Source organism: Woodsholea maritima DSM 17123 (assembly GCF_000382325.1).
In the GTDB taxonomy this organism is placed as follows: Bacteria; Pseudomonadota; Alphaproteobacteria; order Caulobacterales; family Maricaulaceae; genus Woodsholea; species Woodsholea maritima.
Map to the genome: position 1 here is coordinate 55,794 of NZ_KB908056.1, position 55,511 is coordinate 111,304.

Sequence of the window (55,511 nt, forward strand, 5' to 3'; positions counted from 1 at the left end):
GGCGCGCCGCGCGTCTGGTGGTCGATACCGGTATCCATGCCAAGCGCTGGACCCGCGAAGAAGCGATCCAATATCTGGTTGAAAACACGCCCAATCCAGAGGGCGATTGTATCGCCGCGATTGAGCGTTACATCGTCTATCCCGGCCAGGCGACGGCCTATAAAATCGGTATGCTGGAAATCCTGCGCATCCGCGAAGCCGCGCGCACTGAGCTGGGCGAGGCCTTCGACCTCGGCGAATTCCACGATGTCGTGCTGGCCAATGGGGCTGTACCCCTTGCCGTGCTGGAAGAGCTGGTTCAGGCCTGGGTCGAGGATAAAAAGGGCTAACCTTCTCTCTTGGCTTAAACATCAAACCCCGCTTCGATGAGGCGGGGTTTTTTGTGCCTTTTTTTATCCTCACTTCGCTGTGGGCGGCCTTTGGCCTAGCGAACCCTTTGGGTTCGATCTGGACCCCGGATCAAGTCCGGGGCCGCGATGTGCTTAAGTATTCAGCCGGGTTCCCGGGCGAGCAACGCGCTCATATAGGCGATAGCCGGTAGCGCACAAAGCGCAGCGCAGAGCCGGGATCCATAAATTGCCAAATGCTGCGCGCCAGCGATGATGAAACCTTAAACTGTCATCCCCGACTTGATCGGGGATCCATGCCGTGAGCGTGACGATTATTCTGCTCGACCAGAACCAAGCTCAACCCGTCCGGCAGGGACCCCAAATCAAGTTTGGGGTGACATTGTCTCAGACACATCCTCGCTATGCTGCGGGCGGCCTTTGGCCTTGCGGGCTGTCGCCCGATTTGTCCTCCCCTGCTTTAGCGGGGGAGGTGGTCCGTAGGACCGGAGGGGGCGTCACTCGCTGAGCTATTCACAAAGCTCTGTCATCCCGGACGAACTTCAGTGAGATCCGGGATCTATTGAGTTTGCCAGTAAAGTACAGAGATCCCCGATCAAGTCGGGGATGACAGGCTGCATGCAGTCATGAAGATGACGACTGGAAAGCCATCTCAAGCCCTTAAATCGGCATGCGCAGGATTTCTTGATACGCCTTGATGACCTGATCGCGCACGGAAACGACGGTTTCTAATTGCACTTCAGCCGCGGCCATCGCGGTCACAACATCCACTAAATCCGATGTCCCCATCGCATAACCATTGGAGAGATTTTCCGCCGATTGCAGCTGGCTTTCGGCCGTATTGACCGCATTGCCGACCATGGCCGCAAAGTCCGCTGCTGGATGATCATCCGCACCCGAAGGCGCAGAGGGGCGCGCCGCCTGTTGCGCGGCCTGAGCATAAGCGCGAAGGGCTGTGGGATCGAGCGCCATGTCCTACTCCATCTCCGCTATTCTAGCGGGTTAAAACACTTAGCGACGCAACAGATCGAGCGTGCGCTGCATCATCTGGCGGCTAGATTCCACCATGTTCAAATTGGCCTCATAGGTGCGATTGGCTTCGCGCATATCCATCAGCTCCACCAAGGTCGAGACATTAGGATATTTGACATAGCCTTCGCCATCGGCTGCCGGGTGGCCGGGTTGATATTCCAGACGGAAATCAGACTGATCGGCCTTCACATCGGTCATGCGCACCACTTCCAGGCCCGTGACCCGATCCAGCTCGGCCTCAAATACCGGGACCTGACGGCGATAAGGGTCTTCATCTGCGGTGCGCCCGGTGGATTGCGCATTGGCGAGGTTTTCCGCGATGATGCGCATGCGCGAAGATTGCGCGCGCAAACCGGCAGCGGCCAAATGCAAGGTATCGTCAATCTTACTCATGATAGGCTCTCCCTAGCTTAACCGGCCGGACCACGCGCCGCCGTGCGCAGCATATTGAGATTCTTCTGGTAAAGCGTCAGCGCAGTTTCAAACGTCATGCGCGCTTCGACCTGGCGCACCATTTGCTCTTCCAACACGACCGAATTGCCATTGATGGTGGTTTCGCTGTCGGGGCTGGCTTCGGCGGTGTAAACGCGTTGGCCGCCATCCGGCCCAGCGATATGCATGGGATGGGTGCGCATCACATCCACCCCGGCGCTGGGACCGCCGACATTGCTCAACACACGCTCAAACTCGCTGCGGGTGATATCTTTCGGGGTGAAGTCGGGGGTATTGGCATGGGCCACATTTTCCCCGATCAGGCTTTGACGCTGCGTGCCGTATTGCATCGTTTGATGCAGCACGCGCATAACCGATAGATCGTCGATACTCATGCATCCCTCTCCTCTGGCTTTCCAGAGATGGCTTGACGCGCGAATGGACCTGATTTTTAGGTCACATGGCCTGAGACGAATCGTTGTCCACAAGCCAATATTAACCTTCTACCCATTTTCCTTAACAAGCCCTTAACCTTCATCGCGAGTCGGTTTAACGCTCAAGCCCTAAGATGTGTGGTGGCTCGGTCCCCGGCACATTATTGTGGTTGAGGTGTGGATAAGGCCCGCTGACATGGATATGCTCGATCTGGCGCGATATATCGCTGGGCTTTTGATTATATTGGGACTTCTCGCTGGCTTCGCCGTGGCTTTACGCCTGATGGCAGCGCGCGGATTATTACCCGGTGCTTTGGCCCTAAACCGGCAAAGCCATAAACGTATGGCGGTCCGCGAAAGCTTGATACTGGATCCGCGTCGGCGCGTGGTCATCGTGCAGATTGATGATCGTGAGCATATCCTTTTGCTCGGCCAACACAGCGAGCAGATCTTGGCCGAGCGCGCGGCACCAATTGAACCCGACCCTCCCGAAGCCTGCGATGAAAACGCGACGCCGCCCCCCCAATCTGGACCCCGGCCCAGCTTCAGCGAAGCCCTCAAACAGGTGTTAAAAGGACGCGCGCAATGATCCGCCCTGCCCTTAAATATCTCATCATGCTGGGCCTGGCCGTGCTCGCGGGCCTCATCTTGATCGAGCCCGCCACGGCGCAGCAATTGAGCCTGGATCTGGGCGATGGCAATTCACTGACCCGCCGGGTGGTGCAGACAATTGCGCTGGTCACCGTGCTCAGCCTGGCCCCTTCGATCTTGATCATGACCACCAGCTTTGTGCGTATCGTTGTGGTATTATCCCTGCTGCGTACTGCCATGGGTTTGCAGCAAAGCCCGCCCAATGCCGTCATGATCAGCCTGGCCTTGTTCATGACCGGCTTCATCATGGCCCCGGTCTTCACCCAGGCGTATGAGCAAGGCCTACAGCCCTATTTCGATAATGAGATCGAGCTGGAAGACGCCTTCACCCGCACCGCAACACCGGTCAAAGACTTCATGCTGTTGCAAACGCGCGAAGATGACCTGGCCCTGTTCTTTGATCTATCGCAAACCCAGCCGGAAAACCCCGAAGCGACACCGTTATGGATCATCGCGCCCGCTTTCATCATTTCTGAATTACGCCGCGCGTTTGAGATTGGCTTTTTGCTGTTCATCCCGTTTTTGATCATTGATCTGGTCGTGGCCAGTATCTTGATGTCCATGGGGATGATGATGCTGCCGCCGGTGGTAATCTCCCTACCGTTTAAGCTGATCTTCTTTGTGCTGGTCGATGGCTGGCGTTTGGTGGTGGGAAGCCTCATTCAGAGCTTCCAGAACGGTGCCCCACCCACGCCTTAAGCCGGTTTAAGTCGCGCTCTCTTGAAAGCGGGTGGCGAATTCGGACATAAAGGCGTCCAAGCCCTCCACCGTCGCCAAATCATTGACCATATCAACCAGGCGCGTATCGCCCGCAGCAATGCTGTCACTGGCCAGGACCGAGAAGGCTGAGGCCTCTGCCGTCTCACCCATGGCGCTGGCATAGCGCGTTTGCAAGCGATTGACGCTGGCCCGGTCGCCGGCCAAAGAAAACGCAATGGCCGCGCGCAGCACATCATGGGCTTCAACCTCGCTCAGGGGCTCACTATCCTGCCAGCGATCCCCCAATAAGGCTTCCAGGCGGCGTCCCGCTTGATCCCATTCGCGCTCATCCCAGGCAATATCCGCGCGCATGCGGAAGGCATTACGCGAGGTATCGCCCTCTAATAATTCCAGCGCATGATCGGTCCGGCCCAGCTCGGCCAGCGCGCGCGCTTCCAGCACCCGGCGCTCATCAACCACATCGCGTGGGATACCGGCCACACGCGTGGCCCGGATCGCACTGATCGCTTCTCCGGGACGATTATCCATCAAATAAATCACCGCCAAATCTGCAGCAATCGTCGCCTTGGCCTGAGCGGGCATGGAGCGTTCATCAATTTGATATTGCAACAGCTCTGCGGCCGGTTCCAACAAATCAAAGGCCACCAAGCGATCGGCAAGACGGCGCAGCATGCGATCGCCTTCCGAGCCCACAGGGGTCAACGCGCTATATTCATAATAGAGCGCCAAAGCCTCGATCGGATCGAGGGTACTGGCTTCATCTTCCAAAAATAGGCGGCGGAAAATCTCATCCATATCCAGCGTCATGCGCCGGGTCATCGGCCCGTCTTCATAGCGGGTCTGGGCAATGGACAAGACCTCTAAGGCTTCGGCATAGCGCCCAGCCTGACTATATAATTGACCCAATAACCGGGTGGTTTTCAGCTCTGTCGCATCACCGCGCCAGCGAAAACGTAAAGATTCTAAGGCGTCCACCCCTTCATTGGGCGTTATTCGCCCCTCATCAATCTCAATCTGGGTTTTATACAGCAAAGCCTCAGCCTGGATCGGCATCCAGGGATGGGTACTCAACCGGTTCAGGCGCCGGATCGCCGTGTCTATCTGGCCATTGGCGGCTTCTAAACGCGCCGCGATCAGCTCAGCCTCGGCCTGGGTCTCCAGATCCGGATCATCGACCTGGATCTCGGCTAATAATTGCGAGGCGACGATCAGATCATTCGCCTCCAAAGCCGAGCGCGCATGGGCGACGCGAAACTTCGCGCGCCATTGCGGCTCATAAAAATAGATCGTATCCGCGCCCGCTTCGAAATGACGGCGCGCTTCGGGCCAATCATTGTTTTGCGCCGCCATTAAGCCCCGCCAGATCTGCGCGGCGGGATCTGTACGCAGGCCCGGTTCATTAAAATACTCTTCAGCGTCTTCCACGCGGCCCATCTGTAGGCTCGCGGCCCCTTGAAGAGCGCGCAACGCCGGGTCCGTAGCCAGGCGTTGGTCCTTATCGAGCGCAATTTGCGCCGCGCCCAGGGCTTCGGCGGCCAGCCCCCAGCCCATGTAAAATTGCGCCAGTCCCAAATAATCACGCGCCTCATCACTCTGTGCGACATCGCGCATCAAGGCTTGCTCGCCGGCCAGATAGCGCCGATTGCCGCGCCAGCGGGCAAAGTCCAAAAAGGCGGGCGAGACTGGGCGAGCTACACTGGCCCCCCCACCCGATACCGCCTGACGCGACAGGGCCAGCCCCCCTGGCCGCGTGATAATCGCGCCCTGCTGTGTTACCTGCATCACCACATCATCAGCCAAGGGCAAGACGGCCAGCCCATGGGTGGAGGGCAAGATTTGCGCTTCGATATATTGGCGGCGCGATAAGACCCCGCGCGTTTCACCATTTCCGGTGAGGACCAAAATATCATCGCCCACAATCGGGTCCGTCAAACGGCGCACGCCATGCGCACCGGCAAAATTGATCCGCAGGCGCGCAGGCTCACCAATTTGGTCTTCACGGCGGATAACCATCGGCTGGGTCGGCGCATCCAGCGCCTGGGTCAAATGTATCATCCAGCGCGCATCCTGATGGCTGACCTCCACCAGGGTTGAGGGGGAAACCATGATTTTCGCTAAAGCATAATCTTCGCCGGTTTGGGCGCTAAAGCCGCGAATATGCTCGCGTCCGCCTGCGCCCAACTCGGCCAGGTCCAGCCCCGCAGGAACATCAAACACCACCCACAAATCATCCGCGCGCCGGAAGACGGCTGCGCCGGGCAGCGCAGCGAAAGGAAAGCTGATCGTGACATCTTCGCTGGTAAAGCGCGCCTCGGCACGCACCACGCCACTTTCAGGTAAGAACGTGTCGGCCTCAGCGGCGGGTTCATCAATGGCTTCAGGGATCAGCGCGGCGGGTTGGTCGGCCGCACGTGCAGCCGCCTCAGCTTGACGCGCAGCCTCTTGCTCTGCGGCAAGGGCCGCCGCCGCATCGGCCTCACGCTGATCGGCATAGCGGTTAAGCGCCTCGATCACGGCTTCGGTGGAATTAGAGCTGTCATCGCGCACATCAAACATCACCTGGCCTTCGCCATCGCGCACGCGCGGGCTCATGCCTGGATCCATCTCGAAGGTCAAAGTCAGGGGGTCGGTGCTGTCGACTTGGATGCGCTGAATGCGTTGAGGCGGATTGGCGCGCAGATCGCGCAGATCAATATTGGCCCCCCGCGAAAAGGTCAGCGTAACCTGATCATCGCTGACATCACTCAAGGAATAGGTCACCGCTTGCGGCCAGAAAAATTCGATCCGGGTATAATCGGGGGCCGTGCCCAGGCGATAGGTAACATCTAAAAGCGGATCACGCCGGTTTGCCGCTTCCGCAGCGCGCTGGCGCGCAGCCTCCGCCGCGCGGCGCTGCGCCTCCACATAGGGCGCTGTTACCTCTGGCAAGGGGGCCATGCCGGGCATCAACAAATCCAAGATCACCAAATTATGCGAGACCTGAATGCGCGGTTCGATCTGTCGATTGAGCGCTAAGCGCAACACCTCCCCGCCTTCATCAAAGCGCCCGCCGGACACCAGATCCGGGGCCGCTTCGCGGATCGCTTCAGGATCAGCGCTCATCGCATCGGAAAACCGCACCAATAACACACTGCCCGCCACGACCTCGGCCTCTGCGGTGATGTCCCCGCCCTGGGCTTCAGGATAAGCAAAGGTTAGGCGCGCCGCCGCACCAATGCGCTCGACTTGAAGGGTCACCGGCGTTTGGCCATGCGCCAACGCCCCGAAAAGGGTAATCATTAGCCCCAGAATAAAGATGAGGCCCGCGCGGGCCGGTTTAGCCAGCGCTATCCTCAAGGCGGGCCTCCAACTCAGCAGCGGTGTCAGGCGGGACGGAGCGCTGGGCCAGACGCGCGGTCAAGGCCGCCGCAAAGCGCGGCTCCATTTCCGCCATGATCGGCGCCAGCTTATTCGTCGCCATGCGTTCAGCCACCAACAACAAAGTATGCTCATCAAGCGCGGCCAGGATGGGGGCCGACTGGCCTGGATCCATCCGGCCATAAAGATCAACGATCCTAGTGACCTCCTGCTCTCGGCGCTCATCAAGTTGGCCCAGCAAAACCTGCACTTCATCGCGCAATTCACGCAAAGCCACGACGCGCTCATCCACGCGCTGCTCGGTCGCCAACAACAGAGATTCGCGCGTATCAAGGGCCTGGGCGCGTTGATCAATTTCGCGCCGGCGCTCAGACAGGCGGCGTAAAACCTCTAGCTCAGACTGGGTAGCCCCAACACGATCGGCAAAGGGATCGCTAACCGGGCAATTGGCGAGAGGATCCGCTGAAGGTTGGGCCTCGACCGGTTGCGGGATTTCACTGACCTCAGCGCCATGGCTGTCGGCGGTTTGTGCGGGTTCGTCATGGCTCTCATCGCCATGCTGGGCCGTTTCGGCGGCCTCAGCCGGAGAAGATATTAAAGCCGTGACCCCATCCACAAGCCAAAGGGCTTTTAATCCTAAAAGCCCCACCAACAACACGGTGATTACGGCAAGCGGTCTTACACCCGGCATCATCGCCTCCTAGCGCATCGCCTTGAGCGCATCCAGCAAGCGCGCGCTGGCCTCATCGCCCTCGGCGCGCTCTTTAAAGTCGAGATCTTTAGGCGCAGGCCGGTCTGGACGGCGCGGTTGAGACAAACGCTCGGCCCGGCGCTCCGCCCCATCGCTTAAAAACGCCAATTCTTCAGACAAAGCCTTCGCGCGCGCCACCTCGTCTTGAAGGCTTTGGCCCTGGGTCTTCGCCGCACGATCTAGCGCCGCCAGACTGGCGCGCGCGCGATCAACGGCCGCATCCAAGTCTTCCACAGTCTGCTTAATACCGTCTTGACCGGAGCGTAGCGCTTTCAACTGGCGATCCACGCGCCAACACATCACGATCGCAGAGATCAGAAGAAGGGCGATCAAGCCTTCAAAAATCAGCATGGCAAAACTCATGATGAAACCATCCCCAGAACAGCGTTACGCGCCGAAGGCTGTAGCGGCGCATCCAAGCGAATTGCTACGTTGTGCCCGATTCGCCCCATTCGCCCCGTGGTTAATTTCACGCTTCCACAACGAAGTTCAATTTCACCATCTGGCCCATTGTCCAGCATCAAGGTATCGCCCACTTTCAGCGACATGACCTCGCCCAAGGGACGCTTTAATTCATCAATAACTGCATTGACTTGCATCTTGGTTGACCACAATTCGGTCGCCAGGTGGCTCTCCCAGATATTGTCGCGCCCAAATTTCTCGCCCATGAATTGTTGGAGCAGCATTTTGCGGATGGGTTCCAAAGTCGCATAGGGCAGCAAAAGCTCAATCCGGCCACCGCGATCTTCCATATCAATCCGCAGCTTCACCAAGATCGCCGCGTTCGCTGGCCGGGCAATCGCGGCAAAGCGCGGATTGGTCTCAACCCGATCAAGGGAGAAATCAACCTCTTTCAAGGGCGCAAAGGCTTGCTTGGCATCCCCGAGCACCACCTCGATCATCCGCTGCACGAGAGAGCGTTCGATCGTGGTATAGGGCCGACCTTCGATCCGCATCGCCGAGGTCCCGCGCCGCCCACCCAGCAACACATCCACAATCGAATAGATAAGGTTCGAATCAACCGTCAAAAGACCATAATTATCAAGCTGTTCAGCGCGAAATACCGCCAAGATTGCCGGCAGCGGGATCGAGTTGAGGTAATCACCAAAACGGATCGAGGAAATATTATCGAGCGAAACCTCAACGTTATCAGAGGTGAAGTTCCGCAAAGAGGTCGTCATCAAACGCACCAGGCGGTCGAAGACGATCTCCAACATCGGCAGGCGCTCATAAGAGACCAGCGCGGAGTTGATGATGGCACGAATACCCGAGCGCTCATTGGCATCATCATCAGAAATGGAGAAGCCTAAAAGGCTATCAATCTCATCCTGATTGAGGATCCGCTCTGGGCCTTGGGGCCCTTGCGGGCCGGACATCCCATCATTATCACCAACCATCGCCTCCCATTCGGAGGCGAGCGCATCCCCGCTGCCATCATCCATGCCAATGGAATCAAAGTCAGGCTGACCGCCCGCCGCAGCGGCTTCCCATTCGGCGGCTAAGGCATCCTGATCGACATCATCAGACATGATGGTTGAGATTTCCTCTTCTCTTAAGACTTCGTTATTGAACGAGCTGATTGACAATCAACACTGATTCGACCCTTTGCGGGGCCAATACCAGATTGACCCGACGCAGCAATTCCAGTCGCAAACGATGCGAACCCGCTGAGCCATAAAGATCCTCAGGACGCAATTCGCGCAGGAACATCATGTATTGATCAACAACTTGCGGCATACGCTCTTCCAAAGTCGGGACCAAATCAGGGCTGGTGATTTCCAAAGACAAGGTCAGGGCCAAAATCTGCGGACGCCCATCGCCGGTATTCATATTCACCAAAATCGGCTGCATCTCATAAAAATACGGGTGATCCCCGCTGGCCCCGTGACCATCACCGCCGCCGCCATGAGCGTCATCCGATCCATGCCCACCAGAACTGGCCCCATGACTGTCCGCACTGGCACCATGACCGTCATCAGACCCATGGCTATCCCCGCCACCGCCATGGCCATCATCGCCTTGTTCGACATGAGCGGGATCTTCATGACCGCCCTCATCCTTCTTACCACTGAAGAAGAGGAGAAAGACCGCCACACCGACCAGCAACAGGATAACAACGCCCAGACCCCCGAAGATGATCATCTTTGGGGGGCCTTTCTTTTTCGCGCCTTCCTCGCCCTCTTCACCCTCTGCGGGCGCTTCGGCTTCGGCTTCTTTCTTTTTATCGGCCATGGTCACATAACCCTTGCAGGCTCATCGCTTTAGATAAGATGAGTTAAGCGCTTTGAAGTTAACGTTTCGTTTGGACTAGTCACGAGTGGGCATTTTTTTCCGCCCCGATGCGCGAGCCTTACCGTCTTTACCTAGATTCGCGAAGCCCCCTCGCGCAAGCCCTTGAAATTTATAAGCACCACATCTGGCACCCTCCTTGCGATGGTTAAGGCGAATTGGCCCGCGCACAACGCTCAGGCCTCGCCAACTTGGTCAAAACGACGGAGGCGAATGTGGATAATGCAATGCTGATCGGGCTGTCGCGCCAGATCACCCTACGCCGGGCCATGGATATCACGGCCAATAACATTGCGAACGCCAACACGACCGGCTTTAAAGCCGAGCAAATTCTCTTGGAAGAAAACCCCTATACACCGGCGCGCCATCAAGATGGACCACGCCGCCTGCAATATAATGATGAATGGGGTGTGGGCCGCGATTTCTCCCAAGGCCCCTTAACGCCCACGGGTCGTCCGTTGGATTTCGCGCTGGAAGGCGAAGGCTTTTTCACCATAGAAACCGATGCCGGTGTGCGCTACACCCGTGATGGTGCCTTTACCCTCAACGCCCAAGGCGAGCTGGTCGCCAGCGATGGCGCGCGCGTCCTTGATGAAGGCGGCAGCCCGATCTTACTCGACCCCGAAGGCGGACCGATCAGCGTCACAGTGGATGGCGAGCTTGCCCAAAACAACGCTCCCATTGCCCGTCTTGGCGTTGTGACCTTTGAAGATTTGGGCGTGTTAGAAAAAGTGGGCTCGAACCGCCTACGCCTGCCTGAGGGTGAAGGCGCTGAACCTCAACCCATGACCGATACGAAAATTCTGCAAGGCATGACCGAAAGCTCCAATGTTCAACCCATTATGGAGCTAACGCGGATGATGGAGGTGAGCCGCGCCTACCAATCCGTCACCCGTATGATCCAACAAACAGATGAGCTTAATCGCCGCGCGATTGAGCGTCTCGGCCGCGCCTAAGCGGGTAAAGAGGAGTGATATAACATGAGAGCGCTCGCGACAGCCGCCACCGGGATGCACGCCCAGGAACTGAATGTGGAGGTTATCTCCCACAATCTCGCCAACATGAACACGATCAGCTTCAAGCGCCAACGCGCTGAGTTTGAAGATCTGATCTATCAAAACATGCAAAGCGCGGGGGCGAACTCCTCGGACAGTGGTACAATTGTACCCACCGGGGTTCAGGTCGGTTTGGGCGTTCAAGCGGGCTCCATCTATCGCAATTACGAACAAGGCTCGATGGAAGAAACGGGTAATAAGCTCGATCTGGGCATTTCCGGACGCGGCTTCTTCCACGTCCAGCTTCCCAACGGACAATCAGCCTATACCCGCGCGGGTAATTTCGCCGTCAGCCCCGATGGCTTATTGGTCACCCAAGACGGTTACCAGGTGATGCCCGGTATCACCATCAATAATGAAGGCCGCGAAATCGTCATCAATAAAGAAGGCCAGGTGCAGATCCTGGTCGATGGCGATCCAGCCCCACAGCTGGTGGGACAGCTGGAATTGGTGACCTTTGTCAATGAAGGCGGCTTGACCGCGATTGGCGATAACCTGCACCTGGAAACAGCCGCCTCTGGCGCGCCGAATACTGGCATTGGCGGTCAAATTGGTTTTGGTACAGTTCGTCAGGGCTTTATCGAGCGTTCTAACGTGGATGCGGTCACCGAAGTCACCGCCCTCATTCAAGCCCAACGCGCCTATGAAATGAACGCCCGGGTCATCTCTGCCGCCGATGAGATGATGGCCGCTTCCTCGAACCTTCGCTAAGGCTAAGTAAATGATACTGCGCGCTTTTGTTGTGATTTCATGCCTAACACTGGCCCCTCTGGGCAACGCCCTGGCCCAAGGCGAAGATCAAACCGTTTACAATGTGATCTTGAAAAATCGCATCGAAGCGCGCGGCGATCAGATCACACTGGGCGATGTGTTTGAAAATGCGGGCAGTGCGAGTGATGTGGTCATCGCCAGCGCCCCTGAACCGGGGCAAAGCCTATCGCTTGACCCAATCTATGTGAAAAACCAGGCCCGCCATAACAATCTGTTCTGGTCGAACCCGACGGATCTGTTGCGCATCACCGTAGAGCGCCCTTCGCGCACCATTTCGGCCAATGACATCACGACTTTGATCAGCGAAAGCCTCTATATGGAGACCGGCGATGTCTATGAGGTGAGCCTGTCGAACCGCACCCTCACCCTTCATGCGCCCCTCGATAGTTCGGCGAGCGCTAGCCTGTCGGATCTCAGCCATGATCCCTATTCTGGCCTGTTACGCGCCACACTGACCGCCTATCCTGGCGGGCCTGAAGTTCAGGTTTCAGGACGCGCCTTTGCCACCACACAAGTCCCTGTCCTTCAACGGTCTTTAAGCCGGGGTGATATTATCTCTGCGGGGGATATCGACTGGGTTTCCATGCGGGTTGATCGCCTGCCCAGTAATGCCATTCGCACGGCAGAGGCCCTGATCGGACGCCAAGCTCAACGGGTGCTGCGCGAAGGGGCGCCTTTGCGAGAATTTGACATCGCCGCGCCCACCGCGATCAAGCGCGGGGAAACCATTCCTATCATGTATCAAGCCGGCGCGCTGGTTCTGATCGCCCAGGCGCGCGCCTTACAAGATGGCGTGGCGGGTGAGCGTATCCGCTTCGTCAATCTCCAATCCAATCGCACCATCGAAGCGCTGGTCACCGGACCTGGACGCGCTGAAGTTGGCCCCTCCACCTATGCCCAAGGACGCACACTATGACCTCGTCTCGTCTTTTCCGATTAAGCCTGGGTGTAGCCGCAGCGGCACTTTTAAGTGCCTGCGCCACCACCGATCGCCTGCGTGAAGTGGGGCGCGCACCAGAGCTGTCTGAGATTGATAACAGCGCCGCCCTGTATGGTCGCCCCACACCCCAGACGGGCGATCAAGCTCAAGCCGAGCATGACCAGCTGCGCCAGCTCGCTCAATTGCGCGGAATTGCTCAGGCCCATCAAGCCGCCGCAGGGGCCAATTCACTGTGGGTCAATAATGCGCGCTCCTTCTTTGATAGTCCGCGCGCCTCACGTGTTGGCGACATTATGACGGTCAATATCGACATTGCCGACCGCGCCCAGGTCTCGAACACCACCGCGCGCTCACGCACCGGATCAAATGAAAGCCAGCTGAACAATTTCTTTGGCGGCGGTGCAGCCCTGGATCGCTTCTTCCATGATAGCTATGATCCGGCGAGCGCTTCGGGCTTTGGCTCCTCCACCAGCTTGAATGGCACGGGCTCAGTCAACCGGACCGAAACCATTCAGCTGACCCTAGCGGCAATCGTGGTGGAAGTGCTGTGGAACGGCAATATGGTGATCCATGGCCGCCAGGAAGTGCGCGTCAATAATGAGGTGCGTGAGCTTCTCATCTCCGGTATTGTCCGCCCGCAAGATATTGCTGCGGACAACACGATTGCCCACACGCAAATTGCCGAGGCCCGCGTGTCCTATGGTGGTCGCGGCCATATCTCTGACATGCAGCGCCCGACCATAGGACAAGAAGTTTACGATATTCTATGGCCTTTCTAGCCTGGCCCGATCTCAGCGCGGCCAAACTCCTCTATAGCTATGCCTATGATGGGCTGGACGGTAAAAAAGTCACCGTCCAGCAATTGGGCCGTGTGATTATTTTCACTTTCACCGGGCGCTATGGGCTCGATGATAGCCAGACCAATGTGCCCAAAGTCGTCGAATATGCCCGCGCACCGGGCATTGACGGCATCGTGTTTAATTTTCAGCACACGCATTTTACCCATACTTTGGCGCAATTTCGCGACCTCGCCCAAACCCTGGCGCTGGCCTATCCTGCCCATCTGCGTGTGGCCTATACAATCGGGCCTGGATCTTTGATCCATGTCCTGCAAATGACGCGGTATTTGCGCAAAGAAGGCGTCAATGTGGGTATTCGCCCCTGCATGGTCACCGCGCTGGGCTTTGTTCAGGGTCAAAGTAAAATGAGCAATAAAAAGCCCGGCAGAGCCGGGCCTAATGTTCAGTCGTAAGAAGATAAAGATAATCTCTTAATCGTCGCGGTGGACCCGTTCAGAACGCTCATGACGCTCCTGGGCCTCAATGCTTAATGTCGCCACAGGACGTGCATCCAAACGCGCTAAGCCAATGGGCTCACCGGTTTCTTCGCAATATCCGTAGGTGTCTTCGTCAATCCGGCGTAATGCCGATTCTATTTTCGAGATCAATTTGCGTTGGCGATCACGCGCGCGCAATTCCAAAGAGCGATCGGTCTCGGTTGAGGCCCGGTCAGCCAGATCCGGCAAAGCGCCCAAATCCTGCTGCAATGCTTCTAAGGTAGATTTGCTCTCGCGAAGGATTTCATCCTTCCACGCCAATAGCTTGCGGCGAAAGTATTCTTTCTGCCGCTCATTCATGAAGGGCTCATCGTCGTTTGGACGATAGCCTTCGGGCAGTTCGATCTCGGAATCCGACGCGCTCATGCGACCGCCTCCTCTTCAAGCCCATTGCCCCCAGCGAAGCCGGGCGAGAATATCCACGCAAGATCATCTGTCAACGCGTGTGCACGATTAATCCACACACCATGAAGGACTTTTAACAGATGAATGAATTCAACTTGTTGAGATTTAACCCCGCCATCCCATAGAGCGCGCTGCATTTACCCTAAAATCTCTGGGTTCAGGCGTCGTATTTGGCCAATTCTACGGCGGCGCGGACCTCAACCTCGTTCAAGACCGCCTCTAATTTAGGGTCACCGGTTTGATCCCGGCGCGATTGCAGAAGATCCATCAAAGCACTTAAACGCTCGCGCGGAATGCCGCCCTCTAGAAGCGCGATTTTCAAATCATCCAAAACATCTAACAGGCTGAACGCGCGCTCACTCGCCTGGCGGCGCGATTGCGAATAATCACCAACGCCTTGCAAGGCCAGCAAGGCATCGACGGAGGATACCGCAGACGCCCCAGACAGCTCCGGGCTCGCCTCAACGCTGGATTTAGCCTGCGGACCTTCAGGCGCAAAAGCGCTGCCCGTGCCCTGCACGCCAGTTTTGCGTTTGCTTGCCGACGTCGCGCCGACGCTGCGCGGTCCTGTGACTTTCATCGCGGTATACCTTTAGGCCTGATGTTAGAGTGTTCGCCCACTCTCTTAATACTTGGTTAAACTTATTTGCGCAGCGGGCAAATTTTGCCGACCTTGGTTAATGCGGCGATTTTTACCGCCTCACCTCTGAGCTAATCCGCTGATTTTTATGAGTTTATATATTTAAACCTTTGGCATGTTTTTCGCTTCAGGGATCTGTGAAAAACTCGCTCTTGATAGGACCAAGAATGGCCCGTGTATGGATTTCCCTCCTCGCCCTGATTCTTTTTGGGGCCAGCGCCCAGGCGGATCCGCGTATCAAAGATATCGCGGACATCGAAGGCGTTCGCGACAACGTCATCGTCGGCTATGGCTTGGTGGTCGGCCTTAATGGCACGGGCGACACACTGCGCAATGCCGCCTTCACCCGTGAATATGTCAACCGGATGATGGAGCGCTTTGATATCCGTATCCGCGAAGCCGATATTCGCTCGGGCAATATCGCCTCGGTGATGATCACCGCGCAGCTGCCGCCCTTTGCCACCGCCGGATCACGCATTGATGTCAGCGTTGCCTCCATCGGGGATGCCTCCAGCCTGCAAGGCGGGATCTTGCTGGCAGCCCCCTTGCAAGATGTCAGCGGCAATACCTTCGTCGTCGCCCAAGGCTCCGTTGCGGTGGGGGGGTTCAGCGCGGGCGGGGATGCCGCCTCCATCACACGCGGCGTGCCGACCACGGGGCGCATTGCCAATGGCGGGATTGTCGAGCGCGAAAACCCTTATGATCTGATGCATGCGCGCGATATTCGCATAGCGCTGCGCAATCCTGACTTCACCACGGCGCGGCGCATGGCCCAGGCGATCAATGCTTATATCGGCTCCCCCGTGGCCCAGGCCACCGATCCGGCGACCGTCAAGCTGACCCGTCCCGATCAATATCCCGACATGATCGGCTTGATCGCAGCGGTAGAGCAATTACGCGTTGAAGCCGATCTGCCCGCCCGCGTCATCATTGATGAAGCCACCGGTACGATTGTGATGGGGGAGAATGTTCGCGTCTCCACCGTAGCCATCGCCCAGGGCAATCTCACCATCTCGGTCTCTGAAACCCCGCTGATCAGCCAGCCCAACCCGCTGGCCAATGGTCAAACCGCTGAAGTCCCCCGCACACAGATCACCGCCGAAGAAGACATGGCCCAGCTGGGCGTATTGCCGGAAACCGTCTCGCTTCGTGAATTGGTCGATGGGCTTAATGCCCTGGGCGTGACCCCGCGCGACATGATCACCATCCTGCAGACCATTAAGGCCGCAGGGGCGCTGCAAGCCGAGATCGAGGTGCTGTAATGGATGAGTTTTTAAGCGCTCAATTTCAAAACGCCATCAGCGCGGGTCAACCCACCCCGCGCGCGCCCAAAGTCAGCTCCGAAGCCGAAGCCTATAAGGCCGCGCAAGAGTTTGAATCGGTGTTTTTAGCCCAGCTCATCACCTCGATGATGGGCGAGAGCACGAAGAGTGAGTTTGATGGCGGGGCCGGTGAAGATGCGTTTCAGGGCATTCTTCACGAAGAATATGCCCGCGTCTTTGCCAAGTCCGGGGGCATTGGTCTTGCCGAACCTTTGGCCCGCGAAATCCTACGCATGCAAGAGGGGGAAGGATAAATCATGAGTGAGCTAGCCGCCCAAACCCCGAGCGAACGCGCCAAAGATCTGATCCGCTTGACCGCGCGTCTGACGGAGCTGTTACAGCAAGAAACCGTCCTGTTTGAGACCAAGCGCCCGCATGAGGCGATCCATCTGCAAGATGAAAAATCGCGCCTGGCCACCATTTACCGGCGCGAATGCCAGCTGGCCGCCAAGGATCGTAGCCGCCTGGCGGGTCTGCCGCTGCAACTGCAAAGCCAGCTACGCGAAAACACGCAAAAATTAGAAACCGCCTTAGAGGCCAATGGCCTGATCGCCGATGCCCTACGCGCCGTCACCGAAGGCATGATCATGGCCGTTGCCGAAGAAGCCATGCGCCAGAAACAAGCCAATGCGGGCTATGGTCCGCGCGCGGGTAAAGTCGAGGGCATCTCGGCCCTGACGATTAATAAAAGCGCTTAGATCTTAGTAGAAATCAGAGATTAAAAAAGGCGGCTCGAAGCCGCCTTATTTTTACAGGAAGAGGCTGGTATTGCCCCCGCCACCGCCCAAAAGGCGATTAAGGCCAGCCTGGTAATTATTGATCTGCGAGGTCAAATAGGCCGGAACCGGTCCGCCAGATTTGCCTTTTTTCTGACCGGTCAGGAAGTCTTTTAAGGCCGGATCAGCGGTCAGCTCGCGATAGGCGCGTTGGATCTTACTCATCGCGCTGGTTAAAGCCTCAGAGGCTTTGGCCGCCAGGTCTTTATCAGAGATATCAAATGAGCCGCCCAGTCCCAAGGCGAAGACTTCCGGGGCGTCCGCCGTTTCATCCTCATTCTTACGATCGAGGAAGGAGCCCTTGCCCGTCACCACACCTTCAGGAAGACCCAGGCCTTTCAAGGCGTCTTGGCCCTCTTTACCGGCGATGAATTCAATCTTGACGCCCTTCTTCGGCGTGATGATCAGCTGATCGCCGTCCTTGGTGGACCGGCGCAAAGTCGCGTCCCCACTCAAGACCAGGGCCGAATTGATCTTGAAGGTTAGCGCGCGCATCGTGTCATCATCATCAAGGGTGATCTTCTTCTTACGCCCGCCATCAACGGAGACATAGAAATGATCCCCGGCACGCACGGCCGAACGATCCGTCACAACGCGGCTGTCCGAATAGGTTAGCGCGCCAGAGGGAAGGCCAAATTTCGCCAAGGTCGTATCGCCTGCGGTATCCACAGCAATACCAAAGCCTTGCGACAGGCCACCCCGGCCCGAGACTTGCTGCGCCCATTCCGGCACGCCCGTGGCCCCATCAACGCTGGCGACAAACATATTGCGGTCACCATTTTGGATGGCACCGCCAACCCCTTCGGCGGTTTTACCCGTCACATACACTTTGCCATTCGCCACGGCGACACCGGCGGCGCCATCATCCCCGCCAGAGCCCAGGAAAGTCACATAATCCACGCTGGGGCTTGCGCCATCGGTGATCTTGGTCACGAAGGCATCACGCGCGCCTGCATTGGCCTGAACAACTGCGCCAGGGGCGAAATCCGCGCCTGCAGAGCCTGCCAGATAGATCGCACCGCTCTCATCCACGGCCAAACCGCCGATACGGCCATCGGAAAGATTACCCAAATTGGTTTCCCATACGGGCGCGCCCGTGCCATCATCACCGGCACCATATTTGCGCAGCACAGCCTGACCATTTTCTTCGGTGGCGACTAACAAGCCGCCATCTTGAGCCACCGCCACCGCGCGCGCGGCGTCAACACCGCTGGTCGCCCCTGTGGCGCGGGTATAAAGCGTGGCCCCATTGCCATCAAAGGCCCGCACATAGCCATCTTGCTCGCCAGAAAAGCCTGCGCCGCCCAGATTAGACTTGGTTTGCCCGGCCACAAAGATCGTGCCATCGTCCGCGATGGTCACATCATTGGCCTGATCATCCTTCAACGCGCCAAAGCGCTTGGTCCATTGTTCGACCCCGGCGCTATTATATTTCACGACCAGGCTATCACTGCCCCCGACCGCATTGGTATCGCCCAGAACGCCTTTGACAGAACCCGCCACGACGATATTGCCGCTATCATCCACAGCGAGCGAGGCCCCAGAGGCTTCATCGGAGGCCCCAAGAACGCGCGACCACACCAGCTTGCCGGTGGCATCATAGCGCGACAGCACCAGATCCTTATCGCCCTTGATGTCGACGCCATCAATGGTAGAGGTCGTCTCCCCCACCGTATAAAGCGCGCCATCGGGGCCCGTGGCGGTATCCAGGATCCGCGTTGGGTTCGATGTGGTTTTAGTTTTTGTTTTAGCCTCAGGATCGGGCGTTTCGCCCTCTTTAACTTCAGGCGCGACTTCTGTGACCGTGGGCGCGGCCTCAATCCGGCGCGAATAGTCGATCACGCCGCCATTGGCGACATCGACAATCCGGGTCAGCTGGCCAGCGGCCGTTTCACGATCGCCAGAAATACCGGCGACATAAATAGCGGGTTTTTCTTCACCGGCGACGGCAGAAAAAGTCACGCGCTCGGTGATAATGCCTTCGATTTTGAAGCCAAAATTATTGCCTTCGATGATGCCGTCTTCGTTTTTCTCACCAATTTTGACGCGCTCAAAACGGGTTTTGACCCCGGCCGCATCCAGCTTGGAATTAATGAAGTCCGCAACATTATCCAGATTGCGCGGCGTTGCGCCCATATCAGCCAGATCAATATTGATCGTCTGATCGGCACCGCTTTTACGCACGGTGATGTCGAACTTCACATCCCCTTGGAAATTGGCCACCTCAGCATCATAGGCCCCGGTGTGAACGATACCGGTGGTGTAAACGCTTTCCCCGCGCTTGATCCGCAGATCACTTTCCGCCTTGGTTAGCTCTTCACCCTTAAGGACGGAGACGCCTTCCAGCTCCATCTTATCAAAGAATTTCGTCATCTCTTCCAAGCCTTCTTGGAAGCGATTATTCCAGAAGCGCCGTTCGAAATCCGTTGCGCCCTTCTCCATCGAGGCGGCAGCCAGCGATTGAAGGCGGCGCACACCTTGATACATGGCATACAAGGTTTTTTCGTCCTTGCTGGCCTTGACGTTGGAGAAATCTTTCAGCTTGTCATCAAAGAAAGCCCCGCCAGACAGCACTTTGCGCTGAACGCTTTCCAGATCGGCAATCTCGCCGCGCGGATCCCAGGGGGGCAGATCTTTTTTGGATGTGGATTTAGATGAGCTGGTCTCACCCGATTGGGTGGAACTGGCCGAAGGCGTTTGACTGGCCAGGCGCACAGCATTTTTCGACTGGTACCAAGAGCTGAGCACCAGATCAGAAATTCCCGCTGTTCCACCTAAAAAAGACATATCACCAAGGCTCCAAGCCCATTTCTACGCTGACCACAATACGCGCCAAGGTGCAAAAAAAGCGTTAGGAAAAAGGCTTAACGCCGCTTAGCCATGACCCAGGCCGCTCTTCTAGGCGGCATGCATAAACTGGACCGGGGCGGAGTTGATATCTGCGCAAAGCCGATTAGCCAAGCGGGCCTCGTTAATCCAGGCCTGATTAATATGCACGAGGTCTGGACGGCGCAGACACAGCCCGGCAAGTTCTGCCGCGCTCAAATCCCAGGGGGTGCGTTTTTCCCCATAGCCCCGATGGTTCATTGCCTCATAAACCGCGCGCGCGAAAGTAACATCTTCATCAAAGACGACCCGCCAGCGTAGCCGCTCCAACCCGCCGCCCGGCCCGGTCAAATTGGCTTTCTGTAAAGGCGGATAGGTGCGCAGCCAATCAATGGGATGGGCCCGCGCCGAAGGCGTGCGCACCTGACGATCGGCATAGGCCAAAATTTCGCGCGAGAAGGCATGACAGCTAAGCCCATCGGGAAAGCCCGCGGGCATATCATTGGTGGCATAATCCACCGCGCTTTCACGGTAAAGCTTCAAGACATGGCGACAGAGCCCTGGATCCAAAAAGGGGCTCGTCGCCTCAATCGCCAGGATATGCTCAGCCTCACTTTCGCGCGCAGCTTTTAAAAACAGACCCAGCAAATCCTCACCCGGCCCGCGCACCACCATCGCCCCGCAATCGCCTGAAATCTCCGCGAGCTCATCATAAAGATGGGCCTGGGGCAGAAGGCTGACCACCAGATCGACATCCTTGATCCGGGCGGCACGTTTTAAGCACAGAGCCAGAACGCTTTCGCCCGCCACCAACTGGCTAAGCACCCGGGCCTGATCGGGCCAGTCCAAACGCATAAAGACGAAGGCGACGACACTCATGGTCCGCTCCCATGATGGGGTAAAGCCTGTAGGTGAAATCAGTGCGCTGCGTCGCCTAATAGGGCGTTAATCTGGATCATAAGAGTGTATGCTGGAGCCAAGACAATTAGCGCAAGGCGATTCGATATGCCCCAAACGCAAGCCCAAACTCATCTAGACGCAAGCTATCGCGACTTTTTGACCCCGGCCCTTGATCTCAATGACAAGACGATTTTGATCACCGGGGGGACAGGCTCTTTCGGCAAGCATTTTGTGCGCACCGTGATTGAGCGCTTTACTCCGCAAAAGCTGATCATCTTTTCGCGTGATGAGCTGAAGCAATACGAAATGGCGCAGATTTTCTCACCCGAGCAATATCCCTTCATGCGCTATTTCATTGGGGATGTGCGTGATGAAGACCGCCTGGATATGGCCATGCGCGGGGTCGATATCGTCATCCATGCGGCGGCCCTGAAACATGTGCCCATCGCGGAATATAACCCGTTTGAATGCATCAAAACCAATGTCATGGGGGCTGAAAATGTCGTGCGCGCCGCGATCAAGCGCGGTGTCAAACATGTCTGCGCCCTTTCTACGGATAAGGCGGCTAACCCGATCAATCTCTACGGGGCGTCCAAACTGGCTTCGGATAAAATCATCACCGCTGCGCAGAATATGGGCGGTGTCGATGGCCCGACGTTCAGCGTCGTGCGCTATGGCAATGTGGTGGGATCACGCGGCTCGGTCGTGCCGTTCTTCAAGAAAATGATCGCCGAAGGCGCAGATCATCTGCCCATCACCGATGCGCGCATGACCCGGTTCTGGATCACCCTGACCCAGGGCGTTAATTTCGTCTTGTCCTCAATTGCGATGGCCAAGGGTGGGGAAATTTTCGTCCCTAAAATCCCCTCCATGCATACGGTGGACTTGGCTAAAACCCTGGCCCCGAACCTACCCCATAAAATCATCGGCATTCGGCCTGGGGAAAAACTGCATGAAGTGATGATCACCACCGATGATGCCCGCTCCACCCAGGAGCTAGCTGATCGCTATGTCATCTTACCCTCCAACCGGGTTAATCTGGCGCGCCGCTGGCATGAGGCGGGCGGGCAGGATTTAGCGGACGGCTTTTCTTATTGTTCTGATTCCAATCCAGAAAAGCTCAACACCGCTCAGCTTCAAGCGCTGTTGGAAGAAAGCCAAAAAGGCGCTTAGGTTTCGCCATAGGCTCCGGTGGTTTGGCGCACATGGCTATTGAGCGCCAAAATTTCGGGATGAGCCTCTAAAAGATTCAAAATATCGGCCAGATTGAAATCCGGCTTGATCGGCGCGAGCTTCTCGATCAGCGCCGAAATCATCGCATAATCCTCGTGAGTATCGACGCAAAGCCGGATATGCCCGGCCTTAAGCCCGAAGGGAATGCGGCCTACGCTAAAGCCTTCCTCCGCCTTCTGCATGAAGGGGGTCACATGCTCGCGGTCATAGGCCGATACCGCCTGTTTATGCGCGCGGTTGAGCGCCGCGCGGGTAAACACCTCCACCGACATGCCATTGGGCAAGGTCGGGGGCACTTGCGGGGCGACATAATGAAAGGCGGGAAAATTGGTGATGAAGAAATTCACGCAATGATCAACGATCACCGGATCAAGCAGCGGGCAATCGCTTGTCACGCGCACGATAATATCTGCATCGGGCGCACAGGCCTCCACCGCGCCTTCAAAGCGGGCCAGGACATCATCGCGCGGCCCACGATAGCACGACATGCCGCGCCCGGCAGCAAAGGCCGCCAATGTCTCTTCCCCCGGTTCATCGGGAATGGCGAGAATGAGATGGTTCAGGCTCTGCGCGCGCGATAGACGCTCCATCATCCAGGCGATGATCGGTTTACCCAAAATGGGCTTTAAAACCTTACCCGGCAAACGCGACGAACTCATCCGGGCTTGGATAATGGCGACGACCTTCATGGCTTACTCCTCGAGGGTGAAGCCCTCAATCATCTCAGCGCGTAACGCTTGGGCGAAGTCTAGATCTTGGTGCGCACGTTTACCTAGAATGGCCTCTAGATATTTCGGTGGCAACCCATGACCAGGCCGAATGGAGCGAATATTCTCGCGGGTAAAAACCTCACCAGCTTTAATCGGGGCCACCACATAAAGCGAGCGTCGCCCGGCCGCGGTAACTTGCTCGCTCTTGGCGCGCGCTAAGCGCAAGGGCCGCGTACCGGCCCACACCGCGCGCGTTTGCTGACAGACTTGCGCCATCTCAGAAGGCTCTAGCGAGAAGAAATCATCTTCCCCCCCGCCCGTGCGATCAAGGGTGATATGCTTTTCCACCACGCACGCGCCCAGCGCAACCGCGCCCGCCGGGATCGCCGCACCCGGCGTATGATCAGACAGCCCGATCAAACAGCCCGGCAGATGATCCTTTAGATAGCCAATGCGGTGCAGATTGGCCTCCTCATACGGGGTGGGATAGCCGCTGACGCAATGAAGCACGATCGGATTGGCACAACCATTGGCGCGCGCAACCGCGACCGCCTCTTGAATTTCTTCTCGATTGGCGAGCCCTGTGGAGATGATCAAAGGCTTTCCAGTCCGCGCGCAGGCCGCGATCAAGCCATGATCAACGATCTCATAGGACGCGATTTTATAGGCAGGGCAATTGAGCTGCTCGAGAAAGTCCACCGCCGTTAAATCAAAGGGCGCAGAAAACACCGTGATACCGCGCGCCTTGGCGTGATCGAAAATCGCCTGATGCCATTCCCAGGGCAGATGCGCATCTTCATAAAGCTGATAGAGCGTGCGTCCCGCCCACGGGCCTTGCGTAATATCAAAATCCGGACCCGTGGCCTTCAGCGTAATCGTGTCGCCGCGATAGGTTTGCAGCTTGATCGCATCACAGCCTGCCTCCAGCGCCGCATCAACTATGGCGAGCGCGCGTTCCAGGGATCCATTATGGTTCGCCGACATTTCGGCAATGATATAAGGGGGATGATCGGGGCCAATGGCGCGCCCGGCAATGGCAATGTCTGGGATCATCTCTTGCGCTGTCATCTCTGCCTCCACCCTATCTGGATCTTCGTGCATGACCCGAAGCGGTAAATAAAGCCTTCATCTTGGCGCGCCACAATGGGATCAAGAATTATATAGGGCCCTTCATGGCGAGCTTATTGTTTATCGGCGCCGGTCTTTTCCAGCTGCCCGGCCTTCGTGCGGCGAAGGCTTTGGGCCATCATGTCATCGCTTTTGATGGCAGTGCCGATGCGCCGGGTTTTCTGGAAGCGGATGCCCATCGCCTGGTCGATATCCGCAATATAGACGCCTGCCGCAAAGCCGTGCGCGCGTTCAAGCCCGATGGCGTTTTGACCATCGCCACAGAAGCCGGTGTCGTCACCGCCGCCCAGATCGCCGCGGATTTAGGCCTTCGCGGCACACCCATAGACGCCGCGCGCGCCGCCACCGATAAGCGGATTATGCGCGAGGCTTTTGCCAAGGCCGGGCTTGCCTCCCCCACTTCCCATCCGTGCCAAACCCTTGAGGAGGTTGAGCGCGCATATCGCGGCGTCGGCCCCAAAGCCGTGATCAAGCCTGCCAATGGCGCAGGCTCACGCGGGGTTAGTTTTGTGAACACTCTTACAGACCTGCCCGCCGCTTTTGACGCCGCCAAAGCCATCGCCGGGTCCCATCCGGTCTTGGTGGAATATTTCATGGCGGGCGAAGAAGTCGCCGTTGAGGCCGTCTTAATCCAGGGCGCATTCCATCCCCTATGCATCAGTGATAAGACCCGCACCAAGCCGCCCTATTTGTTGGACATTTCCATCACTTATCCCTCCGCGCGATCAAAGGCTGAACAAGCCGCGATCCTTGCCCTTGCTGAGGCTGGGGCCCGCGCCCTGGGCCTTGATAACACCCCGCTTCATATCGAGATTATGATGACACCGGACGGCCCCTATCTGGTGGAGATTGCCGCACGCGGGGCCGGATTTCATGTCTTCACCGACATCATACCCTGGGTGACCGGCGTGGACACTTTGGGCCTTCACATCGCGATGGCGCTGGGCCAAGACATCCCCGCCTTTACCCCGCTACAGCGCGGCGCGGTGTTGGAGTTTCCCGTCTTCAAGCCCGGCCGCGTCACCCGCCTGGACGGGGTTGAGGCCATGCTAGCGCGCGAGGATGTGATCTTCGGGGAAAGCTATATCAAAGTGGGTGAGACCCTACGCCCCCTCACCTGCGGCGGCGACCGTGCCATGGCCTTTGCGGTGAAGGGCGAATGCCTGCAAGATGCGCTCAGCGCGCGCGATGACATTGTGCGCGCCCTGAAACTTGAAACGGTATAGGACCGGATATGCGCGCGCTTCCCATCGCTTTGACCTTTGATCTCGACCCGGATGTGTTTGACGAGTCCGTTGCGTCGAGTGAACAGCGCACGCGCCTGTCCTGGCAGGGGATTCATGATGGCATACCGCGCATCAAATCGGCCCTTCACAATATCCTTGCCCCACGGGGGTTAAGCGCCCATCCCACCTGGTTTGTCCGCGTGGATAATCAGATCCGGGATATTTATGGCCATGCGGGCTATCTGCTGGCGACCTATCGCGCCTTGTTTGACGACTTGCGCGCTGAGGGCGATGAAATCGCCTGGCACCCCCATCTGTATCGCCAGGTCGGCAAGGGCTGGGTGCAGGAAACTGATGGTCCGCGCCTTTATGAAGCCATGCGCGATGCTTTAGACGATATGAAGGCGCAGGGCTTCACACCAAAATGCGCACGTATTGGTGAAGCCTATGGCTCCACCGATGTGATGGCGCATTTTGATCGCCTGGGGATCAGGGTCGATTCCACCGCCATGGCGGGGCGCAAACGCATCGACGCCCAGCGCACGATTGATTGGGAAAATACACCGCCAACCGCCTATCGCCCCAGCCTTGCCGATCATCGCACACCCGGCACGCCCCATCATCAGGTCATGGAAATTCCCATGTCCATGCTGCGCGTCAAAGCCGATTATGATCGCGAGCCCTTCCTGCGCTATCTCGACCTTTCCTTTCATCCGCGCGCGTTGAACCATGGCCTGGAAGCGCTGATCGAAACCGCGCCCTATCTGGTCAGCGTCACGCACCCCAGCGCGTTTTTACCCGCCTTCAAGCCCGAAAACGGCCATGGCCTGGTCAGCTTCACGCTTGAAGCCCTCCACACCAATCTCAGCGCCATCCTTGAACATGCGGCCCAGCTGGACCGTGAGGTGCGCTTCGTGACCCTTTCTGAGCTCGCCGAAGAGATAGAAGGTGGCGGCCATGTCCTTTAAGTCTCAGCTGGAACAGCGCCTGGCCGCCGATTGTGGACGCGCGCAAGGGCTGGGCGTGGGGCGAGCAGCCACGGGGCTGTCTTTGATCTTTGAAGAGCTGGCCCAGCATTATACCCAAAGCCCGCAAGTGATCTTCCCCGCCACCTTATGCACCAGCCCCCCCACGGTTGCGCAGCTGGCCGGGGTGAAGCCTGTCTTCTGCGATGTCGATCCGCGCACGGGCCTGATCACGCCAGAGACGTTAGAGGCCGCATTTAAAACCTATCCCCAGGCCAAAGCCCTGCTCTTGACCCATCTCTATGGCCATGTCGGCGATCTGGACGCTTTGATGTCCATCGCCAAGCGTCATCATGCGCTAGTGATTGAAGACGCCGCCCAGGCCCATGGGGCCAGTTATAAAGCGCGCCCGGTGGGCAGTTTTGGCGACCTTTCCCTCCTTTCCTTCGGGCATACGAAAATTCTCGATGTCGGGGGCGGTGGTGTGATCCTCAGCGATGATCCGGCCTGGATGCGGGCGCTACGTAGCCGCGCAGAAACCTTAAGCGCGCCTTCAGAGCATCTCGCGCGATGGAGCGGGGATTATCGCACCGGCTATTATGCCCTGGCCGCCCAGTTCAAAGCCCATCCCGGTTTAAAGCCCATGATCGGTGCGTTATGCCGCCTGCACCCCGGCCTCTATCGCTATAGCCTCAGCGAGGATCAGGCTGAGCGCTGTCTGGCGAGCCTGCGCGATTTACCGCACATCATCGCCCAACGCCGTGAGCACGCCCAGCTTTATGAACGCGCGCTGGAGGGCTCCGCCATTGCCTATCAAGCCCAAACCGAAGGGTCCGTGCCCTGGCGCTTTAATCTGTTCCTACAGCCCGCGCTTAGAGAACAGGCCCTGAGCGATCTAAGATCAGCCGATATTGATGCCAGTGCCTGGTATCCAAATGCTGCGCCTTTCTTTGCAGAATCAGATCATGCTAGCCTGAACTTACCTGGAGGCGATCAGCTGGAGCACGAAATCCTAAATCTCTGGGTGGATCATCGCGTCGATGCGGCGCAGATCACACAGACTTGCGCGCGGATTATGAGCCTCACAGATCATAAGGTAGGCCAATGACACGACCAACCCCCATCCTTCTTGATTGCACCTTGCGCGATGGCAGCTATCAGGTGGAGTTTGGCTTTAGCGCAGCCCACACCCATGCCCTGGTCACCGCCCTGGAAGATGCGGGCATTTCCTGGATTGAGGTCGGCCACGGTCTGGGCCTGGGGGCGTATCGCAGTGACAAGGCCCGCGCCGCCGAAACCGATCAGGGATATATCGAGGCCGCGCGCATGGCCGCCAAAGAGGCCAAGATCGGCGTCTTTTCCATGCCCGCCTTCGCGACCCAGGATGATATCAGCGCGGCGGCCGATTTTGGCATCGACTTTATTCGCTGCGGCATTGATGCGGCCCATTTCGAGCGCGCCGAACCCTTTGTGCGCCATGCCAAAAGCCTGGGCCTGCACACCACACTTTTCTTGATGAAAAGCTATACGCTCGACACCGAAGTGTTGAGCCAGCACGCCCCCCGTTTTGAAGATTGGGGCGCAGATGCGATCGCCATCGTGGATAGCGCAGGCGGATTATTACCCGCCATGGTGCGCGATTATGTCGGCACGGTCCGGCTGAAAACCACGCTGGATATCGCCTTCCACGGTCATAACAATCTGCAATTGGCCGTCGGCAATGCCCTGGCCGCCTATGAGGCGGGCGCAACGATCTTTGATTGCTCGCTGGCCGGTTTAGGACGCTCCGCCGGCAATGCCCCTATCGAAGCGCTGGCCGCCGCCTTCCGCCGGATGGGGCTTGAGTGCGCCAATCCGGTTCACCTGGCCGAGATTGCCCACAAATTTGTCCGCCCTGAAGATTTGCCCGCCCCCGATGTGCGCGTGGACCTGGTTCAGGGCCTGGCGCTCGTGCATTCCGGCATGCAAGGCAAGATCGACCGCATTGCGCTGGCTGCCGGGCTTCATCCGGCGGCCCTGACCCTGGCCGCAGGCGCGCATAAAGGCGGGCTCGACCTCACCGAAGATGAGCTGCACCACCTCGCCCTCACCTTAAAAGCTGATAAGGAACGCCATCGTGCCTGAACTCCCAAGCTTTGATCGTCCTTTAGACTATTGGCGCAGCCAATTTGGCCATGAGTATGCCGAGCGCAATCAGGCCAACGAGACCGCTATCAAAAAACGAGCTCTAACCTGGGGGCGGTGGTTGTGGTCGATGATGGGGGATCTTCCCACCTCCATCTTTGAGGTGGGCTGTAATGTCGGGATCAATCTGCGCGCGCTGTCTCGGATATCTGAGGCCGAGCTTTATGCGCTGGAGCCCAATGACCGGGCGCGCGAAATCATCCTCAGCGAGGGTTTATTGCCCCCCGATCGTCTGTTTAGTGGCGATGCCAGCACACTGCCCCTGCCCGATAACAGCGTCGATCTCAGCTTTACAACCGGCGTACTCATTCATGTCCCGCCCAGCGAATTGCCTGCAGCTATTGACCAGCTCTATCGCATCAGCCGCAAATATATTCTGATGAGTGAGTATTTCGCCGACAAGCCGGAAGAAACGCCCTATCGCGGCCAGACGGGCCTGCTGTTCAAGCGTGATTTCGGTAAATTGATGCTGGAACGTCACCCCAGCCTTCGCATTGTCGATTACGGCTTTCTCTGGCGCGAAGCCGGCGCGGCCGATAATGGCAATTGGTGGCTGTTCGAAAAGCGCTAGGTTCAGTGTCTAGGCGGCCCGAGACTTGATTTGGGCTCCACGCCGGACGGGTTGAGCAAGGTTCTGATCGATCAGGATTAGCGTCAAGTTCACGGCCTGGATGCCAGATCAAGTCTGGCATGACAGGTTTAGGTGACGCCCTTGTTGCGCCCCGATGGGCGAATGGATCCCGGCTCAGGGCCGGGAACCCGGTGGGTGTTCAGGATCAACGTGGCCCCGGACTTGATCCGGGGTCCAAACACCTCATCCAAAAGCGGCTCTTATCAGCCCTTCACGCCCATTCCATAGAAGAAATCAACGCTCGCCTGATCATGGGTCTCCATCAAACGGCCCGTTGAGACCGGATCGAAAACCTCGCCCATCATCATCTTCATCTGCTGAAGGTCATCGAAATAGGCCATCACTTGGCCTCTGCGAAAATCGGAATAGGCGATGCGGAATTGATTGGGGCCCAAGCGTTCCGCACTGGCGCGCAGATAATGTTCTGGCCCTGCCGACACGATAAAGGCGCGCCCAGCGGGAGCCAGCACGCGGTGATATTCACGCAAGGCCGCCTTCAGCCCATGCCCATCATCTTCATAATGGATGACATTGATCGCAAGCAGGAGATCAAAGCTATTCGCCTCAAAGGGTAGCGCTTGGTTGCGCCCTTCGTGAAGCGCGATCGCCAAGCCTTGCGCCTCAGCCGCAGAGCGTGAAATCGCCAGCATATCAGCGTTAATCTCAACGCCCGTACACGCACAACCGCGATCATGAAAGGGGATCAAATTGTTGAGATACATACACCCGATATCGAGCACCCGGGTCTGCGGCGTAATCTCAGGGCTGGTCGAGCAATAGCGCCCTGAAAGCACGCTTCTGAGCATCAACTCACTGGGGTGATGACGGATAAAGCCCTGTGGCTTTGTGCTTTGGCCCAGATTGTCAGCCTGCCAGCTGGCGCTTTTTTCACTCATCCCATCCCCCATCATCCTCAGCCTTTACGAAGGACGCTATCACGCCGCGCCAAAGGACAAAACATCATCCAGCGCCCACCGGCACTATCATCCAGCGGCAGATGGGGATCAATGCCATGCACGCCATGAACAAGATCAGATTTCAATAAGACCACATCGCCGAATTGCAAATCCGGTTCTAAAAACCGATGACCTTCGGGCCCCAAATAATAATTCCCGCCTGTCTGGAAATCCCGGCCATAGTCAGACAGGATTAAAATGCATTGAAAGGCATAATCATCTTGATGGGCGGCCAGGAAATCCCCGCCCTGGCGATATTGGATAATACTGGGCCAAGAGATAAAGGTCTGATCGTCCATAAACCCCGCGCGCGGATCGAGCCCGCTGCACAAATTGCGAAACGTCATCAGCCCCATGGCAATCTCGCCGATATCACCATTACCGCGGCTGTCATTATTCCAAGGGAAAAACTGGCTCAACACAAAGCGGGTCGGTCGACGATCCGTTAAAGGCTTATCCACCAGTTTGACATGATCGGGCGTACCCTCATTATAGGGCATATGACCCGACAGGCCGTGTTGCTGGCGAAAGGCATAGACCCAGGCCTTCATCGCGCGAAGACGGTCGGCGTCAAACAATCCGCGAATGATGGCCGACTTTTGGGTCAAAGTCGCATCAAGTTCGCTTTTCCAAAACGACGCGCGCGCAATCATCGCGCTCAGCGAGCTCTCTTCATAAAGCTTCATGCCACAGACCCGCTGACACGCGCCAAATCTTTCGCAATCTTGGCAATCCGCTCTGCGCCTAACCCATTCACCTTATCGCGCGCACGATGGGCCACACGATCAATTAAATAAAGATCGGGAAGGGTTAAAGTCTCCAGTCCCTGGCCTAAAATAATGCCCTCTTTCAGCATGGGGCAAATAAAGCGGCGTTCTTCATCGGTTTGAGGGATGACATGTACAGCCTTACCCAAGCTCATCAATTCCATCAAAGTCGTGCCACCATTCGTCACCGCAAAATGGCATCGCGCCATCAGTTCAGGCAGATTATCAGGGGTGTGGACGACTTCATAAGGCGCATCGGAGAAATCATACTCACGCGCAATCGGCCCGCGCACCAAAATCACGCGCTCACCCTGATCATGCAGGATCTGCGCAGCCTGCGGACCCAAATCGCCATAATCACTGCCACCGATTTGAATGAGCACATAATCACCGGGCATGGCATGAAGGGCGCGCACATCCTCGCGAATGATCGCATAATCAAGGCCATAAAGGGTGCGCCCCGCGGGGATAGAGGTCAGCGGGGGATTAAGACGGATCAGACAATCAGGCCCAGCCTCTCCCAAATAATCCAAACCCAAAGTGGCAAGCCCCTTGGCTTTGGCCGCGCGCACCGCATCATCTTGGGCATAAGGAAGATCAACCAGGACCAAGCAAATCTCGCCCTTGTCAGACTGGCGTGTCTCGCAAAATTGGCGCGCTAGGGCCGATTGCGGTGACCAGGTGACGCCCATGCCTTGCGCGCGTAGGGCCTTAGCCAAAGTCTCGGTTCGGCTGAGATGGCCAAAGCCCAGGCCCGGCCCGCCATCAACGACAACCTCAACCACGCCGCGTGTCATGTCGCAACTCCCAGTATCTGACATAACCCATCTACCACCCGATCCACATCTTGGAGCTTTAACCGAGCGTAAAGCGGAAGGCTTAAGGTTTTCGTATAATAGGCGAGCGCGCCGGGTAAGAGCGTACGACCATAGCGCGCCTCATAATAGGGTTGGGTATGGACCGGAATATAATGGACTTGCGAGCCGATACCTAAATCGCGCAAAGCCGCCATCACCGCCACGCGGTGGGTGTTAAAGCCCTCAAAATCAATCTGAACATTCATCAAATGGCGACACGGTGTTTGCTGATCCAGCACGGGTGGAGCCTCTAAGCGTTCATCCAGCGCTGCCAGGCGGACGCTATAGCAATTGGATAATTGCGCGCGCCGGGCAACAATCTCAGGCATTTTTTTAAGCTGACTGCGCCCTAAGGCCGCCAATATATCGGGCATGCGATAATTCCAGCCCAGCTCCACCATCTCATAATACCAGCCCTCATCGCCATGGCCAGCTTGAGTAAAGTGTGCCGGATCACGCTCCATGCCATGCGAGCGCGCTTTTTCGATCCAGCGCGCCAGAACCGGGTTTTGCGTTGTCACCATCCCGCCTTCCCCGCTGGTCAGGGTTTTGACGGGATGGAAGGAGAAAGTCGCCGCATCACTAAACTTACACTCACCGACCTTTGCGCCCTCATGATGGACACCGCCAATGGCATGGCAGGCATCTTCAACAATAAACGCGCCATGATGATGCGCGAGAGCCGCAATCGCGGGCATGTCGCAAATCGCCCCGCCCAAATGTACGGGGAGGATCGCTTTAACGGGACCCTGAGCTGCCGCAAGGGCTGCCTCTAAGGTCTCTGGCGTCATCAAACCCGTACGCGGATCGACATCACAAAACTGAACCTCCGCACCGCAATAGCGCACCGCATTGGCCGTGGCTAAAAAGGTGATGGTCGGCACGATACAGATATCACCCGGCCCGACGCCCAGCCCTGCCAACGCCAGGTGCAACGCCGCAGTGGCCGAATTGCAAGAGATGGCATGGGCTGCCCCAACATAGGTTTTGAAATCGGCTTCAAAGCCCGAAACTTCTGGCCCGGTCGTCAAATAATCGGCGCTTAAAACCGGTAAGACCGCGGCAATATCATGCTCATCAATGTCTTGGCGACCATAGGGCAGAAAGGGAAGAGACATGGGGCATCACCCTTAAAACAATGGCTCGACTGAACCAGCCGAGCCATTGTGCGAGGAAAAAACCGTTTTAGGAAGCTTAGCCCCCAAATAGGCTGAGGATAATCTGAGGCTCCTGGTTGGCGATGGACAGCGCCTGAACCCCCAATTGCTGCTTGACCTGCAAGGCTTGTAAGCGCGCACTTTCCTTGGCCAGATCCGCATCTACCAGATTACCGATGCCTTCGGTCAGACTATCATTGATCTTGCTGACGAAAGTGCGGTGCGCTTCCATCTTGTTGAGATCCGAACCCAAATTCGCCAGCGCCTGGTTCACATTCTCCAAGCTGGCTTGCAGGACAGACACCGTATTGGCCGCCAAAGTCGCGGTACCCAGGCTGGCTGTCGCCGCCAAAGTCACGATTGTGCCGCCCAGGTTCAAATTATGCGAGCCCAAGGTGATCGTCCGGCTGGCATCGGCATCGGCCAGGAAAGCAATACCAGGCGAGTTGGTGCCGTCGAGCAGGTTCGCGCCATCAAACTCAGAATTGGTCAGCACCACTTGCAGTTGCTCAACCAAATCCTTGAAGTCGGCATCATAGGCCCTGCGCGAGAAGGTATCGATGGAAGGGTCCATGGCGGCCGTAGCCTTTTCGCGCATCTGAATGATCAGATCGGAAATCGCTTCACCCCCGGCCAGCGCCACATCGGCGATGGAAATAGCGCGGTCCAAAGAGGTTTCGACACTCGACAAGGCCCCAACATCCGAGCGCATACCCTGCGCCACGGCGTAGACCGACGAGTTATCTTTCGCCCCAGCCACTTTCAGCCCTGTATTGATGCGCGATTGAACCGTCTGCATTTCGGTATTGGTGCGGTTCAAATTCTGCAATGCAATCATTGCGGAGGTGTTTGTGTGGACGCTTAGCGCCATAGGTCTTCTCCCAGCTCGTCTCGCCGTTTTCGGCAATCGCTCTTTTTATGAGCAATGAGTGGGCCAAGTTTGGTAAATGCTAAAATTAACTATAATTCAATATGTTAAAAAAGAAAGACCAGTCGCCCCCATGATGGGGGCGCGCACTTTTTACCTATTCGAACGCCTTAACGGTCACTTCTTGCCGAGCTAAACCCGTTCATCCACAAGCCCACCTTGTTTGGACTGTAGGTATTCGATCAGATTGACATAATCTTCTGCGGGCCATTGGCGCACCAAGTCACCCGTATTCGGGTTAAGAATACGATAGACGAACTGTCCACTTTCTTCCGTACGATCAATTTTCAAAACTGAGCGAGAATTAGTTTGAATTGTATCACGTAATTCCTCGATCAATTCCACCTGACGAGAAATCACATCTTCCTTTTCCTCAGGCTTAGCTTGCGCTTCGACCAAGGTCAGGGGCTGAGACTGGAACGCATCACCCCGCTTTTCAGTTGGTTGACGCCCTGTGTCCCGTCCCAAAACCGTTTGCGCATCTTGCGCAGATGTCACGGCCTGCACCTGAACAGCCGTACCGGTTATGAGTTGATCAATCCGCATCTTCGTTTCAAGCGGCGCTTCAAGCGCCTCTAGCCTCCTTCTGTGGCTGTAAGTCAAAAGTGTAGGAGAAGAGACGGGAGCTGATAAGCGCTCCCGTCAATCTCAGTTTATTCCAGATTACCGGAAGTAACCCAGAACAGAACTTGGCGCCTGGTTGGCGATTGACAGCGCCTGCACACCAAGCTGCTGCTTGACCTGCAATGACTGCAAACGCGCACTTTCTTTGGCCAGGTCGGCATCGACAAGATTGCCGATCCCTTTTTCCAAGGCGTCTGAAAGCTTGCCCACAAATTCTTTGTGGATGCCCAAAGCTTTAGAACCCGTACCAAAACGCGCCAGAGACGCATTGAGGTTATCCAGCGAGGATTCAATCTGGCTGACAATGTTGTCAGCCTGCGTAGCGGTACTGAATGATGCCGTAGCCGCCAGCGTGACCTTGGATCCACCCAGGCTCAAATCCTCATCATCTACGGTGAGAGAGTTTGACCCATCAGCGTTTGCAAGCGCACTGACACCGGCAGTTTTAGAGCCATCAATCAGATTGGTTCCGTTGAATTCAGCATTGCTGACAATGGTGTCAATCTGATCGCGCAAAGCTTTAAAATCTTCATTCAAAGCCGTACGAGATGCAGTGTCCAAGGACGAGTCAGCGGCAGCCAAAGCTTTCTCTTTCATCTCAATCAAGACGTCAGAAATTGCTTCACCCGCAGCCAACGCTACATCAACGGTTGATTGAGCCAGATCCAAAGAGTTACCCACTGCTTTGAACCCGTTCACATCAGAGCGCATGCTCTGAGCAACCGCGAAGACACCACCATTGTCGCGTGCAGACGCAACAGCCAATCCAGTATTGATGCGACTTTGAACCTGTTCCAACTCTTTGTTGGTTTGGTTCAAATTCTGCAAGGCAACCATTGCCCCGCTATTAGTATTGATTGTAGCCATTTCTTGGCCCTCTCCTTAGTATTGAAAGAATAGCTTTTTGCTATTCCTGGATATCAGGGCCCTAGAGACTAAGGCCCTGAATGCCGGTCATGGATTAACGGAAGTAACCCAGGATCGAGCTTGGGGCCTGGTTCGCGATGGACAGCGCCTGAACCCCTAATTGTTGCTTGACCTGCAGAGATTGCAGACGCGCGCTCTCTTTAGCCAAGTCCGCATCGACCAGATTGCCGATACCTTTTTCCAAGGCGTCTGACAGCTTGCCGATGAAGGTTTTGTGGATTTCCAGCGCCTTAGACCCCGTACCCAAACGCGCCAAAGACGAGTTCAGATTGCTGATAGAGGTGTCGATGGCCGTAGCCGCCGCACTTGCGGTCGCTGCAGTATTGATCTGTGTGCCAGCAGTAATGGTCAGCGTTGTACCGGTCAGGCTCAAGTCCTCGGCGCGAATGGTAATGGTGTTAGACCCACTCGCATTAGCCAGAGCCGTGATATTGCTACCGCCATTTTCAATTAGATTTGTGCCGTTGAACTCGGCATTCTCAACAATCGTGCCGATCTGATCACGCAAAGCTTTGAAGTCTTCATTCAAAGCTGTACGAGACGCCGTATCCAAAGACGAGTCAGACGCTGCCAGCGCCTTTTCTTTCATCTCGATAAGCAGATCGGAGATCGCTTCACCTGCAGCCAATGCCACGTCCGTGGTTGACTGAGCCAGATCCAAAGAGTTTTTCACCGCACCATAACCACGCACATCAGAGCGCATCGTTTGGGCAATCGCGAAAACACCCCCATTATCACGAGCCGAGGCCACAGCCAGACCAGTGTTAATGCGGCTTTGAACCTGCTCCAACTGTTTGTTGGTAGAGTTCAGGTTTTGCAGGGCAACCATTGCCCCAGCGTTGGTATTAATAGTAGCCATTTCTTGGCCCTTCCTTTTCGTTTCTTCAGAAAAGCGCGCATTTTGCGCGTCTGGGTCTTTTGACCCGCAGTGAAACGAGCAAAGGCCGGGCCAATTAACACTTGACGCGCGCTCGAATCAGCCAAGCGCACGCTTTCATTGGCAAAATTTTTATGTAGAAAACCCCTCCGCGCACATTACTGGGCAATAATTGCCGCGCGCAGACCATAAATACCCGGCACCTTTTGCCGAGTAGGCAAAAAGTTTCTAATTAACAAAAGCTTAATAGCCCCGATCATGAATTTGAAACCGCCGAAAAGAGGGGCCGGGGTTTAACCCCCGGCCTGGTCCACTTACTGGAAGAAGGAAAGAACCTGTTGTGGGCGTTGGTTGGCAATCGACAGAGCCTGCGTGCCAAGCTGCTGCTTGACCTGCAATGACTGGAGCCGAGCGCTTTCCTTGGCCAGGTCCGCATCGACAAGATTGCCAATGCCTTCTGACAGCGAATCGGACAGTTTCGTTACGAATGTTGCATGAATATCCAGAGCCTTAGACTTCGTCCCCAACCGCGCAAGCGAGGCGTTGACATTGTCCAAGGAGGTTTCGATTTGCGACACGATATTATCCGCCTGCGTCGCCGTACCGAAGGACGAGGTCGCAGACAGCGTGACAATCGAACCACTCAGGCTCATATCTTCAGCTGAAACCGTAATGGTGTTCGACCCATCCGCATTGGCCAAAGCCACAAATGAGTTCGTCGAACCATCCACGAGATTCAGACCATTGAACTCCGCGTTCGTCACGATAGAATCGATCTGTTCGCGCAGGGCCTTGTAATCCTCATTCAATGCCGTTCTCGATGCGGTATCTAATGAGGCGTCCGCGGCCGCCAGAGCCTTCTCTTTCATTTCAATCAGAAGATCAGAAATCGCCTCGCCCGCCGCCAGCGCTACATCCGTGGTGGCAACACCCCGGTCGAGCGACTGTTGAACAACGCCGAACCCGCTGACTTCAGATCTCATACGCTGTGCGATTGCGAAAATCCCACCATCATCGCGCGCGCCCGAGACCCGTAAGCCGGTATTAATGCGGTTTTGAACTACTTCGAGTTCAGAATTGGCCTTATTCAGGTTTTGGAGAGCGATCATCGCTCCTGCATTCGTATTAACTGAATTCGAGATCATTTTGGGGTTCCTCCATTCTGGAAGCGTGAACGGCCCTTTTGGCCGGGCGGACTTTTTGTCCAGCCCTTACCCCTTCAACCCCCATGCCGAAACCGCAGGAGAGGTGTAAAAAATTAACTATAAAAATCAGGCACTAAAAAAGGCGCTCCGAAGAGCGCCTCACATAACATCTAATTTTGCCCGGGCGTTTTTTCCCTCGGCGTTTTTTACCTAGCCCGCATTCGGGGCCAGGCCTTGCATAATCGTGCGATTAATCTCGATCAGGAAATCAATATCGCCCTCACCGCGGATCGCCAGGCTCGTCTCCTTAGAGACGAAAATCGCCAAAGAGATGATGCTCGCACGCAGACCTTGGGGTAATTTATTGCCTTCACCGCTGCAATCGGCCGCCAGCGCTGTCCACACACGCCGGTTCCAATCGAGCGCATCGGCCCGCTTGGAAATCTCATAAGGCCCGGCATCCTTTGCCGACATCAGAGCACGGGTTACCTGACCAAACAGACGATACTCGGTCGAGCGCGGATCTTCGCTGCGCGCAGAAGCTGTCTGGTAAGCACGAATGGACATGAAGGTTCACCTGCTTTGCGACTTAAACCCTAAGCCTTGGTTCCTGCACCGAGGAGTTTTTCCTCATAGGTCATGATTTTGCGACAGCGCATCAAGGCCTTGTAGTATTCGCCCGCCATCACTTCGCGGCTGACGCCCACACACTCAGACAGAATGTCTGCATTTGTAACCGCGCTCATAAACTCTGTCATGCGTAATACGAATTCATCGTAAACAGAGTTTTCCGCTTTTGAGGAGAGATACATCATCATGACGGGAAAATAGATCCGGCGCGCGGGCGTGGTGACTTCATGCTCTTGCATGATATCCTTTTCACGCAGCACAGAGGCCCGGTTCTGCAAGATCAACGTGGCCCGACGATCACCGTTTTCAACAACAGCACCGTTCAAGACGAATTTTTCGCCAGGCTTCAAAGATAATTTTAACGGCATTGAACATCCATCCGAGGCAGTCGCGCTTACACCGGGTTATTGTTAACATCCCTTGGCCATACAATGAGGCTTTGAGGTGAACAAACCGTTTCCAAGACGGGACATGAATACGTTAGCAGGTTTTTAATCGAAGCACGGCGCACTGACTTTGACTAGTCCTAGACCATGATCGCGATATATGATGACCCAACTCCTTGATCTTGAAGCTGAACTATCCGCAGGCCAGGAAGAGGCCAAAAACGATATTCACGATGGGGTTGTCAAAAACACCCTCTCCCCCCTCAATAAGGCGCTGGAATCAAGCAAGGTCAAATCTGATCGCGCCCTTCAAAAGCAGATCGCCAAGATCAGGCGCGCCGTCGTCCTGATGGATCAGAACGCGCCGGCCAAGGCCGCGCAAATCCTGTTAAAAGTCCTCGATGAAGACCCTGACCTTCCCGTCGCCAACCTCGCCATGGCGATCGCGCTGGAGAAACTTGGCCGGCTTTCAACCTGCTTGACCTTCTATGAGCGCGCTTGGCGCATGGACCCGCAAAACTCTGAAATCTACCACAATCTGGCGCTGATCGCCTGGCGCATGGATATGTTGGACGCGGCAGAAAAATTCACCCGTCTGGAATGTCAGCTCGCCCCGGACAATCCCGCCGGGCCCATCAATCTGGGCGGAATTTTACGCGATAAAAGCAAGTTTGAAGACGCCATCGAGGTCGTGCGCGCGGCCATTTACCAGCATCCGGAAAGTCATGATCTGTGGAATGCCATGGGCACGATCCTGCTTGAAAGCGGCGACCCCGTACAGGCCATTGTCTTCTATGAGGAATCTTTGCGGCTAAAGCCTGATTTCGCGCGCGGACACAACAACATTGCCTATGCGCATGAACTGATCGGCGATATGGAAAAATCCCTAACCCATTTCGACCAGGCGATGAAAAACCCCGCCTCCTTGCGCGATGCCGTCACGATGCGCCACGGCCTGTCCCTGGCTCAGCTGGCCACCGGCAAACTTAAAGAGGGGTGGATCAATTACCAAAGCCGCCTGCATCGTGAGTATAATAACTCCACCCAATTCCTGATCACTCAACCCTTGTGGGACGGCCAGGATCTCGCGTTGATCGAGAATAAGCATCTGTTACTGGTCGGCGAACAAGGGATTGGCGACGAGATTATGATGCTGAGCGCCCTACCTGATCTGTTCAAGCGCATCGGGCCTGAAGGTAAAATCAGCCTGTCGTGTGAAGAACGCCTAATCCCTTTGTTCAAACGTAGCTTTCCACAGCTTCACACGATTACCCCGCACCGGACCCGCTCCATCGAGGGCCATCCCATGCGCGTGGTGCTGGGCCTGGATAAAGCCTTCACGCCTGATCTATGGGCCCCCTTCGGCAATATGATGAGCGCGGTACGCCATGATATCGCGCAATTCCCAACCTCGGGTGGGCATTTGACGCCCGATCCCGACAAGGTCAAACATTTCAAAGCACACTTAGACGCCCTGGGGCCGGGCCTTAAAATCGGACTGTGCTGGAAATCCAAGCTGATGAATGCCAAGCGGCAGAAATATTTTTCGCCCTTCACGGCCTGGAAACCGGTTTTACAAATGCCCGGTACGGTTTGGATCAATCTGCAATATGGTGAGATCGAAGCCGAGCTTGCCCAATGTCAAGACGAGCTGGGCGTCACCATCCATCAAATAGAGGGCTTAGATGTCATGAACCAGCTGGATGACCTGACCGCCCTGGGCGCAGCGCTCGATCTCGCTGTCGGTCCCATGAACACCTCCACAGCTTTGGTGGCCAGCGCCGGAAGCCCAGCCTTCATCGCTGCGGGTCAAAAACATGTCTGGGCGCAGTTTGGCACCGCGAATTTACCCTGGCTGCCCCCCGCGCGCCTCTTCAGCGCAGAGACTTTTGGCGATTGGGATACGGTGATGGCTGGGATCAGCAAAGCCATTTTGACCCTGCAAAAGGATGGTGCCTGATGGCCTTCACCCCCTTCCCTACGCACGATATCTTCAAGGCCTATAGCCTGGCGCGTGAGGCTTTGAGCCAAGGCAAGAACATGATTGCCACCCTGCGCGAGACGACGGACCTGCCCCATGCGCGCTGTGTTGAGATCGCCTACGCCCTGCAAAGCGGATCTTACACCGCCACCAAAGATAGCGACATCGCGCGCGCCTATCGCGCGGCAGTCCATGATATTGTGGTACCGCTGTGCCAATCGCATCATGTCGAAACCGTCTTTGATTGCGGGACCGGCGAAGGCAATATGTGGTGCGACTTTCCGCATAAGCTTTCGCACTTTGTGGGTCTGGATCTCAGCCTTCATCGCCTGTTATGGGCGGCGCGCAATCTGCAAGACGCCCCCTTCAATAAAACCACCCTGTGTAAGGGCGATATGGCCAGCCTACCTTTGAGTGAGCATAGCTTTGATCTTGTCGTGACCATGCACGCTTTAGAGCCCAATGCCCGTGCGAGCGATCTTATACCCGCGCTCGCCGCCCGCACCCGCGATTTACTGGTTTTGTTTGAACCCAATTACCGCGAGGCCAGCCCCGCCCAGCGTCAACGCATGGAAGCGATGGGCTATGCGCGTGATATTTGGGAGTGCGCTGAAGCGCTCAGCGATTTTGAAGTTCTGGCCAGCGCCCCGCTTGATGTGACGATACGCGCCGACAATCAGACCTATATTCTTATACTTAAAAGAAAAACACCCTTGGCGCGCACAGACTTTGCCTGGCAAAACCCCTTGACCCATAGCCCGCTTCTGGATGTGGATGGAAGTTTAGTGGATGAAGAGGGGTGTTTTTTCTTCCCAAAATTCAAGGATATATTCTGCCTCGCCCCAGAAGATGCGGTTTTTGCCGGACTTTCACCACAAAGCTCATAAATAGGTGCATTTCAGGGCTCGCCCTCGCCTGAGAGGTTGCTTATCTCTTATGGAACAGACACAATTAGAAGAATTAGGACGTCAGCATGCGCTTTACTGGAACTGAGACCTATGTCGCCACCGAAGAACTGGCCGCGGCCGTCAATGCGGCGATTGTTCTCGAACGCCCCCTGCTCATCAAGGGCGAACCGGGCACAGGTAAGACTGAGCTGGCGCGTCAGGTGGCCCAGGCGCTGAATGCGCCCTTCCTGGAATGGCATATCAAGTCGACGACCAAAGCCCATCAAGGCCTTTATGAATATGACGCCGTTGCGCGTCTGCGCGATAGTCAGCTGGGCGATGACCGGGTTCACGATGTTAAGAACTATATCCGCAAGGGTAAGCTCTGGCAGGCCTTTACCCATGACCAGCGCCCGGTGTTGTTGATTGATGAAATCGACAAGGCCGATATCGAGTTTCCCAACGATCTTCTGCAAGAACTCGACCGGATGGAGTTTCATGTCTATGAGACCGGTGAAACCATTCGCGCGGATCAGCGCCCGATCGTCATCATCACCTCAAACAATGAAAAAGAACTGCCCGATGCGTTCCTGCGTCGGTGCTTTTTCCACTTCATCTCCTTCCCCGACGAAGACACGATGGAACAGATCATCAAGGTCCACTATCCCGATCTGAAAGGACGTTTGTTGAGCGAAGCGCTCACCCTGTTCTTTGAGGTGCGCGCGGTTCCAGGCCTTAAAAAGAAACCTTCAACCTCAGAGCTTCTGGACTGGCTGAAATTGCTACTTGTTGAGGATATTGATCCCAAAGTCCTGCGCGAGCGTGATCCGCGCAAAGTGATCCCGCCGCTTCATGGGGCCTTGCTGAAAAACGAGCAGGACATTCAGTTGTTTGAAAAAATTGCCTTTATGGCACGCCGCGGAAACTAAGTTATGCCCGATCCGGTTGTGCTGGAGGCCCTAAAGGCCAAGACCCATCCCATGGCGGCTGCCCCCTCCATGGTGTTCTTGAAGCCTTTATTGGCCGACCATACCAAAGCCGAAGCGGGCGATTGGAGCTATTATCATGATAGCCGTGACCCCACCCGCTTTGGCCAGGACAATATCCGCTATGCGTTTGACTTCATTGAAGATCGCCTGATCATCGGCAAATATTGCTCCATTGCGGAGGGCGCGAGCTTCCTTCTCAATGGCGGCAATCATTTTGCGGATCGTTTATCAAGTTTTCCCTTTGCGATTTTTGCCGAGATGGAGGCTCCCGCCCCCACACCCTGGCCCAATCGCGGCGGCATCAGCGTGGGCCACGATGTCTGGATTGGCTGGGGCGCGACGATCTTGCCTGGGGTTTCGATTGGTCATGGGGCGATCATCGCCGCGCAAAGCGTCGTCACGCGCAATGTCGCGCCTTATGAAGTGGTGGCGGGCAATCCCGCTGAGGTCAAAAAACTGCGCCTGCCAGAACATGACATCGCACAGCTCTTGGCGCTCAATTGGTGGGATTGGCCTGATGAGGCGGTGGCCCAAGCCGGTCCGCATCTGATGAGCCAGGACATCCAAGCTTTAATGGCTTTTGCCAAAGCCCATGGCCTTGATTAAACTCTACCAGCCGCTCATAGAGGGCTAACCATGTTATTACGCTTCTTTTCCGATCTACGCGCTGCAAAAATCCCCGTCTCGACGCGGGAGTTTTTGACCCTGTTAGAAGCGTTGGACAAGGGCGCGATTGAGCCCAATCTCGATGATTTCTATGCCGTTTCGCGCGCCTGTCTGGTGAAAGACGAACGCCATTTCGACCGCTTTGACAAAGTCTTCGCCCATTTATTTGAAGGCATCGAAGCCTTAGGCGATATCTTTAAAGACGCCGACATTCCCGATGATTGGCTGCGCGCAGAGCTGAATAAAATCCTCAGCCCTAAAGAAATGGCCGCCATTAAGGCCATGGATTTAGATGAATTAATGCAAACCTTGAAAGAGCGCCTGGCCGAACAAACCGAGCGCCATCAAGGCGGTAATAAATGGATCGGCACCGGTGGGACCAGCCCCTATGGACATTCGGGCTGGAACCCGGCCGGCGTGCGTATTGGCGGTCAATCCAAGCACAACAAGGCGGTCAAAGTCTGGGAAGATCGCCGTTTTCGCGACCTTGATGGGGATCGCGAATTGGGCACGCGCAATTTAAAAGTCGCCCTGCGACGTCTGCGCAAATTCGCTCGCGAGGGAGCCCAAGACGAACTTGATCTTAATGCCACCATTCAGGCCACCGCCCAACAGGGCTGGTTGGATGTGCAAATGCGGCCCGAACGCCATAACGCCGTTAAGGTGCTGGTATTTTTCGATGTTGGCGGATCCATGGACCCCTATATCGAAATGACGGAGCGTTTATTCTCCGCTGCGCGCTCGGTGTTCAAGACCATGGAATATTTCTATTTTCACAATTGCCCCTATGAGGCCGTGTGGAAAAACAATCTGCGCCGCAAGATGGAGGTGAAGCCCACCTGGGACATTCTTCATAAATATGGCTCTGATTATAAAGTCATTTTCGTCGGCGATGCCGCCATGGCCCCCTATGAAATCACCCATCCGGGCGGCTCGGTTGAACATTTCAATGAGGAAGCCGGCGGGGCTTGGCTGCGGCGCATTGTTGAAGCCTATCCCCATACGGTTTGGTTGAACCCACAGCCTAAACCGTGGTGGAGCCATACCTTTTCCATCCAGCTTGTTCAGGAAATCATAGGACCAGAGCGCATGTTCCCCCTCACGCTCAGTGGGGTAGATCAAGCCATGAAAGAGCTCGCCAAGCGCTGATCGGGCGCAGGCCCTCAGGTGCAGGCCGGGCTGGGCATTCGCGTGCGGGCTACCTATAGAGAGGGCCTGACACACCGATAAAAGACGGCCCCGCCATGGATGATATCTTTAAAGACCTAGAAGCCCGCATCGCAGCCGAAGCTTGCACCGACATGAGTGAGGTGCGCGACGGTGTCGATCGCCTGGACCGCGTGCTGGTACGCCTGATCGCCGAACGCAGCCGTTATATGGAAGCGGCCGCGCGCATCAAACCGGGGCGCGAGGCCGTTCGCGATGAAGCGCGCATTGAAGATGTCGTCGCCAAAGTCCTGACAACTGCGAAAACGGTGGATTTACCCGCTGAGATCGCTGAGCCTGTGTGGCGTGAGCTGATTGAGCGCTCCATCGCTTATGAATTTAAGGTCTATGACGCTACGCGCACTTAGCCAAATCCTCAGCAACGCAGGTGCTGACCTTATGAACTTCGCGCGCAATGGCGATCAAGGCATCGCCGCGCGCATCATCCACGCATTGTTCTGCAATTTCACACGCATGACCAAGTGCCATCGCGCCAATGCCGCGTGCTGATCCCTTTAAAGTGTGCGCCGCATCACGCCAGGCTTGATCGTTTTGCGCTATCTTTAAACGCTCAATGCAGGTTTCGGCTTGGCGCAGAAAAAGACCAAATAATTCAGCCTCCAACGCCGCATCCCCACCGGTATACCGCGCTAAATGCTGACGATCGAGAATAGCAAAATCACCCATAAGAATTATCCTTACACCCCTTATGCACTAAATCGCGCCGACCGGAAACTTCAAGCCAAACTTATTCTTAGCCTTAAAATGCCCTTAATCTTACACTTACATTAAGGATTGATAATCTCTCGTTAGGAGAGTAAAATAGGCGATCAATTGCCGCTCGGGGGGAATGGATGGGACGGCTCTTCTTCAAACGTGAGAATTTAATCTTTTTTGTGTTAACCCTTGGTGTTTATGCACAAATTGGCGCTGCCTGCCTTTTAAGCGTGGCCTTGGCGGAGCGCGCACCCTACATCTTTGATACGCCCTCCCTTATTCCCTTTACACCTGTTATCTTATTAGCAGGTGCAGCGCTGCTCGCGCTCATTCGTCAAAGACTGCGCAAATCGCGCGCCTAAGGTACGCTCCGTCTGGCTTGGCTGACCTATTCAGCCTATATCCGGGCCATGATCGAGTTTTTTTCTTACATCACCTTCACCGATATTATTGGCTTCATGGGCGTGGCATGCGTGCTGGGGGCCTATTTCTGCCTTCAAACCGAATGGCTGAAATCGGATGATTTGCGTTATCTCTCCATCAATGCCTGCGGCGCTGTGCTCCTGATTGTCTCCTTGCTGAACACGATGAACCTCGCTTCAATGGTGATTGAGATCTGTTGGCTGAGCATTTCGGTGTTTGGCATCATCAAAACCCTGACCCGTCGCCGCACCCAGGAGAGTGACTATGAGCGCCCTTAAGGCCCTGAGCGCACAGCTCAATGTGACCCATGCCTCCCCCTGGATGGGCATTGATCAGGCCCGCATCAACGCCTTTGCAGACACGACCCTGGATCATCAATTCATCCATGTCGATCCTGAGCGCGCCAAGGCCACGCCCTTTGGCGGACCGATTGCCCATGGGTTTTTGACCCTATCCCTGCTGTCACACTTTGCTGAAAAAGCTCTACCCCCCGTGCCAGAGGGCTGTATCGGCATCAATTATGGCTTTGATAAAGTACGCTTTTTAAATCCGGTCACCGTCGATAGCCAGGTGCGCGGCCTGTTCACTTTAAGCGCGATAGAGCCGCGTGGGTCCAATCAAGTGATGCTGACCCAGACCTGTCAGGTGGAGATTCAAGGCGCGTCTAAGCCTGCCCTGATAGCCGACTGGCTGACCTTGATGATCCTACCTTAGGCTGTTTCGCGCTATTTAGCACCCAAAGCCTCGGCCTGACGCTCCAGTTTTTTCAAGAGCCGGGAGAGCTCTTGCGCCTCGGCTTCAGAGAAGTCCGCTAACAATTGGCGCTCATAATGATGGGCCAGCGGCACCACCTCTTCATAGACGCTTTGGCCCGTCACGGTGAGATGCACATCTGAGGCCCGTCGGTCGTGGGCTCTTTGCTCACGCGCAATCAAACTACGAGTATCCAAATTACGGATGGCGCGCGAGACGGTGACTTTATCCATCGCGGTCGCTTCGCAAATCGCCTGCGCCGTCAACCCGCCTTGCTGGCCCAGGACCGCAATCACCCGCCATTCCCAGATCGAGAGCCCAAAGCGCGCCTGATAGGCCTGCGCAATCAGCCGGCTCGCCTTATTCGAGGCAACAGAAAGCTGGTAGGGCAAATAGTCAGGAAGCCGCAGCACATCGCTGCGGCCCCCTTCAGGCTTATGATCATCTGGCATCGCCAAAGATTTAGGCGTCGGTTTTGATCACGCCGCGGCGGACTTGATCAAGCTCAATCGATTCGAACAGAGCCTTGAAATTACCCTCGCCAAAGCCTTCATTGCCTTTTCGCTGAATAATTTCAAAGAAGATCGGACCAATATTGGTCGTAGTGAAGATCTGCAACAGCAAGCCATCGCCATTTTCCGGATCACCATCCACCAGGATCGAGTTTTGCTTCAGACGCGGCAAGTCTTCGCCATGACCCGGCACGCGGTCATCAACCAGCTCATAATAGGTTTCTGGCGTGCTTTGGAAGATCACACCATTAGAGCGCAGCTTTTCAACCGTCTCATAGATGTTCTCGGTGGTCAGGGCGATGTGCTGAATGCCTTCGCCATTATATTCACGTAAGTATTCAGAGATTTGCGACTGATCATCGCTCGATTCATTCAACGGAATACGCAGCTTACCGCACGGCCCGGTCATTGCACGCGACAACAGGCCCGTATGCTGACCTTTAATGTCGAAATAGCGGATTTCACGGAAGTTGAAGACATTCTCATAGAAAGACGCCCAATGGTTCATCTTGCCGTTGAGAACATTGTGGGTCAGGTGGTCAAGCACTTCCAGACCCACTGAATGATCTTCGCTCACCTCGATCGGGTCGAACAAAGCATCATAAATATTGCTGTCGCCATATTGGTCGACCAGATACAGCACAGACCCACCGATCCCCTTGATCGCAGGAATGGTTTCGCCATCGGTCCAGATGCTATCGCCATAAGGTTCCGCGCCGCGCTCTAACGCGTCCGCATAGGCTGTCTTGACGTCTTTGACCCGGAAAGCCATCGCATTGGCCGATGGGCCGTGGGCTTTACGGAATTCAGCAGCCTGGCCTTCAGTTTCGCGATTGATCAAGAAGGTGATATCGCCCTGGGCATAGCGCACAATGTCTTTGGTCTTGTGCTTGCCAACCTTGTTGAAGCCCAAAGCGGTGAACAAAGCTTCCAGCTTCTCAGGCTCTGGGCTGGTGTATTCAACAAACTCAAACCCATCAGTGCCCAACGGATTCTCAAAAATATCAGCCATTGTGCTAATCCTTCTTCCACAGCGAAGCCCCGCACGAGGCGAGTGCGAGGTCTTTATGTGCCCCTTCGATGCCGGAAGATAGTAACATTTGCAACTAATTTAAGCCCACAATCTTCACCTTTGGTGAAAAAAAGGGTTATGATCGGCCCACCTCAGCACAAGGATTCTCGACTATGAACCTCAATCTTCTGGGATATTTCAGATCCGGGACCAGCTATCGCGTGCGCATTGCACTCAATTATAAAGGCCAATCCTATAGCCAGGACCCGGTCAATTTATTGGAGGCGCGCCATCATGATGAGGCCTATCGCGCTCATCAGCCCCAAGGCTTGGTGCCCACCTTGCAAGCCGATGGTGAAGATCTGATCCAAAGCCCGGCGATTTTGGAGTGGATTGAGGAAAGCTGGCCAACCCCGCCGCTTCTGCCCTCAGACCCGCGCGAACGCGCCCATGTGCGCGCCTTCGCGGCCGTGATTGGTTGTGACATTCATCCGATTCAAAATTTGCGCATCATGAAGCATATCAAGGCGACCTATGGCCTCGATCAAGACGGGGCCTTGGAATGGGCGCGCCATTGGATCCATTCAGGCTTTGAAGCCTTGGAAAAGCTTGCCCATCTTCATGGCAAAGAGGGCGATTTCATCTTTGGTGACGCCCCCACCATGGCTGAGGTTTATCTGGTGCCGCAAATGTATAATGCACGCCGCTTTGGTGTGCCTTTGGATCATTTCCCGCATTTAGTGCGCGCCGATGCCGCCGCAACAGCTCATCCCGCGTTCGAACAGGCTCATCCGTCCAATCAACCCGACGCCCCCCACGAAGACTAAACTCACGAAAGCGAGGTAGAAAAAAGCCCCGCCAATCGCGGGGCTTTGTCTTAAGCTTCACTCGGCTCTGGGTCTGATCGGCGTTTAAACGCCGGGAATTTGCCATAGGCCAAGCCGCGCCAGAACCATTCCAACGGCCCCATGGTGAAGGATTTCAGCCATAGCGTGGACCAGATCAGTTGCAGCGCCCATACCGCGATCACGATCAAGGCCTGGCCCCAACGCTCGACCTGACCAAATAACCCCAAGCCCGGCGGGCCAACGAAGATCAAGGTCATGATAAAGGTTTGGGTCAGGTAATTGGTGAAGGCCATCCGCCCGACATTGGCAAAAGCATCCCGGATCGGGGTCCAAATCTTCGCCTGACAGATCACCATCACCGCACTGGCATAGGCGAGCGCGACGCCCAGACTGCCGACATAGTTTAGGCCGGATGCAATCCAATAGGTCTTTTGGGAGAAATTGTCGGCGATCTCAATCACAGTCGATCCAATGACACATGCCCCCCCTAGAACACCCCCGATCAATAAAGCTTTGATATAATCACCGGCTTGCCAGTGTAGAGTTAAAAATCCACACTTGAACAAGGCCATACCCAGAAACATCACCCCAATCAAACGTCCGCCAAAAAACGTCAACGCTTGCAATTGCCCCAACAGAGTAATCACAACATTGTAGGGAAGGCGTGCAATAAAGCCTTCACGGTAGGCTTCAATTAAATCATTTAAAGCAGCAGGGGGGAGCGTGCCAAAAGTCAAATCTTCGCCCTGGCTCAATTCGGCTGGCATCAAGGCAGCGCTGGCCTGCATCAACAAGATTAAAAGGCCTGAAATCGCAATCCAGACCCCACCCCAAAACACCAGCTTTTTCACACTCATCTGACGGAAATAAACTGCGATCATGCCCACGATGGCATAAGCGGTGAGAACATCGCCATACCAGAACACATAAGCATGGATCAGACCGAAGACCAAAAGCCAGCGCATACGCGAAAAATGCAGGCGGCGGCGTCCGGTTAAGTCTTCACCTTCGCCCACCATCAACATAATCCCGGCCCCGAACAGCGCCGAGAAGATGGTGATAAATTTAAGCTCGAAGAAGGTATGCTGAATCGCCCAGACGGCCAGATTGATACCCGTAACATCCATATGAGCGGGAGGGTGGTCATAGGCGGCAAAATACATCGCGAAGGCCTGAACATTGACCGCCAAAATGCCCAATACGCCGATACCGCGTAAGACATCTAAGCTTTCAAAGCGTTGTTTTTCTTGAACCGGTCGCATGTCCCCTCCTTAAATATTGTCCGACACCTTAGTGCAAATGCGTGACAATCCAACTGTTATATTCGGGCATATTGAAGGCGGGTCAGGGCTTATTCTTACCAAGATTTCATGGAAATTGTGCGCTGCCTCTCTTGTCATTCCAGATCCAGCCCGTCATAAAAAACAAAAAGGGGACTGATTGTGACTATGCTTTGGAACATACTCTATTTTATTGCCGCCACCGCGCTATCGATGGTGGGCATCGAGTATAAAGCCAGCGAGGGCTGCCCCGAAACACGCACCATCCCCGTGGTTTATCAGGTGAACACCTCTTCCACGCAGCCTGCCGCCTGGTTGGCAACGGAAAAATGCGACACGACCTCGGTCAATTTAACTGGTCGCATTCATCAGATTTGATCCCAGCGTAAAAAAACCGTATCAATAAGGTCTGTGTGCGTCAGGCGCATCTGATTAAGTGTGCGTTAACCCCGCACATCTGACGCAAGATATGTCATACTGCGCAAAAGGCTTCACGGATATATATCGCGTGTGGGTCTTGTGTGATGATGACGAACAATTGAGGCTTGGCGATGGCCGCTGATGATATGTCTCCCCAGACTGAAACCCCGTCTTCTCAACAGACGCGAGCACCCCAGGGCGCGCCGATGGCCTTTGCGCCGCAGTCTCAAGGTCAGATCAGTCCGGCGCAGACCCACCTGCCGCAGAATACATACACGCCCCCCACCCCTGCCCCGCGCAAAGACAATAGCACTTGGATTTCCTTTGTCGGGATCGCCTTTGCGCTCTTATGGCTGTCTGGGGCTGCGGCCTATATCTTTGGCTATCACATGGATGGCAGCGTTCAGCCCTTAAGCCCGGCCCAGCTGGGTGGCTTTGCCATGCTCTCGGCTGGGCCTGCGCTTTTATTCTTGATCAGCGGCCTTTTGGGGCGCGAAGTTTCGCGCTCCTCCAACCGGGCCGATCAGATTGATGTCGCCCTGCAACGGCTTGGCCAACCGATGGAGCAGGCTGAGGGCCAGGTGCGCACCCTGTCCCAATCCGTCAGTCATGAGATTGACCGGCTGAACCTCGCTTTAGAAAGCGCGCTGGCGCGTCTGGCGGCGATGGAAGAGGTGATCGCCCATCACGCTGATTCGCTTGAAAGCGCGTCGAGCGCAGCGGGTACCCGCGCCGAGGCCATGATGCGTACCCTGCGCGAAGAGCGCGCGCGCCTGGCCGATGTCGCTGAAGGTCTGGACGACAAGGCGGCGCTGATCGCTTCGGCCATCAAGGACCAATCGACCATGGTGGCCGCCGCCGCCGATCTTGCGGACAAGCAAGTCAAGGAAAGCGAAGAGCGTTTGAGCAAGGCCAGCGCACGTCTGGAAGGGGTCACCGGTCAGATCAACAAGGCGGGCGATACCGTCGCGCTGACCATTGATAATCGCGCGCAAGAGCTGAAAGATCTCGCCTCCACCCTGACGCGGCATTCGGGCGATCTGGAGCAGGCGTATCTCAATCATTGTGAGCATTTAAGCGATGCCGGTGAGGCCCTGCGCAAAGAGCAAGAGCGCATCGCCGCGGCCTTTGATTTCCACCGCGCTGAGCTGGAGATGATGGGTAAATCGGCCCGCGAAGGCGCTGACACGTTAAAAGCCTCCGCCGAGGAAAGTAGCCAGCTCTTCTTGACCGCCGTTGATGATGCCCTGACGCGCGCGGCGCGGATGGCCGATCGTATTCGTATCGAATCTAAAGACGCCGCGGAGCTGAATGAGAAGGCACTGGCCGTTCTCAATGAGGCCGCAGAGGGCGTGCGCGAAGCGGCGGAACGCTCCGCCGATGCGCTCGATTATCAGGCCACCCATGCCCGCGATGTGTTAAGCGAAATTCGCGAGACCAGCTTTGGCGCGCTTGATGATCAGATGGATCGCATCAAGGACAGTTTCGCCGCTCAGGCTGAAGCAGCCCGCGCCGCGATTGAGCGTCTGAATGAAAGCGGGTTTGATGCCGCACAGCGCTCTGACGAAGCCTTCCAGGCACGCCTGCGTGAAGCGGAAACTTTGACGGCCAAAGCGACGGCGGCGGCGGAAAACGCTTCTGAAACCGTGCGCCGTCAATTGGCCGATACCTTGGCGATGGCGCGCAGCGAAAGCGATAAAATCGAGCGCAGCCTGGCCGATATGCGCGAGCGTTTACACCGTGCGCCCGATAGTGCACGCCAAGTCTCTGAAGAGATGGAAGCGATCTTGGGCGAAGGCCTCGATCGGATGCATAATGCCGCCTTGAGCGCCACCGAACGTGCGCGCGAGATTGATGATCTCTTCCAGGCGCGCCTGCGGCAAAACTATGAGCTGCTCTCAGACTTTATGCTGCGCATGGGGGCGGTAGCCGGCGGGCGCCCGATGATGGATCTGGGCGTCAATGAAGTGCCTTCGCCCTTCACCACCCATCGCGCCAGCCCTTTGAATGAGCCGCGTTCAGAAACGCGCTATGAAGCGCGCTCTGAACCCAAAACCGACGCACCATTGGAACTGAAGGATCCCATCAGCCCGGCCACGTCATCCCCTGCCCCCACGGCTGAGGACACACCCTCGCGCATCTCCGGCACCCGCAATTACATCCGCGAAAGCAGCCGCGAGCGGGAGCGTCAAGCGCGTGAAGAGGGTAAAGCGACCAGCTTTTCTGAACGCGCGCGCGCGCGCGATAAGGACCGCGAAAACCCCCACGAGGATAACAAAGCCGACGCCGCCAAGGCCGAACGCTTCACCCCCATCGCCCCAACCCGCAAGGAGCGCGATCGTAAGAATGGCCCTAGCGAGCCCCTCACGGGACGCACCCCGGATGAGGCTCAGCGTCAAGATCCCAATGGCTGGCGTTGGAAAGACCTGCTCGCCAATATGGAAGAAGACGAGAAGAAACCGAAAACTTGATCCTAGTGGATCACCCAAAAGCAAAGGGCGCTGCGATGCAGCGCCCTTCTTTGTGTTGGCTATCCTTCTAAACGCATTTGCAAGGTCTCTTGCGCGGACATCTCATGATGATAACGCCCGACCTCAACAAAGCCTTGGCGGTCATAAAACCGCCGCCCGATCGTGTTTTTCTCAAACACCTCAACCTCTAACGGGCCAGGTTTTAACCCCCGCACATGGTCCAGCATGGCGCGACCCAGGCCCTGACCATGCCAAGAGGGATCGAGAAACAGCCCCCCGATCGTGCGGTCCAGCATGGCGATAAAGCCGACCGGCACGCCACCCTGGGAATAGATCCAGGTTTCAGAGTTCGGCAGAAACACCGTTCGCGTTAAATGCTCTGCCTCATCCATGAAGGCCGGCGTCAAAAAGGAATGCGCCAAAGCCGAAGCCCGACGCCAAATACCAATCACCGCGTCTTCATCGCGCGGATCATAAAGTTTGATCATTGTTTATAGAGTCACTTGTCCTGTGGCCGCTCAAAACCATGAGGGCCCTTATCGAGAATATGGCTCACCTGCCCGGCACGCATGGACGTGATCGATGGTCAGGGGTGGAAAGCCCCAATGGCTTTCCGGCACTTAGCAGGACATAAAATCTCCAAAGGATCTGCGCGCCAAGCATAGCAAAGCCTGCCCAGCGCGCCAAGATCTTTTGACTTAATCTTCGCCAGCATCCCCCTCTTGGGGCTGGGCGGCCAGGACATCACGCGACCAGGTGACCAGCGTGCGGGAGACCTCCGTGCTGGCGCCATCAAAGGCCTCGACGATGGCGCTGACAGTGCGGCTACGCGCACGCACTTCAGATTCCACCGTGCGCGAACTGATGAGGCTGCGTTCTTGTTCGTCAACAATGCGCGCGCGCATCATGACACGCACCAAAGGCGCGCTATCTTCGCCTTGATCGAACAGGGCTTCGAAATGACGAACCTCTAAACGCAGCGCCCAGCGCGCACGCACGCCATCTTCACTGCGAACGGCGGCAATTTCAGGAATTTCCGCCGCATAGGCATCCATCACCCGATCTTGGATCAGGGCCGGTACGGGGCTAACCCAATTTGATTGCGCCGCATAAGCGATGCGACCATCAGGGTAAGCCAGCGCGATTTTATCATTGATCAAGGCACGCGGCGCGATCGGGCGCTCAATCAAGACCAGGCGCGCTTCTTCCAGGCCTTCACTGCCCAGATCAATGGGCGCGTCCAGGCGATAAATCTGATGCGGCTTGGCTTTGGGGAGAACCGAAATACATCCCGACAGGCCAAGCGCTACAGACAGGCTCAACACACCGGCGCAGACTTTGCCCAAAGTGCCTAGATTGCTGATGGGTGTGATCATTGGGGTAACTCCACCTCTTCACCATTCGTCCCGGCAATAAATCCGGTCGGGTTGTCTTCCAATTCCACCGAAATACGCTCCACATTGCCCAGTAAGCGACGCAGATCCTCAATCGCCAAGGTCAATTCAGGAAGGCCCGTCTGAGCGAAATCTTCCAAGCCGGGGCGCAAGTCTTCCAGAGTTTGCGCCGTCAGTTTAGCGGTGTGATCAATGGATTGCGCGGCCAGATTGGTGTTTTGCGTAGCCGGTGTCAGGTCATTGACGACATAGGTATTAACCGATTGAGAGGTCTGGGTCAGCGAAGCCCCGGCCGCGCTGAGATTTTGTCCTGCATCCTCGATCACCACCAGAGCATCGCGCAATTCGCGCATCAACGCGCCATTATCCGAAAGCTGGTCCGAAAGCTCTTCAAGATTGTTGAGCATCGCACTCGCGCTCTCGATATTCTCATCACTTAACAGGGTCGAGATCCGCGCCAGGGCTTGCTGGGCCGCCTCCAAAGTGGTTTCACCGCCCGCGAACAGCTCTTCCAGATCCGATTGGCGCGCATAGATCCGCGGCACGCGCGATCCGCTTTGCTCATGCAACAGGCCCGCCCCATTTGATCCGCCCGAGAGCAGGATATAGGAAAGTCCAGTTAAGCCCTGGAAATCCAGCTGCGCCGTACTATCGGTTTTGACCGGCGTTTCGGCATCGACGCGAATGCGCGCAATCACCTGATTGGGATCTTCCGGGTTCAGGCCCAGATCAATCACCTCACCCACCTGGATCCCGTTAAAGCGGACATCGGCGGCTTGGCGCAGGCCCGTCACCGTTCCAGTAAAAACGATATCGTATTCGCGATATTCCTTATCCAGGCTGATCTGGCCCAGCCAGAGCGCGAAGAAGGCCCCTGCAGCCGTCAAAAAGACCACAAAGAAGCCGACCAGGGCATGATGCGCTTTCGTCTCCATATCGCTCTCCCGCTAGCGCGTTTCGCGAAGGGCCGCGCGCCCGCGCGGTCCCCCAAAATAGGTTTGTATCCAAGGATGATCCATCGCCGCCACCTCATCGACCGGGGCGTTGGCGATCACCCGTTTTTCGGCCAGCACCGCGACCCGATCACAGATCGTATGCAGGCTGTCCAAATCATGGGTGATCATCACTACCGTCAGGCCCAAAGTGCGCGACAGATCATAAATCAATGTATCAAACTCGCCCGCCCCGATGGGATCAAGGCCCGAGGTTGGCTCATCCAAGAACAAAATATCAGGATCGAGCGCCAGGGCGCGGGCCAGACCTGCGCGCTTTTTCATACCGCCCGAAAGTTCCGATGGAAATTTCGTCGACGCTTCAGGGGCAAGACCAGCCAGACCGATTTTTAAGTCAGCAATCTCATCCATCAAGGACAGCGGCAGGCTGACATGCTCGCGCAGGGGCACTTGCACATTTTCGCGCACGGTGAGCGCGGAAAACAAGGCCGAGCCCTGAAACAGCACGCCCCAGTTTTGCTGGAGGGCCGTTAGATCCTCGGCAGAGAGCTTGGAATAGGCGCGCCCATCATAAAACACCTCACCACCATCTGGCGATTTCAGGCCCAATATCGTGTTGAGCAGCACAGATTTACCCGTGCCGGAGCCCCCGACAATGCCCAAAATCTCACCGCGGCGAACCTC

Annotated in this window: 61 protein-coding genes (2 of these 61 cut by a window edge); 28 read left to right on the forward strand and 33 right to left on the reverse strand. The window is 56.1% G+C overall.

Annotation, left to right across the window (positions count from 1 at the left end; genetic code table 11):
* Positions 1-329, forward strand: the 3' end of a protein-coding gene (locus H151_RS0100315; RefSeq protein ID WP_019959618.1) for a DUF885 domain-containing protein. The gene continues 1,519 nt to the left of window position 1, outside the view; the window shows 329 of its 1,848 coding nt (coding positions 1,520-1,848); its start codon lies off the left edge, out of view; it ends in the stop codon at positions 327-329.
* A gap of 678 nt (positions 330-1,007) precedes the next feature.
* On the opposite strand, the gene H151_RS0100320 is transcribed toward H151_RS0100315, so the two are convergent.
* Genes H151_RS0100320 through H151_RS0100330 form a run of 3 tightly spaced genes read right to left on the reverse strand, consistent with a single transcriptional unit; the run spans position 1,008 to position 2,206 of the window.
* Positions 1,008-1,319: a flagellar hook-basal body complex protein FliE gene (locus H151_RS0100320; protein ID WP_019959619.1), complete on the reverse strand. Its 312-nt coding sequence runs from the start codon at positions 1,317-1,319 to the stop codon at positions 1,008-1,010.
* Positions 1,320-1,358: 39 nt separating this feature from the next.
* Entirely contained in the window at positions 1,359-1,772 is a 414-nt protein-coding gene (gene flgC, locus H151_RS0100325) for a flagellar basal body rod protein FlgC (protein WP_019959620.1), read from the reverse strand.
* 17 nt (positions 1,773-1,789) lie between these two features.
* Positions 1,790-2,206, reverse strand: coding sequence for a flagellar basal body rod protein FlgB (locus H151_RS0100330; RefSeq protein WP_019959621.1), 417 nt, complete (start codon positions 2,204-2,206; stop codon positions 1,790-1,792).
* A 235-nt stretch (positions 2,207-2,441) separates the two neighbouring features.
* Here H151_RS0100330 and H151_RS16725 point away from each other — a divergent pair, with 235 nt between their 5' ends.
* Together H151_RS16725 and fliP are read left to right on the forward strand one after the other, a co-directional pair.
* On the forward strand, positions 2,442-2,834 hold the full coding sequence (locus H151_RS16725; protein WP_019959622.1) for a FliO/MopB family protein: 393 nt from the start codon (positions 2,442-2,444) through the stop codon (positions 2,832-2,834).
* On the forward strand, positions 2,831-3,595 hold the full coding sequence (gene fliP / locus H151_RS0100340) for a flagellar type III secretion system pore protein FliP (RefSeq protein WP_019959623.1): 765 nt from the start codon (positions 2,831-2,833) through the stop codon (positions 3,593-3,595). Before H151_RS16725 ends, fliP begins: the two co-directional genes overlap by 4 nt.
* A gap of 6 nt (positions 3,596-3,601) precedes the next feature.
* Here the strand turns inward: fliP and H151_RS0100345 are convergent, their stop codons facing one another.
* From H151_RS0100345 to H151_RS0100365, 5 genes are read right to left on the reverse strand one after another with little or no spacing between them, the layout of a single operon-like run.
* Positions 3,602-6,952, reverse strand: coding sequence for a tetratricopeptide repeat protein (locus tag H151_RS0100345; protein WP_156823320.1), 3,351 nt, complete (start codon positions 6,950-6,952; stop codon positions 3,602-3,604).
* Entirely contained in the window at positions 6,933-7,664 is a 732-nt protein-coding gene (locus tag H151_RS16730) for a MotE family protein (RefSeq protein ID WP_019959625.1), read from the reverse strand. The genes H151_RS0100345 and H151_RS16730 overlap by 20 nt, the downstream gene beginning before the upstream one ends.
* Positions 7,665-7,673: 9 nt before the next feature.
* Positions 7,674-8,087 carry a DUF6468 domain-containing protein gene (locus H151_RS0100355; protein ID WP_019959626.1) on the reverse strand — a complete coding sequence of 138 codons (414 nt, stop codon included), beginning with the start codon at positions 8,085-8,087 and terminating at the stop codon, positions 7,674-7,676.
* Positions 8,084-9,253 carry a flagellar motor switch protein FliM gene (gene fliM, locus H151_RS0100360; protein ID WP_019959627.1) on the reverse strand — a complete coding sequence of 390 codons (1,170 nt, stop codon included), beginning with the start codon at positions 9,251-9,253 and terminating at the stop codon, positions 8,084-8,086. Before fliM ends, H151_RS0100355 begins: the two co-directional genes overlap by 4 nt.
* A gap of 34 nt (positions 9,254-9,287) precedes the next feature.
* Positions 9,288-9,956: a flagellar basal body-associated FliL family protein gene (locus tag H151_RS0100365; RefSeq protein ID WP_019959628.1), complete on the reverse strand. Its 669-nt coding sequence runs from the start codon at positions 9,954-9,956 to the stop codon at positions 9,288-9,290.
* Positions 9,957-10,228: 272 nt separating this feature from the next.
* Here H151_RS0100365 and flgF point away from each other — a divergent pair, with 272 nt between their 5' ends.
* The 5 genes from flgF to H151_RS0100390 are packed head-to-tail and all read left to right on the forward strand — an operon-like array spanning position 10,229 to position 14,031.
* Positions 10,229-10,969 (forward strand): flagellar basal-body rod protein FlgF, encoded by a 741-nt coding sequence (gene flgF / locus H151_RS0100370; RefSeq protein ID WP_026353736.1) that lies wholly within the window; start codon positions 10,229-10,231, stop codon positions 10,967-10,969.
* Between the two features lie 24 nt (positions 10,970-10,993).
* Positions 10,994-11,779: a flagellar basal-body rod protein FlgG gene (flgG, locus tag H151_RS0100375; RefSeq protein ID WP_026353737.1), complete on the forward strand. Its 786-nt coding sequence runs from the start codon at positions 10,994-10,996 to the stop codon at positions 11,777-11,779.
* A gap of 10 nt (positions 11,780-11,789) precedes the next feature.
* On the forward strand, positions 11,790-12,755 hold the full coding sequence (gene flgA / locus H151_RS0100380; RefSeq protein WP_019959631.1) for a flagellar basal body P-ring formation chaperone FlgA: 966 nt from the start codon (positions 11,790-11,792) through the stop codon (positions 12,753-12,755).
* A complete protein-coding gene (gene flgH, locus H151_RS0100385) occupies positions 12,752-13,558 on the forward strand; it encodes a flagellar basal body L-ring protein FlgH (protein WP_019959632.1) in 807 nt (268 codons plus the stop codon). The genes flgA and flgH overlap by 4 nt, the downstream gene beginning before the upstream one ends.
* Positions 13,546-14,031 carry a hypothetical protein gene (locus H151_RS0100390; protein ID WP_019959633.1) on the forward strand — a complete coding sequence of 162 codons (486 nt, stop codon included), beginning with the start codon at positions 13,546-13,548 and terminating at the stop codon, positions 14,029-14,031. The genes flgH and H151_RS0100390 overlap by 13 nt, the downstream gene beginning before the upstream one ends.
* Positions 14,032-14,049: 18 nt before the next feature.
* On the opposite strand, the gene dksA is transcribed toward H151_RS0100390, so the two are convergent.
* Together dksA and H151_RS0100405 are read right to left on the reverse strand one after the other, a co-directional pair.
* Positions 14,050-14,481, reverse strand: coding sequence for an RNA polymerase-binding protein DksA (dksA, locus tag H151_RS0100395; RefSeq protein ID WP_019959634.1), 432 nt, complete (start codon positions 14,479-14,481; stop codon positions 14,050-14,052).
* Positions 14,482-14,677: 196 nt separating this feature from the next.
* Positions 14,678-15,100, reverse strand: a complete 423-nt coding sequence (locus H151_RS0100405) for a flagellar assembly protein FliX (RefSeq protein WP_019959636.1) — start codon at positions 15,098-15,100, stop codon at positions 14,678-14,680.
* A 227-nt stretch (positions 15,101-15,327) separates the two neighbouring features.
* On the opposite strand from H151_RS0100405, the gene H151_RS0100410 reads away from it, so the two are divergent.
* The 3 genes from H151_RS0100410 to H151_RS0100420 are packed head-to-tail and all read left to right on the forward strand — an operon-like array spanning position 15,328 to position 17,180.
* Complete coding sequence (locus tag H151_RS0100410) at positions 15,328-16,422, forward strand: flagellar basal body P-ring protein FlgI (RefSeq protein ID WP_019959637.1); 1,095 nt, start codon at positions 15,328-15,330, stop codon at positions 16,420-16,422.
* Positions 16,422-16,736, forward strand: coding sequence for a rod-binding protein (locus H151_RS0100415; protein ID WP_019959638.1), 315 nt, complete (start codon positions 16,422-16,424; stop codon positions 16,734-16,736). The genes H151_RS0100410 and H151_RS0100415 overlap by 1 nt, the downstream gene beginning before the upstream one ends.
* 3 nt (positions 16,737-16,739) lie before the next feature.
* Positions 16,740-17,180, forward strand: coding sequence for a hypothetical protein (locus H151_RS0100420; protein ID WP_019959639.1), 441 nt, complete (start codon positions 16,740-16,742; stop codon positions 17,178-17,180).
* Positions 17,181-17,231: 51 nt separating this feature from the next.
* Here the strand turns inward: H151_RS0100420 and H151_RS0100425 are convergent, their stop codons facing one another.
* Positions 17,232-20,045, reverse strand: a complete 2,814-nt coding sequence (locus H151_RS0100425) for a PQQ-binding-like beta-propeller repeat protein (protein ID WP_019959640.1) — start codon at positions 20,043-20,045, stop codon at positions 17,232-17,234.
* 111 nt (positions 20,046-20,156) lie between these two features.
* A complete protein-coding gene (locus tag H151_RS0100430; RefSeq protein WP_019959641.1) occupies positions 20,157-20,963 on the reverse strand; it encodes a glycosyltransferase family protein in 807 nt (268 codons plus the stop codon).
* A 126-nt stretch (positions 20,964-21,089) separates the two neighbouring features.
* Between H151_RS0100430 and pseB the strand changes: the two genes are divergently transcribed.
* Positions 21,090-22,157: a UDP-N-acetylglucosamine 4,6-dehydratase (inverting) gene (gene pseB / locus H151_RS0100435; RefSeq protein WP_019959642.1), complete on the forward strand. Its 1,068-nt coding sequence runs from the start codon at positions 21,090-21,092 to the stop codon at positions 22,155-22,157.
* Here the strand turns inward: pseB and H151_RS0100440 are convergent.
* Positions 22,154-22,906, reverse strand: coding sequence for a cytidylyltransferase domain-containing protein (locus H151_RS0100440; protein ID WP_019959643.1), 753 nt, complete (start codon positions 22,904-22,906; stop codon positions 22,154-22,156). The two genes, pseB and H151_RS0100440, sit on opposite strands and share 4 nt — an antisense overlap.
* A 3-nt stretch (positions 22,907-22,909) precedes the next feature.
* Positions 22,910-23,995: a pseudaminic acid synthase gene (gene pseI / locus H151_RS0100445; RefSeq protein WP_019959644.1), complete on the reverse strand. Its 1,086-nt coding sequence runs from the start codon at positions 23,993-23,995 to the stop codon at positions 22,910-22,912.
* A gap of 104 nt (positions 23,996-24,099) precedes the next feature.
* On the opposite strand from pseI, the gene H151_RS0100450 reads away from it, so the two are divergent.
* Genes H151_RS0100450 through H151_RS0100470 form a run of 5 tightly spaced genes read left to right on the forward strand, consistent with a single transcriptional unit; the run spans position 24,100 to position 29,001 of the window.
* Positions 24,100-25,281 (forward strand): ATP-grasp domain-containing protein, encoded by a 1,182-nt coding sequence (locus H151_RS0100450; RefSeq protein ID WP_156823321.1) that lies wholly within the window; start codon positions 24,100-24,102, stop codon positions 25,279-25,281.
* An 8-nt stretch (positions 25,282-25,289) separates the two neighbouring features.
* Positions 25,290-26,249 carry a hypothetical protein gene (locus H151_RS0100455; protein ID WP_019959646.1) on the forward strand — a complete coding sequence of 320 codons (960 nt, stop codon included), beginning with the start codon at positions 25,290-25,292 and terminating at the stop codon, positions 26,247-26,249.
* Positions 26,239-27,354 carry a DegT/DnrJ/EryC1/StrS family aminotransferase gene (locus H151_RS16735; protein ID WP_019959647.1) on the forward strand — a complete coding sequence of 372 codons (1,116 nt, stop codon included), beginning with the start codon at positions 26,239-26,241 and terminating at the stop codon, positions 27,352-27,354. The genes H151_RS0100455 and H151_RS16735 overlap by 11 nt, the downstream gene beginning before the upstream one ends.
* A complete protein-coding gene (locus H151_RS15060; RefSeq protein ID WP_019959648.1) occupies positions 27,351-28,370 on the forward strand; it encodes a beta/alpha barrel domain-containing protein in 1,020 nt (339 codons plus the stop codon). Before H151_RS16735 ends, H151_RS15060 begins: the two co-directional genes overlap by 4 nt.
* Positions 28,363-29,001 carry a pseudaminic acid biosynthesis-associated methylase gene (locus H151_RS0100470; protein ID WP_019959649.1) on the forward strand — a complete coding sequence of 213 codons (639 nt, stop codon included), beginning with the start codon at positions 28,363-28,365 and terminating at the stop codon, positions 28,999-29,001. Before H151_RS15060 ends, H151_RS0100470 begins: the two co-directional genes overlap by 8 nt.
* Before the next feature lie 263 nt (positions 29,002-29,264).
* Here H151_RS0100470 and H151_RS16740 read toward each other — a convergent pair whose 3' ends face one another.
* The 11 genes from H151_RS16740 to flbT all read right to left on the reverse strand — a co-directional run bounded on the left by H151_RS16740 (position 29,265) and on the right by flbT (position 38,297).
* Positions 29,265-29,957 (reverse strand): class I SAM-dependent methyltransferase, encoded by a 693-nt coding sequence (locus H151_RS16740; RefSeq protein WP_169336684.1) that lies wholly within the window; start codon positions 29,955-29,957, stop codon positions 29,265-29,267.
* Positions 29,958-29,974: 17 nt separating this feature from the next.
* Positions 29,975-30,703: a hypothetical protein gene (locus tag H151_RS0100480; RefSeq protein WP_019959651.1), complete on the reverse strand. Its 729-nt coding sequence runs from the start codon at positions 30,701-30,703 to the stop codon at positions 29,975-29,977.
* Entirely contained in the window at positions 30,700-31,581 is an 882-nt protein-coding gene (locus H151_RS0100485) for a hypothetical protein (protein WP_019959652.1), read from the reverse strand. Before H151_RS0100485 ends, H151_RS0100480 begins: the two co-directional genes overlap by 4 nt.
* Entirely contained in the window at positions 31,578-32,759 is a 1,182-nt protein-coding gene (gene pseC / locus H151_RS0100490; protein ID WP_019959653.1) for a UDP-4-amino-4,6-dideoxy-N-acetyl-beta-L-altrosamine transaminase, read from the reverse strand. Before pseC ends, H151_RS0100485 begins: the two co-directional genes overlap by 4 nt.
* A 76-nt stretch (positions 32,760-32,835) precedes the next feature.
* A complete protein-coding gene (locus tag H151_RS0100495) occupies positions 32,836-33,669 on the reverse strand; it encodes a flagellin (protein WP_026353739.1) in 834 nt (277 codons plus the stop codon).
* Between the two features lie 189 nt (positions 33,670-33,858).
* On the reverse strand, positions 33,859-34,272 hold the full coding sequence (locus tag H151_RS0100500) for a flagellar protein FlaG (RefSeq protein WP_019959655.1): 414 nt from the start codon (positions 34,270-34,272) through the stop codon (positions 33,859-33,861).
* A gap of 117 nt (positions 34,273-34,389) precedes the next feature.
* Entirely contained in the window at positions 34,390-35,217 is an 828-nt protein-coding gene (locus tag H151_RS0100505; RefSeq protein WP_026353740.1) for a flagellin, read from the reverse strand.
* 94 nt (positions 35,218-35,311) lie between these two features.
* A complete protein-coding gene (locus H151_RS0100510; RefSeq protein ID WP_019959657.1) occupies positions 35,312-36,136 on the reverse strand; it encodes a flagellin in 825 nt (274 codons plus the stop codon).
* A gap of 332 nt (positions 36,137-36,468) precedes the next feature.
* Entirely contained in the window at positions 36,469-37,299 is an 831-nt protein-coding gene (locus H151_RS0100515) for a flagellin (RefSeq protein ID WP_019959658.1), read from the reverse strand.
* 210 nt (positions 37,300-37,509) lie between these two features.
* The gene (gene flaF, locus H151_RS0100520) at positions 37,510-37,866 is read right to left on the reverse strand and encodes a flagellar biosynthesis regulator FlaF (RefSeq protein ID WP_019959659.1); all 357 of its coding nucleotides are present in this window, start codon (positions 37,864-37,866) and stop codon (positions 37,510-37,512) included.
* 29 nt (positions 37,867-37,895) lie between these two features.
* Positions 37,896-38,297 (reverse strand): flagellar biosynthesis repressor FlbT, encoded by a 402-nt coding sequence (flbT, locus tag H151_RS0100525; RefSeq protein WP_019959660.1) that lies wholly within the window; start codon positions 38,295-38,297, stop codon positions 37,896-37,898.
* Positions 38,298-38,478: 181 nt separating this feature from the next.
* Here flbT and H151_RS15070 point away from each other — a divergent pair, with 181 nt between their 5' ends.
* From H151_RS15070 to H151_RS0100555, 6 genes are all read left to right on the forward strand, one after another.
* Positions 38,479-40,275, forward strand: a complete 1,797-nt coding sequence (locus H151_RS15070) for a tetratricopeptide repeat protein (RefSeq protein WP_019959661.1) — start codon at positions 38,479-38,481, stop codon at positions 40,273-40,275.
* Entirely contained in the window at positions 40,275-41,183 is a 909-nt protein-coding gene (locus H151_RS0100535) for a class I SAM-dependent methyltransferase (protein WP_019959662.1), read from the forward strand. The genes H151_RS15070 and H151_RS0100535 overlap by 1 nt, the downstream gene beginning before the upstream one ends.
* Positions 41,184-41,269: 86 nt before the next feature.
* Positions 41,270-42,112, forward strand: a complete 843-nt coding sequence (locus H151_RS0100540; protein ID WP_019959663.1) for an AAA family ATPase — start codon at positions 41,270-41,272, stop codon at positions 42,110-42,112.
* A 3-nt stretch (positions 42,113-42,115) separates the two neighbouring features.
* On the forward strand, positions 42,116-42,778 hold the full coding sequence (locus H151_RS0100545) for a CatB-related O-acetyltransferase (protein ID WP_019959664.1): 663 nt from the start codon (positions 42,116-42,118) through the stop codon (positions 42,776-42,778).
* Between the two features lie 30 nt (positions 42,779-42,808).
* On the forward strand, positions 42,809-43,987 hold the full coding sequence (locus tag H151_RS0100550; RefSeq protein WP_019959665.1) for a vWA domain-containing protein: 1,179 nt from the start codon (positions 42,809-42,811) through the stop codon (positions 43,985-43,987).
* Between the two features lie 95 nt (positions 43,988-44,082).
* Entirely contained in the window at positions 44,083-44,412 is a 330-nt protein-coding gene (locus tag H151_RS0100555; RefSeq protein ID WP_019959666.1) for a chorismate mutase, read from the forward strand.
* Here H151_RS0100555 and H151_RS16745 read toward each other — a convergent pair.
* Complete coding sequence (locus H151_RS16745; protein WP_019959667.1) at positions 44,399-44,731, reverse strand: Hpt domain-containing protein; 333 nt, start codon at positions 44,729-44,731, stop codon at positions 44,399-44,401. The genes H151_RS0100555 and H151_RS16745 overlap by 14 nt on opposite strands.
* 440 nt (positions 44,732-45,171) lie before the next feature.
* Here H151_RS16745 and H151_RS0100570 point away from each other — a divergent pair, with 440 nt between their 5' ends.
* Together H151_RS0100570 and H151_RS0100575 are read left to right on the forward strand one after the other, a co-directional pair.
* Complete coding sequence (locus H151_RS0100570) at positions 45,172-45,462, forward strand: CBU_0592 family membrane protein (RefSeq protein WP_019959669.1); 291 nt, start codon at positions 45,172-45,174, stop codon at positions 45,460-45,462.
* Positions 45,449-45,898 (forward strand): MaoC family dehydratase, encoded by a 450-nt coding sequence (locus H151_RS0100575; RefSeq protein WP_019959670.1) that lies wholly within the window; start codon positions 45,449-45,451, stop codon positions 45,896-45,898. The genes H151_RS0100570 and H151_RS0100575 overlap by 14 nt, the downstream gene beginning before the upstream one ends.
* Before the next feature lie 11 nt (positions 45,899-45,909).
* Here H151_RS0100575 and H151_RS0100580 read toward each other — a convergent pair whose 3' ends face one another.
* Positions 45,910-46,350: a MarR family winged helix-turn-helix transcriptional regulator gene (locus H151_RS0100580; protein ID WP_233354463.1), complete on the reverse strand. Its 441-nt coding sequence runs from the start codon at positions 46,348-46,350 to the stop codon at positions 45,910-45,912.
* A 49-nt stretch (positions 46,351-46,399) separates the two neighbouring features.
* Complete coding sequence (gene hppD, locus H151_RS0100585; RefSeq protein ID WP_019959672.1) at positions 46,400-47,461, reverse strand: 4-hydroxyphenylpyruvate dioxygenase; 1,062 nt, start codon at positions 47,459-47,461, stop codon at positions 46,400-46,402.
* A gap of 173 nt (positions 47,462-47,634) precedes the next feature.
* Here hppD and maiA point away from each other — a divergent pair, with 173 nt between their 5' ends.
* Complete coding sequence (maiA, locus tag H151_RS0100590) at positions 47,635-48,288, forward strand: maleylacetoacetate isomerase (protein ID WP_019959673.1); 654 nt, start codon at positions 47,635-47,637, stop codon at positions 48,286-48,288.
* 50 nt (positions 48,289-48,338) lie between these two features.
* Here the strand turns inward: maiA and H151_RS15080 are convergent, their stop codons facing one another.
* Positions 48,339-49,571: a DUF418 domain-containing protein gene (locus H151_RS15080; protein WP_019959674.1), complete on the reverse strand. Its 1,233-nt coding sequence runs from the start codon at positions 49,569-49,571 to the stop codon at positions 48,339-48,341.
* Positions 49,572-49,751: 180 nt separating this feature from the next.
* Here H151_RS15080 and H151_RS0100600 point away from each other — a divergent pair, with 180 nt between their 5' ends.
* Together H151_RS0100600 and H151_RS0100605 are read left to right on the forward strand one after the other, a co-directional pair.
* Positions 49,752-49,967 carry a hypothetical protein gene (locus H151_RS0100600; RefSeq protein WP_156823322.1) on the forward strand — a complete coding sequence of 72 codons (216 nt, stop codon included), beginning with the start codon at positions 49,752-49,754 and terminating at the stop codon, positions 49,965-49,967.
* A 173-nt stretch (positions 49,968-50,140) separates the two neighbouring features.
* Positions 50,141-52,480 (forward strand): coiled-coil domain-containing protein, encoded by a 2,340-nt coding sequence (locus tag H151_RS0100605; RefSeq protein WP_026353742.1) that lies wholly within the window; start codon positions 50,141-50,143, stop codon positions 52,478-52,480.
* Between the two features lie 59 nt (positions 52,481-52,539).
* Here the strand turns inward: H151_RS0100605 and H151_RS0100610 are convergent, their stop codons facing one another.
* The 4 genes from H151_RS0100610 to H151_RS0100625 all read right to left on the reverse strand — a co-directional run.
* A complete protein-coding gene (locus H151_RS0100610) occupies positions 52,540-52,968 on the reverse strand; it encodes a GNAT family N-acetyltransferase (RefSeq protein ID WP_019959676.1) in 429 nt (142 codons plus the stop codon).
* Between the two features lie 210 nt (positions 52,969-53,178).
* Positions 53,179-53,856, reverse strand: coding sequence for an ABC-type transport auxiliary lipoprotein family protein (locus tag H151_RS0100615; RefSeq protein ID WP_019959677.1), 678 nt, complete (start codon positions 53,854-53,856; stop codon positions 53,179-53,181).
* Positions 53,853-54,809: an MlaD family protein gene (locus H151_RS0100620; RefSeq protein ID WP_019959678.1), complete on the reverse strand. Its 957-nt coding sequence runs from the start codon at positions 54,807-54,809 to the stop codon at positions 53,853-53,855. Before H151_RS0100620 ends, H151_RS0100615 begins: the two co-directional genes overlap by 4 nt.
* A 12-nt stretch (positions 54,810-54,821) precedes the next feature.
* On the reverse strand, positions 54,822-55,511 hold the 3' portion of the coding sequence (locus tag H151_RS0100625; protein WP_019959679.1) for an ABC transporter ATP-binding protein. 81 nt of this gene lie beyond the right edge of the window; only the last 690 of its 771 coding nucleotides appear in the window; its start codon lies off the right edge, out of view — the gene reads right to left on this strand; its stop codon occupies positions 54,822-54,824.

Coding starts and splice junctions, on each gene's coding strand:
- H151_RS0100320 (WP_019959619.1), bottom strand. CDS start 1,319: ATGGCGCTCGATCCCACAGCCCTTCGCGCTTATGCTCAGGCCGCGCAA.
- flgC (WP_019959620.1), bottom strand. CDS start 1,772: ATGAGTAAGATTGACGATACCTTGCATTTGGCCGCTGCCGGTTTGCGC.
- H151_RS0100330 (WP_019959621.1), bottom strand. CDS start 2,206: ATGAGTATCGACGATCTATCGGTTATGCGCGTGCTGCATCAAACGATG.
- H151_RS16725 (WP_019959622.1), top strand. CDS start 2,442: ATGGATATGCTCGATCTGGCGCGATATATCGCTGGGCTTTTGATTATA.
- fliP (WP_019959623.1), top strand. CDS start 2,831: ATGATCCGCCCTGCCCTTAAATATCTCATCATGCTGGGCCTGGCCGTG.
- H151_RS16730 (WP_019959625.1), bottom strand. CDS start 7,664: ATGCCGGGTGTAAGACCGCTTGCCGTAATCACCGTGTTGTTGGTGGGG.
- H151_RS0100355 (WP_019959626.1), bottom strand. CDS start 8,087: ATGAGTTTTGCCATGCTGATTTTTGAAGGCTTGATCGCCCTTCTTCTG.
- fliM (WP_019959627.1), bottom strand. CDS start 9,253: ATGTCTGATGATGTCGATCAGGATGCCTTAGCCGCCGAATGGGAAGCC.
- H151_RS0100365 (WP_019959628.1), bottom strand. CDS start 9,956: ATGGCCGATAAAAAGAAAGAAGCCGAAGCCGAAGCGCCCGCAGAGGGT.
- flgG (WP_026353737.1), top strand. CDS start 10,994: ATGAGAGCGCTCGCGACAGCCGCCACCGGGATGCACGCCCAGGAACTG.
- flgA (WP_019959631.1), top strand. CDS start 11,790: ATGATACTGCGCGCTTTTGTTGTGATTTCATGCCTAACACTGGCCCCT.
- flgH (WP_019959632.1), top strand. CDS start 12,752: ATGACCTCGTCTCGTCTTTTCCGATTAAGCCTGGGTGTAGCCGCAGCG.
- H151_RS0100390 (WP_019959633.1), top strand. CDS start 13,546: ATGGCCTTTCTAGCCTGGCCCGATCTCAGCGCGGCCAAACTCCTCTAT.
- dksA (WP_019959634.1), bottom strand. CDS start 14,481: ATGAGCGCGTCGGATTCCGAGATCGAACTGCCCGAAGGCTATCGTCCA.
- H151_RS0100405 (WP_019959636.1), bottom strand. CDS start 15,100: ATGAAAGTCACAGGACCGCGCAGCGTCGGCGCGACGTCGGCAAGCAAA.
- H151_RS0100410 (WP_019959637.1), top strand. CDS start 15,328: ATGGCCCGTGTATGGATTTCCCTCCTCGCCCTGATTCTTTTTGGGGCC.
- H151_RS0100415 (WP_019959638.1), top strand. CDS start 16,422: ATGGATGAGTTTTTAAGCGCTCAATTTCAAAACGCCATCAGCGCGGGT.
- H151_RS0100420 (WP_019959639.1), top strand. CDS start 16,740: ATGAGTGAGCTAGCCGCCCAAACCCCGAGCGAACGCGCCAAAGATCTG.
- H151_RS0100425 (WP_019959640.1), bottom strand. CDS start 20,045: ATGTCTTTTTTAGGTGGAACAGCGGGAATTTCTGATCTGGTGCTCAGC.
- H151_RS0100430 (WP_019959641.1), bottom strand. CDS start 20,963: ATGAGTGTCGTCGCCTTCGTCTTTATGCGTTTGGACTGGCCCGATCAG.
- pseB (WP_019959642.1), top strand. CDS start 21,090: ATGCCCCAAACGCAAGCCCAAACTCATCTAGACGCAAGCTATCGCGAC.
- H151_RS0100440 (WP_019959643.1), bottom strand. CDS start 22,906: ATGAAGGTCGTCGCCATTATCCAAGCCCGGATGAGTTCGTCGCGTTTG.
- pseI (WP_019959644.1), bottom strand. CDS start 23,995: ATGACAGCGCAAGAGATGATCCCAGACATTGCCATTGCCGGGCGCGCC.
- H151_RS0100450 (WP_156823321.1), top strand. CDS start 24,100: ATGGCGAGCTTATTGTTTATCGGCGCCGGTCTTTTCCAGCTGCCCGGC.
- H151_RS0100455 (WP_019959646.1), top strand. CDS start 25,290: ATGCGCGCGCTTCCCATCGCTTTGACCTTTGATCTCGACCCGGATGTG.
- H151_RS16735 (WP_019959647.1), top strand. CDS start 26,239: ATGTCCTTTAAGTCTCAGCTGGAACAGCGCCTGGCCGCCGATTGTGGA.
- H151_RS15060 (WP_019959648.1), top strand. CDS start 27,351: ATGACACGACCAACCCCCATCCTTCTTGATTGCACCTTGCGCGATGGC.
- H151_RS16740 (WP_169336684.1), bottom strand. CDS start 29,957: ATGAGTGAAAAAAGCGCCAGCTGGCAGGCTGACAATCTGGGCCAAAGC.
- H151_RS0100480 (WP_019959651.1), bottom strand. CDS start 30,703: ATGAAGCTTTATGAAGAGAGCTCGCTGAGCGCGATGATTGCGCGCGCG.
- H151_RS0100485 (WP_019959652.1), bottom strand. CDS start 31,581: ATGACACGCGGCGTGGTTGAGGTTGTCGTTGATGGCGGGCCGGGCCTG.
- pseC (WP_019959653.1), bottom strand. CDS start 32,759: ATGTCTCTTCCCTTTCTGCCCTATGGTCGCCAAGACATTGATGAGCAT.
- H151_RS0100495 (WP_026353739.1), bottom strand. CDS start 33,669: ATGGCGCTAAGCGTCCACACAAACACCTCCGCAATGATTGCATTGCAG.
- H151_RS0100500 (WP_019959655.1), bottom strand. CDS start 34,272: ATGCGGATTGATCAACTCATAACCGGTACGGCTGTTCAGGTGCAGGCC.
- H151_RS0100505 (WP_026353740.1), bottom strand. CDS start 35,217: ATGGCTACAATCAATACTAATAGCGGGGCAATGGTTGCCTTGCAGAAT.
- H151_RS0100510 (WP_019959657.1), bottom strand. CDS start 36,136: ATGGCTACTATTAATACCAACGCTGGGGCAATGGTTGCCCTGCAAAAC.
- H151_RS0100515 (WP_019959658.1), bottom strand. CDS start 37,299: ATGATCTCGAATTCAGTTAATACGAATGCAGGAGCGATGATCGCTCTC.
- flaF (WP_019959659.1), bottom strand. CDS start 37,866: ATGTCCATTCGTGCTTACCAGACAGCTTCTGCGCGCAGCGAAGATCCG.
- flbT (WP_019959660.1), bottom strand. CDS start 38,297: ATGCCGTTAAAATTATCTTTGAAGCCTGGCGAAAAATTCGTCTTGAAC.
- H151_RS15070 (WP_019959661.1), top strand. CDS start 38,479: ATGACCCAACTCCTTGATCTTGAAGCTGAACTATCCGCAGGCCAGGAA.
- H151_RS0100535 (WP_019959662.1), top strand. CDS start 40,275: ATGGCCTTCACCCCCTTCCCTACGCACGATATCTTCAAGGCCTATAGC.
- H151_RS0100540 (WP_019959663.1), top strand. CDS start 41,270: ATGCGCTTTACTGGAACTGAGACCTATGTCGCCACCGAAGAACTGGCC.
- H151_RS0100545 (WP_019959664.1), top strand. CDS start 42,116: ATGCCCGATCCGGTTGTGCTGGAGGCCCTAAAGGCCAAGACCCATCCC.
- H151_RS0100550 (WP_019959665.1), top strand. CDS start 42,809: ATGTTATTACGCTTCTTTTCCGATCTACGCGCTGCAAAAATCCCCGTC.
- H151_RS0100555 (WP_019959666.1), top strand. CDS start 44,083: ATGGATGATATCTTTAAAGACCTAGAAGCCCGCATCGCAGCCGAAGCT.
- H151_RS16745 (WP_019959667.1), bottom strand. CDS start 44,731: ATGGGTGATTTTGCTATTCTCGATCGTCAGCATTTAGCGCGGTATACC.
- H151_RS0100570 (WP_019959669.1), top strand. CDS start 45,172: ATGATCGAGTTTTTTTCTTACATCACCTTCACCGATATTATTGGCTTC.
- H151_RS0100575 (WP_019959670.1), top strand. CDS start 45,449: ATGAGCGCCCTTAAGGCCCTGAGCGCACAGCTCAATGTGACCCATGCC.
- hppD (WP_019959672.1), bottom strand. CDS start 47,461: ATGGCTGATATTTTTGAGAATCCGTTGGGCACTGATGGGTTTGAGTTT.
- maiA (WP_019959673.1), top strand. CDS start 47,635: ATGAACCTCAATCTTCTGGGATATTTCAGATCCGGGACCAGCTATCGC.
- H151_RS15080 (WP_019959674.1), bottom strand. CDS start 49,571: ATGCGACCGGTTCAAGAAAAACAACGCTTTGAAAGCTTAGATGTCTTA.
- H151_RS0100605 (WP_026353742.1), top strand. CDS start 50,141: ATGGCCGCTGATGATATGTCTCCCCAGACTGAAACCCCGTCTTCTCAA.
- H151_RS0100610 (WP_019959676.1), bottom strand. CDS start 52,968: ATGATCAAACTTTATGATCCGCGCGATGAAGACGCGGTGATTGGTATT.
- H151_RS0100615 (WP_019959677.1), bottom strand. CDS start 53,856: ATGATCACACCCATCAGCAATCTAGGCACTTTGGGCAAAGTCTGCGCC.
- H151_RS0100620 (WP_019959678.1), bottom strand. CDS start 54,809: ATGGAGACGAAAGCGCATCATGCCCTGGTCGGCTTCTTTGTGGTCTTT.